This is a genomic window from Streptacidiphilus sp. EB103A, from assembly GCF_041261405.1.
Lineage (GTDB): Bacteria > Actinomycetota > Actinomycetes > Streptomycetales > Streptomycetaceae > Streptacidiphilus.
In genome coordinates this window covers 1-56,847 of sequence record NZ_JBGCAQ010000011.1, presented here as the reverse complement: position 1 = coordinate 56,847, position 56,847 = coordinate 1, and the positions used below count along the sequence as shown (strand labels likewise).

The 56,847-nt window shown below is 66.2% G+C and carries 55 protein-coding genes (1 of these 55 only partly in view); 35 read left to right on the top strand and 20 right to left on the bottom strand.

All coding sequences use genetic code 11. The features are described 5' to 3' along the window. On the top strand, positions 1–226 hold the 3' end of the coding sequence (locus tag ABH941_RS19290; RefSeq protein ID WP_370130642.1) for a hypothetical protein. 1,472 nt of this gene lie to the left of the window's left edge; only the last 226 of its 1,698 coding nucleotides appear in the window; the start codon falls outside the window, past its left edge; it ends in the stop codon at positions 224–226. Positions 227–483: 257 nt separating this feature from the next. Further along, the gene (locus ABH941_RS19285; RefSeq protein ID WP_370130829.1) at positions 484–2,223 is read left to right on the top strand and encodes a discoidin domain-containing protein; all 1,740 of its coding nucleotides are present in this window, start codon (positions 484–486) and stop codon (positions 2,221–2,223) included. Between the two features lie 867 nt (positions 2,224–3,090). Here the strand turns inward: ABH941_RS19285 and ABH941_RS19280 are convergent. Further along, positions 3,091–5,418 (bottom strand): molybdopterin-dependent oxidoreductase, encoded by a 2,328-nt coding sequence (locus tag ABH941_RS19280; RefSeq protein WP_370130640.1) that lies wholly within the window; start codon positions 5,416–5,418, stop codon positions 3,091–3,093. Between the two features lie 266 nt (positions 5,419–5,684). On the opposite strand from ABH941_RS19280, the gene ABH941_RS19275 reads away from it, so the two are divergent. After that, positions 5,685–7,382: a SpoIIE family protein phosphatase gene (locus ABH941_RS19275; RefSeq protein ID WP_370130638.1), complete on the top strand. Its 1,698-nt coding sequence runs from the start codon at positions 5,685–5,687 to the stop codon at positions 7,380–7,382. Between the two features lie 94 nt (positions 7,383–7,476). Continuing rightward, positions 7,477–8,877 (top strand): PQQ-binding-like beta-propeller repeat protein, encoded by a 1,401-nt coding sequence (locus tag ABH941_RS19270; RefSeq protein ID WP_370130636.1) that lies wholly within the window; start codon positions 7,477–7,479, stop codon positions 8,875–8,877. 46 nt (positions 8,878–8,923) lie between these two features. Here the strand turns inward: ABH941_RS19270 and ABH941_RS19265 are convergent, their stop codons facing one another. After that, positions 8,924–9,733: a G1 family glutamic endopeptidase gene (locus ABH941_RS19265; RefSeq protein ID WP_370130635.1), complete on the bottom strand. Its 810-nt coding sequence runs from the start codon at positions 9,731–9,733 to the stop codon at positions 8,924–8,926. A 257-nt stretch (positions 9,734–9,990) separates the two neighbouring features. Between ABH941_RS19265 and ABH941_RS19260 the strand changes: the two genes are divergently transcribed. The 3 genes from ABH941_RS19260 to ABH941_RS19250 are packed head-to-tail and all read left to right on the top strand — an operon-like array spanning position 9,991 to position 15,913. Further along, positions 9,991–11,013, top strand: coding sequence for a hypothetical protein (locus tag ABH941_RS19260; protein ID WP_370130633.1), 1,023 nt, complete (start codon positions 9,991–9,993; stop codon positions 11,011–11,013). 8 nt (positions 11,014–11,021) lie between these two features. Continuing rightward, positions 11,022–12,902 (top strand): HSP90 family protein, encoded by a 1,881-nt coding sequence (locus ABH941_RS19255; RefSeq protein ID WP_370130632.1) that lies wholly within the window; start codon positions 11,022–11,024, stop codon positions 12,900–12,902. Next, entirely contained in the window at positions 12,902–15,913 is a 3,012-nt protein-coding gene (locus ABH941_RS19250; RefSeq protein ID WP_370130631.1) for a hypothetical protein, read from the top strand. The genes ABH941_RS19255 and ABH941_RS19250 overlap by 1 nt, the downstream gene beginning before the upstream one ends. A gap of 25 nt (positions 15,914–15,938) precedes the next feature. On the opposite strand, the gene ABH941_RS19245 is transcribed toward ABH941_RS19250, so the two are convergent. From ABH941_RS19245 to ABH941_RS19235, 3 genes are all read right to left on the bottom strand, one after another. Then, positions 15,939–16,382 (bottom strand): helix-turn-helix transcriptional regulator, encoded by a 444-nt coding sequence (locus ABH941_RS19245; RefSeq protein WP_370130630.1) that lies wholly within the window; start codon positions 16,380–16,382, stop codon positions 15,939–15,941. A gap of 41 nt (positions 16,383–16,423) precedes the next feature. After that, complete coding sequence (locus tag ABH941_RS19240) at positions 16,424–18,823, bottom strand: ATP-binding cassette domain-containing protein (protein ID WP_370130629.1); 2,400 nt, start codon at positions 18,821–18,823, stop codon at positions 16,424–16,426. A gap of 95 nt (positions 18,824–18,918) precedes the next feature. Continuing rightward, the gene (locus tag ABH941_RS19235) at positions 18,919–19,341 is read right to left on the bottom strand and encodes a nitroreductase family deazaflavin-dependent oxidoreductase (RefSeq protein ID WP_370130828.1); all 423 of its coding nucleotides are present in this window, start codon (positions 19,339–19,341) and stop codon (positions 18,919–18,921) included. 234 nt (positions 19,342–19,575) lie between these two features. Between ABH941_RS19235 and ABH941_RS19230 the strand changes: the two genes are divergently transcribed. The 10 genes from ABH941_RS19230 (at position 19,576) to ABH941_RS19185 (ending at position 30,370) form a co-directional block, all read left to right on the top strand. Next, complete coding sequence (locus ABH941_RS19230; RefSeq protein WP_370130627.1) at positions 19,576–20,283, top strand: TetR/AcrR family transcriptional regulator; 708 nt, start codon at positions 19,576–19,578, stop codon at positions 20,281–20,283. Between the two features lie 103 nt (positions 20,284–20,386). Beyond that, complete coding sequence (locus tag ABH941_RS19225) at positions 20,387–21,100, top strand: hypothetical protein (protein WP_370130625.1); 714 nt, start codon at positions 20,387–20,389, stop codon at positions 21,098–21,100. After that, complete coding sequence (locus tag ABH941_RS19220; RefSeq protein WP_370130624.1) at positions 21,100–22,074, top strand: hypothetical protein; 975 nt, start codon at positions 21,100–21,102, stop codon at positions 22,072–22,074. The genes ABH941_RS19225 and ABH941_RS19220 overlap by 1 nt, the downstream gene beginning before the upstream one ends. Before the next feature lie 31 nt (positions 22,075–22,105). Next, positions 22,106–22,507: a hypothetical protein gene (locus ABH941_RS19215; protein ID WP_370130623.1), complete on the top strand. Its 402-nt coding sequence runs from the start codon at positions 22,106–22,108 to the stop codon at positions 22,505–22,507. Further along, a complete protein-coding gene (locus tag ABH941_RS19210; RefSeq protein WP_370130622.1) occupies positions 22,504–23,451 on the top strand; it encodes a hypothetical protein in 948 nt (315 codons plus the stop codon). The genes ABH941_RS19215 and ABH941_RS19210 overlap by 4 nt, the downstream gene beginning before the upstream one ends. A gap of 114 nt (positions 23,452–23,565) precedes the next feature. Further along, positions 23,566–26,709, top strand: coding sequence for an AAA family ATPase (locus tag ABH941_RS19205; RefSeq protein WP_370130621.1), 3,144 nt, complete (start codon positions 23,566–23,568; stop codon positions 26,707–26,709). A 92-nt stretch (positions 26,710–26,801) separates the two neighbouring features. Beyond that, positions 26,802–28,199: an FAD-binding oxidoreductase gene (locus ABH941_RS19200; protein ID WP_370130620.1), complete on the top strand. Its 1,398-nt coding sequence runs from the start codon at positions 26,802–26,804 to the stop codon at positions 28,197–28,199. Between the two features lie 157 nt (positions 28,200–28,356). Beyond that, positions 28,357–28,950, top strand: coding sequence for a Uma2 family endonuclease (locus ABH941_RS19195; protein ID WP_370130618.1), 594 nt, complete (start codon positions 28,357–28,359; stop codon positions 28,948–28,950). 530 nt (positions 28,951–29,480) lie between these two features. Next, positions 29,481–29,843, top strand: a complete 363-nt coding sequence (locus ABH941_RS19190; RefSeq protein WP_370130616.1) for a helix-turn-helix domain-containing protein — start codon at positions 29,481–29,483, stop codon at positions 29,841–29,843. Positions 29,844–29,992: 149 nt separating this feature from the next. Beyond that, a complete protein-coding gene (locus ABH941_RS19185) occupies positions 29,993–30,370 on the top strand; it encodes a hypothetical protein (RefSeq protein WP_370130615.1) in 378 nt (125 codons plus the stop codon). Positions 30,371–30,465: 95 nt separating this feature from the next. Here the strand turns inward: ABH941_RS19185 and ABH941_RS19180 are convergent, their stop codons facing one another. The 3 genes from ABH941_RS19180 to ABH941_RS19170 are packed head-to-tail and all read right to left on the bottom strand — an operon-like array spanning position 30,466 to position 33,774. Further along, the gene (locus ABH941_RS19180) at positions 30,466–32,169 is read right to left on the bottom strand and encodes a hypothetical protein (RefSeq protein ID WP_370130614.1); all 1,704 of its coding nucleotides are present in this window, start codon (positions 32,167–32,169) and stop codon (positions 30,466–30,468) included. A 49-nt stretch (positions 32,170–32,218) separates the two neighbouring features. Next, the gene (locus ABH941_RS19175) at positions 32,219–32,863 is read right to left on the bottom strand and encodes a hypothetical protein (RefSeq protein WP_370130612.1); all 645 of its coding nucleotides are present in this window, start codon (positions 32,861–32,863) and stop codon (positions 32,219–32,221) included. Next, positions 32,863–33,774, bottom strand: coding sequence for a hypothetical protein (locus ABH941_RS19170; RefSeq protein ID WP_370130611.1), 912 nt, complete (start codon positions 33,772–33,774; stop codon positions 32,863–32,865). The genes ABH941_RS19175 and ABH941_RS19170 overlap by 1 nt, the downstream gene beginning before the upstream one ends. Before the next feature lie 507 nt (positions 33,775–34,281). Here ABH941_RS19170 and ABH941_RS19165 point away from each other — a divergent pair. The 7 genes from ABH941_RS19165 (at position 34,282) to ABH941_RS19135 (ending at position 38,481) form a co-directional block, all read left to right on the top strand. Next, positions 34,282–34,548 carry a hypothetical protein gene (locus ABH941_RS19165; protein ID WP_134004921.1) on the top strand — a complete coding sequence of 89 codons (267 nt, stop codon included), beginning with the start codon at positions 34,282–34,284 and terminating at the stop codon, positions 34,546–34,548. After that, positions 34,529–35,047, top strand: coding sequence for a DUF6879 family protein (locus ABH941_RS19160; RefSeq protein WP_370130610.1), 519 nt, complete (start codon positions 34,529–34,531; stop codon positions 35,045–35,047). Before ABH941_RS19165 ends, ABH941_RS19160 begins: the two co-directional genes overlap by 20 nt. A gap of 12 nt (positions 35,048–35,059) precedes the next feature. Continuing rightward, positions 35,060–35,905, top strand: coding sequence for a helix-turn-helix domain-containing protein (locus ABH941_RS19155; RefSeq protein WP_370130609.1), 846 nt, complete (start codon positions 35,060–35,062; stop codon positions 35,903–35,905). Positions 35,906–36,029: 124 nt separating this feature from the next. After that, positions 36,030–36,206, top strand: a complete 177-nt coding sequence (locus ABH941_RS19150) for a hypothetical protein (RefSeq protein ID WP_370130608.1) — start codon at positions 36,030–36,032, stop codon at positions 36,204–36,206. Between the two features lie 184 nt (positions 36,207–36,390). Then, positions 36,391–37,476, top strand: coding sequence for a radical SAM protein (locus ABH941_RS19145; protein WP_370130607.1), 1,086 nt, complete (start codon positions 36,391–36,393; stop codon positions 37,474–37,476). Between the two features lie 3 nt (positions 37,477–37,479). Then, positions 37,480–37,611 carry a hypothetical protein gene (locus ABH941_RS19140; RefSeq protein WP_370130606.1) on the top strand — a complete coding sequence of 44 codons (132 nt, stop codon included), beginning with the start codon at positions 37,480–37,482 and terminating at the stop codon, positions 37,609–37,611. A 69-nt stretch (positions 37,612–37,680) separates the two neighbouring features. Further along, entirely contained in the window at positions 37,681–38,481 is an 801-nt protein-coding gene (locus ABH941_RS19135) for an aminoglycoside phosphotransferase (RefSeq protein ID WP_370130605.1), read from the top strand. Positions 38,482–38,582: 101 nt separating this feature from the next. Here the strand turns inward: ABH941_RS19135 and ABH941_RS19130 are convergent, their stop codons facing one another. The 4 genes from ABH941_RS19130 to ABH941_RS19115 form a co-directional block, all read right to left on the bottom strand. After that, positions 38,583–39,122 (bottom strand): hypothetical protein, encoded by a 540-nt coding sequence (locus ABH941_RS19130; protein ID WP_370130604.1) that lies wholly within the window; start codon positions 39,120–39,122, stop codon positions 38,583–38,585. A 219-nt stretch (positions 39,123–39,341) separates the two neighbouring features. Further along, a complete protein-coding gene (locus ABH941_RS19125) occupies positions 39,342–40,298 on the bottom strand; it encodes a hypothetical protein (RefSeq protein ID WP_370130603.1) in 957 nt (318 codons plus the stop codon). A 48-nt stretch (positions 40,299–40,346) separates the two neighbouring features. Then, positions 40,347–40,676: a hypothetical protein gene (locus ABH941_RS19120; protein ID WP_370130601.1), complete on the bottom strand. Its 330-nt coding sequence runs from the start codon at positions 40,674–40,676 to the stop codon at positions 40,347–40,349. A 681-nt stretch (positions 40,677–41,357) separates the two neighbouring features. Continuing rightward, a complete protein-coding gene (locus ABH941_RS19115) occupies positions 41,358–41,591 on the bottom strand; it encodes a helix-turn-helix domain-containing protein (RefSeq protein WP_370130599.1) in 234 nt (77 codons plus the stop codon). A gap of 313 nt (positions 41,592–41,904) precedes the next feature. Here ABH941_RS19115 and ABH941_RS19110 point away from each other — a divergent pair, with 313 nt between their 5' ends. Then, positions 41,905–43,014 carry a hypothetical protein gene (locus tag ABH941_RS19110; protein WP_370130597.1) on the top strand — a complete coding sequence of 370 codons (1,110 nt, stop codon included), beginning with the start codon at positions 41,905–41,907 and terminating at the stop codon, positions 43,012–43,014. Between the two features lie 58 nt (positions 43,015–43,072). Here ABH941_RS19110 and ABH941_RS19105 read toward each other — a convergent pair whose 3' ends face one another. From ABH941_RS19105 to ABH941_RS19085, 5 genes are all read right to left on the bottom strand, one after another. After that, the gene (locus tag ABH941_RS19105; RefSeq protein WP_370130595.1) at positions 43,073–43,885 is read right to left on the bottom strand and encodes a hypothetical protein; all 813 of its coding nucleotides are present in this window, start codon (positions 43,883–43,885) and stop codon (positions 43,073–43,075) included. 63 nt (positions 43,886–43,948) lie between these two features. Further along, a complete protein-coding gene (locus ABH941_RS19100; protein ID WP_370130593.1) occupies positions 43,949–45,625 on the bottom strand; it encodes a hypothetical protein in 1,677 nt (558 codons plus the stop codon). A gap of 281 nt (positions 45,626–45,906) precedes the next feature. Next, on the bottom strand, positions 45,907–46,113 hold the full coding sequence (locus ABH941_RS19095) for a hypothetical protein (RefSeq protein WP_370130591.1): 207 nt from the start codon (positions 46,111–46,113) through the stop codon (positions 45,907–45,909). Positions 46,114–46,197: 84 nt separating this feature from the next. Next, positions 46,198–46,329: a hypothetical protein gene (locus ABH941_RS19090; RefSeq protein ID WP_370130589.1), complete on the bottom strand. Its 132-nt coding sequence runs from the start codon at positions 46,327–46,329 to the stop codon at positions 46,198–46,200. Beyond that, a complete protein-coding gene (locus tag ABH941_RS19085) occupies positions 46,298–46,822 on the bottom strand; it encodes an ATP-binding protein (protein WP_370130587.1) in 525 nt (174 codons plus the stop codon). The genes ABH941_RS19090 and ABH941_RS19085 overlap by 32 nt, the downstream gene beginning before the upstream one ends. Before the next feature lie 232 nt (positions 46,823–47,054). Between ABH941_RS19085 and ABH941_RS19080 the strand changes: the two genes are divergently transcribed. Both ABH941_RS19080 and ABH941_RS19075 read left to right on the top strand, forming a co-directional pair. Then, positions 47,055–47,900 carry a helix-turn-helix domain-containing protein gene (locus tag ABH941_RS19080; RefSeq protein WP_370130585.1) on the top strand — a complete coding sequence of 282 codons (846 nt, stop codon included), beginning with the start codon at positions 47,055–47,057 and terminating at the stop codon, positions 47,898–47,900. Between the two features lie 23 nt (positions 47,901–47,923). Continuing rightward, entirely contained in the window at positions 47,924–48,127 is a 204-nt protein-coding gene (locus ABH941_RS19075; protein ID WP_370130583.1) for a DUF397 domain-containing protein, read from the top strand. 144 nt (positions 48,128–48,271) lie between these two features. Here the strand turns inward: ABH941_RS19075 and ABH941_RS19070 are convergent, their stop codons facing one another. After that, entirely contained in the window at positions 48,272–49,264 is a 993-nt protein-coding gene (locus tag ABH941_RS19070) for a hypothetical protein (RefSeq protein ID WP_370130582.1), read from the bottom strand. 48 nt (positions 49,265–49,312) lie between these two features. Continuing rightward, the gene (locus ABH941_RS19065; protein ID WP_370130580.1) at positions 49,313–49,939 is read right to left on the bottom strand and encodes a hypothetical protein; all 627 of its coding nucleotides are present in this window, start codon (positions 49,937–49,939) and stop codon (positions 49,313–49,315) included. 645 nt (positions 49,940–50,584) lie between these two features. On the opposite strand from ABH941_RS19065, the gene ABH941_RS19060 reads away from it, so the two are divergent. Continuing rightward, positions 50,585–51,610: a helix-turn-helix domain-containing protein gene (locus ABH941_RS19060; RefSeq protein ID WP_370130579.1), complete on the top strand. Its 1,026-nt coding sequence runs from the start codon at positions 50,585–50,587 to the stop codon at positions 51,608–51,610. A gap of 10 nt (positions 51,611–51,620) precedes the next feature. On the opposite strand, the gene ABH941_RS19055 is transcribed toward ABH941_RS19060, so the two are convergent. Beyond that, the gene (locus tag ABH941_RS19055) at positions 51,621–52,538 is read right to left on the bottom strand and encodes a hypothetical protein (RefSeq protein ID WP_370130577.1); all 918 of its coding nucleotides are present in this window, start codon (positions 52,536–52,538) and stop codon (positions 51,621–51,623) included. A 170-nt stretch (positions 52,539–52,708) separates the two neighbouring features. Here ABH941_RS19055 and ABH941_RS19050 point away from each other — a divergent pair, with 170 nt between their 5' ends. From ABH941_RS19050 to ABH941_RS19020, 7 genes are all read left to right on the top strand, one after another. Further along, positions 52,709–52,996 (top strand): hypothetical protein, encoded by a 288-nt coding sequence (locus tag ABH941_RS19050; RefSeq protein ID WP_370130576.1) that lies wholly within the window; start codon positions 52,709–52,711, stop codon positions 52,994–52,996. Continuing rightward, complete coding sequence (locus tag ABH941_RS19045; protein ID WP_370130575.1) at positions 52,996–53,196, top strand: hypothetical protein; 201 nt, start codon at positions 52,996–52,998, stop codon at positions 53,194–53,196. The genes ABH941_RS19050 and ABH941_RS19045 overlap by 1 nt, the downstream gene beginning before the upstream one ends. Next, complete coding sequence (locus ABH941_RS19040; RefSeq protein WP_370130573.1) at positions 53,193–53,390, top strand: hypothetical protein; 198 nt, start codon at positions 53,193–53,195, stop codon at positions 53,388–53,390. The genes ABH941_RS19045 and ABH941_RS19040 overlap by 4 nt, the downstream gene beginning before the upstream one ends. After that, the gene (locus ABH941_RS19035) at positions 53,387–53,566 is read left to right on the top strand and encodes a hypothetical protein (protein WP_370130572.1); all 180 of its coding nucleotides are present in this window, start codon (positions 53,387–53,389) and stop codon (positions 53,564–53,566) included. The genes ABH941_RS19040 and ABH941_RS19035 overlap by 4 nt, the downstream gene beginning before the upstream one ends. Positions 53,567–53,793: 227 nt before the next feature. Further along, positions 53,794–54,399, top strand: coding sequence for an MT-A70 family methyltransferase (locus ABH941_RS19030; protein WP_370130571.1), 606 nt, complete (start codon positions 53,794–53,796; stop codon positions 54,397–54,399). Further along, positions 54,396–54,563 (top strand): hypothetical protein, encoded by a 168-nt coding sequence (locus ABH941_RS19025; RefSeq protein ID WP_370130570.1) that lies wholly within the window; start codon positions 54,396–54,398, stop codon positions 54,561–54,563. Before ABH941_RS19030 ends, ABH941_RS19025 begins: the two co-directional genes overlap by 4 nt. Beyond that, positions 54,560–56,737, top strand: coding sequence for a type IV secretory system conjugative DNA transfer family protein (locus tag ABH941_RS19020; protein ID WP_370130569.1), 2,178 nt, complete (start codon positions 54,560–54,562; stop codon positions 56,735–56,737). The genes ABH941_RS19025 and ABH941_RS19020 overlap by 4 nt, the downstream gene beginning before the upstream one ends. The last annotated feature ends 110 nt before the right edge of the window (positions 56,738–56,847 follow it).

The following is a 56,847-nucleotide window of genomic DNA, read 5'->3' as shown; positions in this document are numbered from 1 at the left end:
GAAGGCGGCGTCCCGCCCGCGCAAGCCCTCGTTCACCGCCGGCCGTCCGGTCACCGCCTACTCCGCCGACGAGCTCGTCTCGGTCGTGCGCTGGATCGACGGCGACGGCACCGACCGCACGGAGGACGAACTCCTCCGCGCCGCCATGAAGGAGCTGGGCTTCTCCCGCCTCGGCCCCCGCATCAAGGAAGCGCTCGGCGCGGCCATCACCGCAGCCCGCGCCTGATCGTTCACCCGAAGCCCCTCGGACCCGGCCGCGCCGGGGCCCGAGGGGCTTCTTGGTTCCGCAACCCCGTTTGCACACAGGGACATTGACACCCGCACATCAACCGCTGTAGACATCGACCACCCCTTTCAGAGAGCGCTCTCAGGGAGAGGTCAAGGCTCCACAGGACCCCCCACCCGGTTCAAGGAGAGACCATGTCCACCAGCACTCCTGTCCATCTCCGCACCAGGCGCAGGCCGTACCTTCTCATCGCTCTGATGGTCGCCGTACTCGCCGCCCTGGTTCTGACCGTGAGCCAGTCACCCGCACGGGCGGCAGGCACACTGCTCTCTCAGGGAAAGCCCGCAACCGCCTCCTCCACCGAGAACGCCACCTTCCCCGCCTCGGCCGCCTTCGACGGCAACACCGGCACCCGCTGGTCCAGCGCGTTCAGCGATCCGCAGTGGATCCAGGTCGACCTCGGCTCCGAGGCCACCGTCAGCCAGGTCGTCCTGCAGTGGGAGGCGGCGTACGCGACCGCCTTCCAGATCCAGGTCTCCGACACCGGAACCGGTAACTGGACCACCGTCTACTCCACCACCACCGGCACCGGCGGCACCCAGACCCTCAACCTCACCGGCACCGGACGCTACGTCAGAATGAACGGCACCGCCCGAGCCACCGCCTACGGCTACTCCCTCTGGGAGTTTCAGGTATACGGGACTCCGGTCGCCAGCGGCGCCTGCGGCACGGCCAATGCGGCGCTGAACCATCCGGCCACCGCGTCCTCCAGCGAGAGCGCCACCTTCCCCGCCTCGGCCGCCTTCGACGGTGACACCGGCACCCGCTGGTCCAGCGCGTTCAGCGATCCGCAGTGGATCCAGGTCGACCTGGGCTCCTCGCAGCAGATCTGCCAGGTAGTCCTGCAGTGGGAGGCGGCCTACGCGACCGCCTTCCAGATCCAGGTCTCCGACACCGGAACCGGCAACTGGACCACCGTCTACTCCACCACCACCGCAACCGGCGGCACCCAGACCCTCAACCTCACCGGCACCGGACGCTACGTCAGAATGAACGGCACCGCCCGAGCCACCGCCTACGGCTACTCCCTCTGGGAGTTCCAGGTCCACACCGGCGCGTCCGCGACCGCCAGCCCGACCGCCTCCGCCAGCCCGACCAGCTCCACCACCCCCGACCCCAACGGCTTCTGGGGCGACACCAGCACGATCCCGGCGGCGCAGAACGTCGTCGAGGTCAAGATCCTCAACCGCACCTACGGCAAGTACCCCGACAGTCAGGTGTACTGGAGCTTCAACGGCCAGACCCACTCGATCGCCGACCAGCCCTACCTGGACATGCCGGCCAACTCCGCCGGCCGGATGTACTTCTACCTGGGGTCCCCGACCAGTCAGTACTTCGACTTCATCGAGTTCACCGTTGGAGCCAGCGTCTTCAACGGCAACACCACCCGCGTGGACGCCTTCGGCCTGAAACTGGCGATGCGCCTGCACGCCAAGGACGGCTACGACGTCCAGGTCGGCGAGGACCAGCAGACCTTCGCCGAGGACCGGTCGGTCACCTTCCAGAAGTTCATCGACTCGGTGCCGGCCGAGTTCAAGGTCCTGGCGCAGACCCAGGCTCCGTACCGGATCATCGCCCCCGGCAGCGACCCCAGCTTCCAGACCGGCGGCGTGAACGCCAACTACTTCACCGCCTACGCCAACTCCGTCGGCGTCAACGCCCCGACCTCCGACATCTTCGGCTGCGCCGGCGTCCTCGCGAGCAACCCGAACGAGTGCGCCGCCCTCAACCGCCATGTGGCCACTCTGACCACGGCCCAGCAGTCCGACCCGACCCAGTACTACCTCGCCGCCCCGGCCAACTACTACGCCAAGTTCTGGCACGACCACGACATCAACAACCTCGCCTACGGCTTCCCCTACGACGACGTCGCAGGCCAGTCCTCCTTCATCTCCCACTCCAACCCGCAGTGGTTGGAGGTCGCCGTCGGCTGGTAGCTCGCTGACAACACCGGCGCCCCGCCTCGCCCGCACCACGACCACGGGGGAGGCGGGGCACCACCGTCGCTACGACGGAATCCCTCTAGCGACCGAGTCCCCGTCCCGCCCCCGTCTCTGACGTGCGCCTTTGCTCCCGCTGACCGTCCGTCACCTCCATGGGGCACGATGCTCGGTCCCGGGCTGGGGTGGCTCGCTGTCGCTCGCGGCCAACTGCGCAGAGGGGGAGGGGGTGGTGGGGCGTGCGTTGCCGGGCGGCGCGCCGGTGCCGGGGCTGCAGAAACGTTCCTTCCGTGTGTCTTCGGCTGAACCTGGGTCACTTTTCGTACACCTGGTCACTTTTGGTACACGAATACCGGGATGAATCGGGCACAACGGCATGATCAAGTGGCACCTTGTCCCGAAAGTGACCCCGGTTTGCCTGAGGCATCCGATTTTGGGGTCACTCGACCTACTTTGGGGTCACTCGTCCGACGAATTGTGACCGCTATGTCCGATATGGCGTCGAAAGAGTGACCCAAAATAGGTCGAGTGACCCCAAATCGGTGAAGTCGCCCAGCCCCGCGCCCCCGCCGCACGCTCCGCGCCGGACCCAGGCCACCCCCGGCCCAGTCGCGCGGCGAAGCCGCTTCCTTCCGGGCGCGAGCCCGGGAAACGGCGGCCAGCTCGCCCACCACACGCTGCCGTTGCAACCGTGGAGCGCTACCCCCGCCCACCGCGAAACGCTCCGCGCCAGAGCGCCCCCACCCCCGCCCCAGTTGCCGGCGCGAAGCGCCTTCTTTGCGCCGGGCAGGCGCGAGACGGCGGGTAAGATCGCGCCGCCAGCGTTGCCGTTGCAAGCGTGGAGCGTGGGGCGTCGGCGCGCACCTACGGTGCTGCCGCCGCCACCTCCCGTACCACCCCCCGTACCTCCACCGGGATTCCGTTCAGGACGGCGGTTCCCGACAGCAGGTCGAGCGGGATCTCGTCCGTCAGGACGTTGCTGTTGACGCCCGGTTCGCGGGCGGCGAGGGGGAGGCGGGTGGCCGGGTCGTCGTGGCCCCAGCCGTGGGGGAGACTGACGACGCCCGGCATGACGCCGTCGGTGACCTCGGCCTCGGCGTGGAGTTCGCCGACCCGGGAGCGGACCTGGACCTGTTGGCCGGTGTCGATGCCGAGGCGTTCGGCGTCCGCCGGGTGGAGCTGGAGGGTGCAGCGATTGCTGCCGCCGGCGAGCAGCGGGACGTTGTGCATCCAGGAGTTGTTGGAGCGCAGCTGCCTGCGGCCGATCAGGAGCAGGCCGTCCGTCGGGGCGGAGCCGAGCTCGGCCAGGTGGACGGCCAGTCGGGCGGCCTCGGCGAGCAGTTGCGGGGGCGCGAGTTCGACCCTGCCGCTGGGGGTGCGGAGGACTCCGGGCAGGCGGGGGCGCAGCGGGCCGAGGTCGAGGCCGTGCGGGGCGGCGGCGAGGACGTCCAGGCTGAGGCCCTCCGGCTCGGCGCCGAAGCCGTCGCCGTAGGGGCCGCCGCGCAGCATCAGGTCGAGCAGGCGCTCCTGGCGGCTGCGGTGCGCGACGGCGGCGAGGAGTTCCTCGGGGTCGCGACCGTGGGCCGGGGAGGAGGGGTCGGCGGCGATGCGGCGGGCGGTGTCGGCGGCGGTGAGGTCGTCGAGCTGCTGGGCGGTGACGGTGCCGCCGAGCGCGGCGGCGGCGAGTCGCAGCAGGACCTCGGACTCGTCCAGCTCGCCGGGGCCGAGCGGCAGGCTCGGCGGCGACCAGTGGGCGGTGTTGCGGATCGAGAAGGAGGCGAACACCAGGTCGTAGTGGCTGCGGGCGAGTGGGGAGGCTGCGGGCAGGACGACATGCGCGTGCCGGGTCGTCTCGTTGAGGTAGGCGTCGACGCTGACCATGGCGTCGAGCGAGGCCAGCGCGGTGCCGAGGCGGGAGCTGTTGGGGGTCGACAGGACCGGGTTGCCCGCGATGGTGATCAGGCCGCGTAGTCGGGACCCGGACGCGGTGCCGGACGCCGAACCATCCGCATCCGCATCCGCTGACGGTGTGTCGATCTCCTCGGCCAGGGCCCCGGCCGGGAACTCGCCGAAGACGCTGGGGAGTCCGCGGACCCGGGTGCGGCGGGAGCCGGGCACCCGCACCCCGCGCCCCCGTCCGGGCTCGCCCGTGGTGGTGGGCGAGCCGGCTGCCGGTTCGGGCCACATCACCCCGCCGGGGCGGTCCAGGTTGCCGGTCAGCGTGTTGACCACGTCGACCAGCCAACTCGCCGCGGTGCCATAGGCGGTGGTGGTGGTCCCGATCCGGCCGTAGACGGCGGCGCTGGGGGCGGCGGAGAGCTCCCGGGCGATCCTGCGTACGGTGTCGGCCGGGACCCGGGTCGCGGCGGCCACCGCCTCCGGGGTGAACGGCTTGAGGGCGACGCCGAGTTCGTCCAGGCCGTTGAGGTGGGGAGCCGCCTGGGGGCCCGGGTCGGCCAGGCCCTCCTCGATCAGGGTCCGGGCGATCCCGGCGAGCAGCAGCGCGTCGGTGCCCGGGCGGATGGCCAGGTGCTCGTCGGCGATCTCGGCGGTACGGGTGCGGCGCGGGTCGACCACGACCAGCCGTCCGCCGCGCCGGCGCAGGGCGCGGAGCCGTCCGGGCAGGTCGGGGGCGGTGAGCAGGCTGCCGTTGGACACCATCGGGTTGGCGCCGAGGACGAGCAGGTAGTCGGTGCGGTCGATGTCGGGGATGGCGATCGACAGTTCGGTCCCGTACATCAGCCCGGAGGCGACCTGCTTGGGCATCTGGTCGACGGTGCTGGCACTGAAGCGGTAGCCGGTGCCCAGGGCCTGGATCAGGGTGCGGCTGTAGAGGCTCAGCCCGAGGTTGTGCACGGTCGGATTGCCCAGGTAGACGCCGACGCTGTCGGCTCCGTGCTCCCGCAGCAGCGGCGCCAGCAGCCGTCCCGCCTCGGCGAACGCCTCGTCCCAGCTCACCTCGGTCCAGCTGCTGCCCCGCCGGACCAACGGGGTGCGCAGCCGGGCCGGGTCGGAGTGCAGCTGGCCGAGGGCGACGCCCTTGGGACAGATGTAGCCGCGGCTGAACGGGTCCTCGGCGTCCCCGCGCACCCCGATCGCCTCGCCGGCGCCGTCGGGGCCGGGACCGATGGTGACGGTGAGCCCGCAGGTCGCCTCGCACAGCGGGCAGGTGCGGTGCGTGGTGGCAGTCATGCCCGCGAGCGTAACCCGCGACGGGGACGGCGGGAACGGTGCGGAGGTCCCCGGCCGCCGGCCGTTGCAGCGTCGGCCGTCGGGCTTCCTGGCCCTTTCCGCGAGCCAACGGCGCTGGTCGGGGGTGGGGTCGGTTACCGTGAGGCGGCATCGGACGGCAAGGAGGATCCCGCAGTGCTCGGCCGAGAGAGCTGTACCCAGGAGGTGTCCGACCGCGGCAGGTCCGTCGTCGGGGAGCAGCCGGCCGCTGCCCCGGGCCGTCCGCCGTGCTGAACGACGCCTCCTCGCCGCTGGCGCAGGAGATCCTGCGGCAGATGCTGGACGGCACCACGGCGGGGGTCGCCGTGCTGGACCGCGAGCTGCGCTACGCCTACGTCAACCCCACCCTGGCCCGGATGAACGGCGTGCCGCCCGACGACCACCTGGGCCGGACCATCGGCGAGGTGCTGCCCGGGATCGACGCCAGGGAGGACGTGCTGTGGCTGGTCCTGGGCGACGGCATCCCCAGGGAGGTGACCTCCAGCGGCCACACCCGGGCCGGGTCCGACCGTGAGCGGCGCTACTGGCACGGCGCGTACCACCGCATCGAGGACGACGGGCAGGTGCTGGGCATCATCGGCATCGTGCTGGAGGTCACCGACGCCCGGGAGCAGCAGCACGCCCTGGAGGAGGCGCGGGCCCGGCTGGCGATGCTGGACCGGGCGGCCACCGTGATCGGCACCACCCTGGACATGGACACCACCTGCGAGGAGCTCGCCTCCTTCCTGGTGCCCGCCCTCGCGGACATCGCCACGGTGGAGGTGATCCCGGTGGACGGCACCACCGAGCTGCGACCGCCGCCCCCGGGAGTGCTGCGGCTGCGCCGCGCCGCGATGGCGGCACTGCCGCGGCTGCGCGAACGGTCGCGGATGTTCGAAGCCCCCGGCCAGTACGTGGACTACCAGCCCGGATCGGCCATTCCGCGCTGTCTGGAGACCGGGCAGCCGATCGTCGAGAACCTGCCCAGCGACGAGGCGCTGAGCCGCTCCGCACCGGACCCGCAGCGGGTGGCCCGCTACCGGGAGGCGGGCATCCACTCCGCGATGGTGATCCCGCTCTCGGCGCGGGGGGCGCCGGTCGGCACCCTCACCATGGTCCGCGCGGGCGGCTCCCCCGCCTTCACCGACCAGGACATCGTCACCGCCCAGGACCTGGCCGGACGTGCCGCGATCAGCCTGGACAACGCCCACCGCTACACCCGCGAGCACCACATCGCCCTGCAGCTGCAGCGCGCCCTGCTGTCGGGCCCCAGCCATCCGCATCCGGGCCTGGAGATCGCCACCCGCTACCTGCCCTCCGGCACCAGCGCGCTGGTCGGCGGCGACTGGTTCGACAGCGTCCGGCTGTCCGACGAACGGACCCTGCTGGTCATCGGCGACGTCATGGGCCACGGCGTCGCCGCGGCCGTGGACATGAGCCACTACAGCGCGACGCTGCGGGTGGTCGCCGACGAGGGACTGCCGCCGCACGAGATCCTGGCACGGATGGACGCGCTGATGGCCCGGTTGGCCGGGGAGCGGCCGGCCACCTGTCTGCTGGCTCTGGTCGACGCCCGCCACGGCATCTGCACCTACTCCAGCGCCGGTCACCTGCCGCCCGCGGTCGTGGACCACCGCAACCGGCTGCAGCTCGTGGACGTGCCGACCGGCCCGCCGCTGGGCACCGGCCAGGGCGGCTACTCCTCGTTCACCCGGCCGTGCGTCGGCGGCGACACCCTGCTGCTCTACACCGACGGCCTGGTGGAGCGCCGCGGCGAGGACATCGACCGCTCGCTGCAACGGCTGACGGAGATTCAGCTCCCGCCCGACCCACCGCTGGACCGGCTGCTGGACGACCTCCTGGAGCAGCTGATGCGCTACGGCACCGACGCCGAGGACGACGTCGCCGTGCTCGCGGCCCGGTGCACGCCGCAGGAGGGGCGCTAGGGCCGGGAGGGTCGGGCCGGTTCGCACCTGCCTGCGGCCCCGAGCGTGCGGGAGACTGGGGGCGGATCGACCCGGACCGTGGAGGTGGTCGGGCATGGCGCGTTCCCGGGCAGGGTTCCTCGTCCCGCTCTGCGCTGCCGCGCTGCTGGTCGGCACGGCAGCCTGCGGCGGCTCCGGGCCCGTCGCCGCGCCGGCTCCCGCGCCGCTCACGCTCACCCCGGGCAGCCGCCACCCAAACCCGTCGCTGCCCGGTGACTGGACGACCTACCACCATGACGCGGCCCGCAGCGGCTCGGTGACCGGCCTGCCGCAGGCGGGTCCGGTCCGGAAGGCCTGGAGCACGGTCCTCGACGGCGCGGTCTACGCCCAGCCGCTGGTCGTCCGCGGCACCGTCGTCGCGGCGACCGAGAACGACACCCTCTACGGCCTGAGCGGGACCGACGGCCACATCCTCTGGCAGCGCCACATCGGCACCCCGGCCCGCCTCGACGAGCTGCCCTGCGGCAACATCGACCCGCTGGGCATCACCGGAACCCCGGTCTACGAGCCGACGACCGGCCTGGTCTTCGCCGTCGCCGAGCTCAGCGGCGGACGGCACGTACTGGTGGGGGTCGACCCGGCCACCGGCGCGCTGCTGAGCCGCCGCGAGGTGGAACCCCCGCGCGGCGACCCCCGCGCCCACCAGCAGCGGGGCGCGCTGGCCGCGGTCGACGGCAGGGTGCTGATCGCCTACGGCGGACTGTACGGGGACTGCGGCGACTACACCGGCGGCGTGGTCTCCGTGCCTGCCGAGGGCAGCGGGCCGGTACGCGACTACACCGTGCCCACCGGCCGCGAGGGCGGGATCTGGGCGACCGGCGGCCCGGTGGTGACCGGCAGCGGCGGCACCGCCAGGATCTTCGTCTCGGTGGGCAACGGCGCGTCCAGCACCGGCTACGACGGATCGGACTCGGTCCTGGACCTCACCCCCGCGCTGACCCGCGCCGACTGGTTCGCCCCGGCCACCTGGGCCGACGACAACAGCCGGGATCTCGACCTGGGCTCGATGACCCCGGCCGTCGTCGGCCGCTTCGTGCTGATCGTGGGCAAGCGCGGCACCGGCTTCGTCCTCGACTCCACCCGTCTCGGCGGCGACGGTGGCCAGCTTTCGCAGGCGCCGGTCTGCAGCGCGTACGGCACCGCGGCGGTCCTGGGCAGCTCAGCCTTCGTCCCCTGCGACCGCGCCCTGGCCCGGGTGGACATCGGTCCGGACGGCGCGCTCCGCACCGCCTGGCGCATCCCGCTGGGCGCGGCCGGATCGCCGGCCGTCGGCGGTGGCGCGGTCTGGGTCGTCGACTACGCGTCAGGCACGCTGCACGCCCTGGACCCCGCCACCGGCCGCTCCCTCGCCGAAGCGCCGACCGGCCCCGTCCCCCACTTCGCCGCGCCGGTGCTCAGCGGCTCCCGCGTGCTGCTGGGCACCGGCAACGGGGTCACCGCCTTCAGCGGCGGCTGAACACGGGGATGGGGACGGGGACGGGGCACTGCGCAGGGCAGCCCGGTCAGCCCCCGGTGCTCAGCCAGGTGGCGGTGAACTTGCGACCGCCGCTCAGGGCCGAGACGGAGTCCTCCTGGACGCCCTTCATGTCCTGGAGGTTGCCGGTCCACAGGTCGTAGCTGCCGAGGCTCTTGCCGTTGGCGGTGGCGCCGCCGAAGGTCACCGAGCCGAAGTCGGTGACATTGCCCGACGTGCCGGCGTCACCGTTGTCGGAGTTGGCCTCGACGATCACGTTCGCCGAGGTGGGGGTCCCGCCGGTGGAGACCTGGGTCTCGGTCTCGGTCCTGGTCCAGCCCTGGGTGACATTGGCCAGCGTCAGGGTGAACACATTGTTCCCCTTGTAGGTGACCGAGGCATGGATGTGGTCGCCCGGCGCGGTCTTCACGGTCATCGGCACGCCGGCCGCCGGATACATCTCCCACCAGGCGTAGTAGTCCGGTGTGGTGCCGTTGCAGTTCGCGGCGGTGCCGGTCTGCGCGATGGTGCCGGCGCCGCTCAGCCCGACCCAGAAGCCGGTCTGCTGATTGCCCCCGGCGCAGACGGCGGACGGCTGGATCCAGTTCGCGGTCACCGAGGTGAAGCTCCCGTTGATCGCCGAGTAGCCGGACCCGAAGTTGTAGCCGGTGCCCTTGGTGACGGTGGCCGCGCCGGCGCTGTGCACCACCGCCCCGGCGGCGACGAGAGCGGTGACCGTCCCGATGCCGATGGCCGCGAGACGGCGCGGGCGGCGGATCGCCCGGTGGCGGGGGCGGGAGTCGGGGCTCGGAGCCGGGCTCGAACTCAGGTCGGGAACGGCGTCGGGGGTAGGACTCATTGCTGGGGTCTCTCCTGTGCGTGCGTCAGGACGGGGGTCGGGCGCGCACCGCCGCAGCGGTCATGCGCCACCCCTCAGTGGCCCCGGAACCGAAAAAGGTTGCCCGGATCCGCTCCCATGCACTGCCGCCGAACCTCCACAAGTCCCCTCAACTGCGGCGGAGCACCCGAAAACCTGCTGCGGCAGCGCTGCTGATGTCGGCTATTCTGCGGCTGCCAGCCGCGCGAACCGCCGAGCCGGCGTTGGAGGGGGAACACGTGTCAAACCTTTCGCTGCTGGTCGCTGCCGGGTTCGGGGCCTCCATCGCCGCTCGCGCGTACGCGAATCGCAAACCCGCCACCGGCGGACCGAAAGCGGTGCCGATCGACCCCGGCTACGGCGACCCGGAGCTGACGGCGCTCCGGAAGGCCGTGACGGCCGCGGACTGGTCTGCCACCGCCGCGATCCTGCAACCCTGCCGGGACCGGGGCGACCATGCCCGGCTGACCTGGCTGACCATCGCCGTCGAGGACCTCGGCAGCAAGTTCCTGCTCAAGCTCCCCGAGCAGCGGCCGGACGACCCGCTCGCCCTCACCCTCTCCGGCGTGCGGCAGGTCGCCCGGGCCTGGGAGGCGCGCAGCGGCGCCTATGCTTCCCAGGTCTCCCAGCAGCAGTTCCGGACCTTCCACGAGCTCCTCCGTACCGCCGAGGAACACCTCTACACCGCAGTCGAGTTGGACCCGGAGTCGGCCACGCCCTGGCACGCCCTGACCAATGCCTCGCGCGGTCTGGGGCACGGCCTCGAAGTGACCCGTCGACGGTTCGAGGCCGGGGTCCGCCGCGCGCCGCACCACGTCGCCCTGCACTCGGCGATGCTGCAGCAGCTGTGCGCCAAGTGGGGCGGCTCCCACGAGCAGATGCACGAATTCGCCCGGGAGTCGTTGGCGCAGGCCCCGCCCGGCAGCGCCATGGGCCTGCTGACCGCCACCGCGCACCTCGAGCACTGGCTCGACCTGCCAGAGGGCGAGCGGGCCGGCTACATGCGCGGGTACCAGGTCCGTGCCGAACTCGACCGGGCCGCAGCCGTATCGGTGCTGCACCCGGGCTTCGCTCCCTCCGAATCGCCCTGTACCGCCCTCAACGCCTTCGCCATGGCGTACTGGCTCGCGGGCGACCGGCGCTCCGCCAAGGAGCTGTTCCGGCGCATCGGCGACCGTCCGACCCGCCAGCCCTGGGGCTACGCCGGGAATCCGGGGCAGGTCTTCGCCAGGGCACGGCAGGAATGCAAGAAGGGGAAGTAGGAACCACAGTGAGCACCACAGAGCCGGACCACACGTTCCAGGTCGACCTCCGCGGCCTCGTCGACCTGCTGTCGCACCATCTCTACTCCTCCCCCCGGGTCTATCTGCGGGAGCTGCTGCAGAACGCCGTCGACGCGATCACCGCGCGGCGCATGCTCGACCCGTCGGCCCCGGGCCGGATCACCATCCGTACCGGCGTCGACGGCGGCGTCACGGTCGAGGACTCCGGTGTCGGGCTCACCGAGGCCGACGTCCACACCTTCCTGGCCACCATCGGCCGCTCCTCCAAGCGGGGCGCCGACGGCAACCTGGACCTGTCCGCCGCACGCTCCGACTTCATCGGCCAGTTCGGCATCGGCCTGCTCGCCTGCTTCGTCGTCGCCGACGAGATCACCGTGGTGTCGCGCAGCGCCCGGGAACCGGGTGCGCCCGCCGTCGAATGGTGCGGCCGCAGCGACGGCACGTACAGCCTCCGGACGCTGCCGGGCGGAGCCGTCGCGCAGCCCGGCACCACGGTGACCCTGGCCCCCCGCGCCGACGGCAGCGAGTGGCTGGAGCCCGGACGGGTGCTCCAACTGGCCCGGCACTTCGGTTCGTTGCTCCGCTACGAGGTCGAGGTGGTGGACCGGCACGGCGACGTGGTCAGGGTGAACGACACCCCGCCGGTCTGGGAACGGCCGTACGGCTCGCCCTTCGCCCGCCGCGAGGCGCTGGCCGCGTACGGGCGGACGGTCTTCGACTTCACCCCACTGGACACCATCGACCTGGACATCCCGCTGGTCGGGCTCAAGGGCGTGGCCTTCGTACTGCCGACGCCCGCGCACCCGACCAAGCGGTCCGGCAACCGGGTGCACCTCAAGGGCATGCTGCTGTCCGACCAGGCCACCGAACTGGTCCCGGACTGGGCCTTCTTCGTGTCCTGTGTGGTGGACACCACCGGCCTGCGCCCGACCGCCTCGCGGGAGGCGCTGTACGAGGACGAGACGCTGGCCGCCGTCCGCGACGCCATCGGCGAGCGCATACGCCAGTGGCTGACCGGACTCGCCGCCTCGGACCTGGCGCTGCTGCGGCGCTTCCTGGACGTGCACCACCTCGCCGTCAAGGCGCTGGCCAGGTACGACGACCAACTGCTGGCGCTGCTGCTGCCGTGGCTGCCCTTCGAGACCACGGACGGCACGGTCAGCCTGGACGAGTTCAGCCGCGCCCACCCGGTGGTGCTGGTCACCCAGACCGTCGAGGAGTTCCGGCAGGTCGCGCCGATCGCGGCCGCCGCCGGGCTCGGGGTGGTCAACGGCGGCTACACCTACGACCGCGAACTGGTGCACCAGCTCCCGCAGGTACGGCCCGGTGTCAGCGTCGCGGACCTGGACCCGGAGACGGTCACCGCGCACCTCGACAGCGTCGACCCGGCGGCCGAGCTCGCCGCCGCCGCGTTCCTGGCGCGCGCCCGCGCGGTGGCGGACCGGCTCGACACCGATGTGGCGCTGCGCTCCTTCCAGCCCGTCGGGGTGCCCGCGATGCTGGTGGACAACCGGGAGGCCCGCCATGAGCGCCGGCGTTCCGAACTGTCGTCCGGCGCAGACGAGTTGTGGGCCGGGATCCTCGGCTCGCTGAGCTCGTCCGCACCACGTGCCCAGCTGATCCTCAACCACCTCAACCCGCTGATCCGCAGGCTCGCGGAGCTGGCCGGGACGGTCGACCCACAGCTGTCGGAGACGGCGATCGAAGCGCTCTACGGCCAGGCCCTGCTGCTGTCCCGGCGACCGCTGCGTCCGACGGACCACGCCCTGCTCAACCGCTCGTTCCTGGGCCTGCTGGAGTTCGCGACCCAGGCCGCCGGAACCGGCACCAGCACCGGAACCGGCACCACAACCGGGGAGGCCCGCTGATGACCGCGCCCACCACGAAGGAAGAGTTCTTCCAGGCGATGGCCGAGAACCGGGAACGCCCCAGGGGGCGCGCCACGGCAGCGGTGGCCGAGGAGCTGGTGGAGGCCGCCGAGGCGTTCGGTGACCCCGAGGTCACCGTCTCGGCCCTGGTGGAGCTGATGCGCGCCTACCACGGCAGCGGCGAGGCGGTGAAGTACCCGGTCGCCTTCGCACGGCTGCTGCGGCTGTGGGACGAGACCCCGGAGTCCTTCGACGAGCAGGAGGTGCACCGGCTGTACTGGTTCTTCAAATGGGTCGGCACCGGGCTGCTCTCCACGCCGGACGTGCCGCTCGCGTCGGTCCGCGGCTGGATCGCCGAGATGCGCCGCCGCTACCGGGAGGCCGGCCATGACCTGCAGCCGGTCTATGCCCAGGAGTACTACCTGGCGGAGCAGTTGGGTGAGCGGGAGGAGCTCGCCTTCGAGCTGTGGACCACCCGTGGGCGGACCGGGTTCAGCGACTGCGAGGCCTGCGAGGCCAGAGCCCGCGCCGACCACCACATCGCGCACGGCGAGGACGAGCGCGGCCTCGCCGAGCTCCGGCCGACCCTGGAGGGCCGCAGCAGTTGCGACGAGGAGCCGCACGGCAGCCAGGCGTTGGCCCTGCTGCCGCTGCTGCGGCTCGGACGGCACGACGAGGCCCGGGCCGCGCATCTGACGGGCTATCGCAAAGTGCGCGGCCAGGAGTCCGAGCTCACCCCGGTCGGCCGGCACCTGGAGTTCTGCGCGCTCACCGGCAACGAGGCCCGCGGCCTGGAACTGCTGGCGCAGAACCGCGCGCTGTTCGACTTCACCGCCGCCCCGTCCAGCCGCCTGGAGTTCCTCACCGGCGTCGAACTGCTGCTGGCCCGGCTGGTCGAGACCGGCCACGGCCAAGTGCCGTGCGCCGGACCGCTGCTGAGGGACGGGACGGAGTGGAGCGTGGCCTCGCTCCAGGACGCGGTCAGCGCCCAGGCCGATGAGCTGGCATCCCGCTTCGACGCCCGCAACGGGAACGACGCGGTGTCACGGCGCCGTCGTGAGCGACTGGCCGTCCGGCCGCTTGTCGCGCAGCTGAACCTGGGCGTGCAGACCTCGGCGCCGGCCTCGGAAGCGGGACCGCTGGCCGCCTCGGTCTCCGCGCCGGTCGAAGCACGGACGTCGTCGGCCACCGAGATGCCCGCGGACTTCACCGAACTCGTCGCCGAGGTCCACCGGTTGGACCAGGAGGGCCACCCCGGCGCGCGGGCGCTGTGGGACGCGCTGCTGGAACGCGCCGAGGGTGCGGACGCCGGCGCCGTGGACGACCTGCTGCGCGGAGAGATCGCTTCGGAACTGGCCCAGCGCGCCGCCAACAGCAAGGACTGGGACGCCTGTTCCGCCCGCTTGCGCGAGGCCGTCGAGCACTACACCAGGGTCGGCCGGCCCGCGCGCGGGATCGCGTCGGAGTCGCGGCTCGCCTGGAGCGAGGCGGTCCGCGACGACGTGGCCGACGCGCCCGCGGCGGTGGAGGCGGCCTGGCCGGTCCTCGACGAACTGCTGGCCCGCATCGAGGCGCTGATCTCGGCCGGTTTCGCCACAGAGGAGGAAGCGAGCGAGGCGCTGCGGCGGAAGCTGGTGGTGCGGCAGAGCCGCGTCTTCACGGCACGTCAGGCGGCGATCCGGGCCGGCAGCCCGGAACAGCACGCCCGGTGGACCGAACTGTTCACCGCCGAGGCCAGGACCTTGATCGCCGAAGGTTCCGCCGCCGAGCGGCCGGCACAGTCCACGGTGGCCCTTGAGGTGCTCGCCGAGTTCCAGGCCAGGCACGGCGAGGCGGTGGAGGCCGAAGCCTCGGCCCGTCGCGCCATCGAGATCTTCACCGAGCAGGACTGGCCGTGGCGGCTTCCTCGCGGCCGTCTCATGCTGGCGCTCGCGCTCGGCGGACAGGGACGGCCCGCCGAGGCGATGGCCGAGCTCGAACGGGGACTGGCCGAGGCCACGCCGGAGGTCGAGGCGGACGACCTGACGCCGCTGCACCGGCTGCTCGGCAGCATGGCGCTGCGGGCCAAGCAGTACCCGACGTCGGTACGGGCGTTCTCCGAGGCGGCGGCGCGGCTGGACCGCGAAGGCAAGGCGCCGCAGGCACGCGAGACACGCTGGGAGCTGAGCCGGGCGCTGCTCGCGCAGGGTTCGACCGGCGACGCGGTGGCCGTGCTGGAGACGCTGCTGGACCCGGCCGGCCCGGTCGTCTCTGCGAGCGCCGACGGCGACAACGGCCGCGACACCCAACCCGACGGCGCCGCGACGCCTTCCGCGGACGAGCAGTTGACGGCGCAGATCCGGGTCGACCTGGCCAACGCCCTGCTGACGATCGGCGAGCCGCGCGACGCCGCGGCGGAGTTCCTGCTCCTGGCCGACGCCGTCAGCCGCTGGTCCGAGAAGGGGCCGCTGACCTCCGCCGCGGCGGGGGCCGCGGGCGCGCTCGCCCAGGCGGGCAACTGGGAGGGCGCGCGGGCGGCGCTGGAGCGCGCGCTGGCCTCCAACGCGGAGTCCCCGTGCATCCCGGACCTGACCGACGCATTGCGCACCCTCGCCGTCGAGGCGGTCGACGCCCGGGGCGCGGAGGCGGCCGAAGAAGCGCTCGGCTATGTGGACCGGGCCGACCGGCTGCGCGAGGAGTTCCCGGACGCCGCGCGCGAACAGTTCATCAGCGTGGAGGTCGACCGGGCGCAGTGCTGCTACACCCGCGGACGGGTCCATGCCGCCGTGGGCGACCCCGGGGACGCGCTGGCCGCCTTCGAGCAGGCGATCGTCTGCTACGAGGAGGCGGGCCATGCCACCGTGCCGGCCCGCTTCGAGGCGATCCGGATGGCGGCGCTCATGGAGGGACGGGCCCTGGACCGGGCCGCTGCGGCACAGGAGCGTCTGGCCAAGGCCGCCGCCGAGGCCCGGGCCGCAGGACTGGCCAACGCCGCGACCACGCTCCAGCGCCTGCGGGACAGCCTCGGCTGACGCCCCGGCAGACCAGACCCAGGTCCTAGGTCGCCTCGCCGGTCGGCGTCTCCCGGTTCCGCACCGGCCTGGTCGCCTGCTTCGCCACGCACGACGGCATTCCCGCCGTCGTGCGTGCGCCGTCGCGCCGGTAGACGCTGGGCGGCACCCCGACCAGCTCGGTGAAGCGCGTGCTGAAGGTGCCCAGCGACGAGCAGCCGACCTCGAAGCAGACCTCGGTGACGCTGAGGTCGCCACGGCGCAGCAGCGCCATGGCCCGCTCGATCCGTCGTGTCATCAGATAGCTGTACGGCGACTCGCCGTAGGCGAGCCGGAACGCGCGGCTGAGGTGCCCGGCCGACATGTGCTCGCCGCGGGCCAGCGCCTCGACGTCCAGCGGCTGCGCGTACTCCCGGTCGATCCGGTCGCGGATCCGCCGCAGCCGTACCAGGTCGCGCAGGCGCTGGGCCTCGTCAGGTTTGCTGGTCACTCTCGAAATCGTGCCATACCCGAATCCGACCGGCGGTGCGGTCAGCCGCCGACGTAGTCCGCGAGGTGCTCGCCGGTGAGGGTGGAGCGGGTCGCCACCAGGTCTGCGGGCGTGCCCTCGAAGACGATCCGGCCGCCGTCGTGGCCGGCGCCGGGGCCGAGGTCGATGATCCAGTCGGCGTGCGCCATGACCGCCTGGTGGTGCTCGATGACGATCACCGACTTGCCGGCGTCGACGAGCCGGTCGAGCAGGCCGAGCAGGTTCTCGACATCGGCGAGGTGGAGGCCGGTGGTCGGCTCGTCGAGGACGTAGACGCCGCCCTTCTCGGCCAGGTGGGTGGCCAGCTTGAGCCGCTGCCGTTCGCCGCCGGACAGCGTGGTGAGCGGCTGGCCTAGGGTGAGGTAGCCGAGCCCGACGTCGGCGAGCCGTCCGAGGATGGCGTGCGCGGCCGGAGTGCGCGCCTCGCCGGCGCCGAAGAACTCCTCGGCCCCGGTCACCGACATCGCGAGCACCTCGCTGATGTCGCGGCCGCCCAGGTGGTAGTCCAGGACCGCCGCCTGGAACCGCTTCCCCTCGCACTCCTCGCAGGTGGTGGCCACGCCGGCCATCATCGCCAGGTCGGTGTAGATCACCCCGGCGCCGTTGCAGTTCGGGCAGGCGCCCTCGGAGTTGGCGCTGAACAGGGCCGGCTTCACGCCGTTGGCCTTCGCGAACGCCTTGCGGATCGGTTCCAGCAGGCCGGAGTAGGTCGCCGGGTTGCTCCGCCGGGAGCCGCGGATCGCACCCTGGTCGATCGACACCACGCCGGCGCCGTCAGCCCCTGTGCCCTTCACCAGCGACCCCTTCACCAGCGACCCCTGGACCAGCGAGCTCTTGCCGGAGCCGGCCACGCCGGTGACCACGACGAGCACCCGGAGCGGGATGTCGACGTCGACGTCGCGCAGGTTGTGCTCGGTCGCGCCGCGGATCTCCAGCGCGCCGGTGGGCGTCCGCACCTTCTCCTTGAGGGCGGCCCGGTCGTCGAAGTGCCGTCCGGTGACGGTGCCGCTGGACCGCAGCCCCTCGACACTGCCCTCGAAGCAGACGGTGCCGCCACCCGTGCCGGCGCCGGGGCCGAGGTCCACCACATGGTCGGCGACCGCGATCGTCTGCGGCTTGTGCTCCACGACGAGCACTGTGTTGCCCTTGTCCCGCAACCGCAGCAGCAGGTCGTTCATCCGGCTGATGTCGTGCGGGTGCAGGCCGATGGTGGGCTCGTCGAACACATAGGTGACGTCGGTGAGCGAGGAGCCGAGGTGGCGGATCATCTTGACACGCTGGGCCTCGCCGCCCGACAGCGTGCCCGCCGGCCGGTCGGTCGAGAGGTAGCCGAGGCCGATCTCCACGAACGAGTCGAGCGTGTGCCCCAGCGAGGCGAGCAGCGGCGCGACCGAGGGCTCGTCCAGACCGCGCACCCATTCGGCCAGGTCGCTGATCTGCATCGCGGACGCCTCGGCGATGTTGGTCCCGCCGATCCGCGACGACCGGGCCGCGTCGTTGAGCCGGGTCCCCTCGCAGTCGGGGCAGGTGGTGAAAGTGACCGCCCGGTCCACGAACTCCCGGATGTGCGGCTGCATGCCCTCCTTGTCCTTGGCGAGCATGGACTTCTGAATACGAGGGACCAGCCCCTCGTAGGTCATGTTGATGCCCTCGATCTTCATCCGGACCGGCTCGCGGTGGAGGAAGTCGTACATCTCCCTCTTGGTGTACTGACGGATCGGCTTGTCCGGGTCGTAGAAGCCCGAGGAACTGTAGAGCCGGTAGCTCCAGCCCCCCGGTTTGTAGCCGGGGACGGTGAGCGCGCCCTCGGCGAGCGACTTGGAGTCGTCGAAGAGCTGGGTGAGGTCGATGTCGGTGACCGAGCCGCGGCCCTCGCAGCGCGGACACATCCCCCCGACGATGGCGAACTCGCGACGCTCCTTCACGGTCTGGCCGCCGCGCTCCATGGTGACCGCCCCCGCGCCGCTGATCGAGGCGACATTGAAGGAGAACGCCTTCGGCGAGCCGATGTGCGGCTGCCCTAGCCGGCTGAAGAGGATGCGCAGCATCGCGTTGACGTCGGTGGCGGTGCCGACCGTGGACCGGGGGTCGGCGCCCAGCCGCTGCTGGTCCACGATGATCGCGGTGGTCAGCCCGTCCAGCACGTCGACCTCGGGCCGCGCCAGGGTCGGCATGAAGCCCTGCACGAACGCGCTGTAGGTCTCGTTGATCAGCCGCTGCGACTCCGCGGCGATGGTGCTGAACACGAGCGAGCTCTTGCCCGAACCGGAGACGCCGGTGAACACCGTCAGCCGACGCTTCGGGATCTCGATGCTGACGTCCTTGAGGTTGTTCACGCGCGCGCCGAGCACGCGGATCAGATCGTGGCTGTCGGCGGCGTGCGGCGCGATGCTGGTGTCCATGACGGTCACCCTAGGGGCGTCACGGGGGCCGCGCTTCTCGATTCCTGACGGGTCCCGTCGACTCTTCCGGCGTGGACTGTGCGGATCGACCCTGCTCAGGCCGCGGTGATCCGGAAGACCGGGAATCCCGGGGCGATGCGCTCCAGGTCCTCCTCCGGGGAGTCGGCGGTGATGCCCTCGAAGAAGTAGCCGACCTCCCAGGCCCAGCGCTTGAGGTAGTGGCGCAGCACGGCCGGCTTGTCGGCGTCGGCGATCTCGACGGCGGTGAAGGCTTCAGTCTTCCTGCCGAGCCGCAGCTCGCCGCCGCCGGCGGCGCGCATGTTGCGGACCCACTGGGTGTGGCCGCGCGGGGCGACCAGGAAGCGCTCGCCGTCGAGGGTCATCAGATTGACCGGGGTGGTGCGCCACTCACCGCTCTTGCGGCCGCGGACGGCCAGCACGCGGGAGTCGAGGATGCTGATGCCCCGGTTGGTCAGCCAGATCATGACCTTGCGGGTGATCCGGTCCATGGTGACCATCAGGCGGCCCTGCGGGGTGATCAGGCGGGTGGTCGCGGCGTCGGCGGTGCTCATGATGTGCTCCTTCGGTGGGTTTCGGGTGGATGCGGGCGGGGATCTGTTTCGAGAGCGGTGCTCTCGTTTGCGTGATATGACTATCGCGCGACCAGCGCACACTGTCAAGAGCACTGCTCTCGAAAGTAACCGCCGCATCTAGTTGCGTGCAGCGCTCTTGACCGTGGCACACTGTCCGACATGGCAGCAGCGATCCGAACCGCACGTGAGCGGGCCCGTGAGGAGCTCACCCGCGAGATCAAGAAGGAAGCCCGCCGACAACTCGCCGAGGAGGGCGCCCAGCGCCTCTCCCTGCGCGCCGTCGCCCGCGAACTGGGCATGGTCTCCTCCGCCCTGTACCGCTACTTCCCCAGCCGGGACGACCTGCTCACCGCGCTGATCATCGACGCCTACAACGCCCTGGGCGAGCGCGCCGAGCAGGCCGTCGCCGCCGCCCCGCCCCAGGACGCCCGCGCCCAGTGGCAGGCCCTCTGCCACGCCGTCCGCGCCTGGGCGCAGCAGCATCCGCACGAGTACGCCCTCCTCTACGGCACGCCCGTCCCCGGCTACGCCGCCCCGCCCGAGACGGTCGCCCCCGCCGCCCGGGTCGCCCTCGCGCTGATCTCGGTACTCCGCCACGGCGCCGCCCGGGTCGAGCTCGCCGCTCCGGTCCGCCCCCTGCAGGGCGTCTTCGCCGAGCAGATCGCCGCCCTGGTCGCGCAGGTCGCCCCGGACGTCAACGCCGGCATCCTCAGTCGCGGCCTGGTCGCCTGGACCCAGCTCTTCGGCATGATCAGCTTCGAGCTGTTCGGACACCTGGTCGGATCGGTCACCCCCGCCGACGGCTTCTTCGCCCACACCGTCGAGGAGATGGCCGACTTCCTCGGCCTCCCCGACAGCGCCCCCTGAGACCCTCCGAATCCCCCGGTCACCTTCCGTCACAGGTTCCCGGTAGGGTCCGTGTCCGGACACACATCATCGAAACGCATCACAGCGCACACGGGGGCGGAACTTGGCTGCCGACGATCTACCGGGCCCGGTGGTGACATTCCTCAATGTCATCGGCGTCCCCTGGCCCTATCTGAACGAGGACGAAGTGCGTCGGTTCGCCGACATGGTCCGGAAGTTCGGCCAGGCCGTGGAGCAGACGCACCAGGAGTCCACCACCGCGATGGCGAACTTCGCACAGGCCTACCAGGGCGCAGCAACGCGGCAGATGCAGTCCGGCTGGACCCAGCTGTCCGAACGGCACACCCGGGAACTGGTGGAGGGCTGCCGCCTCCTCGCGGAGGCGCTGGACCTCGCTGCGGACTACATCATCGCCCAGAAGGTCGAGGCGCTGGCCGAACTCATCGCCATGGCGGCGACGTTCGTGGCCGACCAGGCGGCAGCGGTGGCCACGCTCGGGCTGGCCGAGGCTGCCGTCCCGCTGATCATCGCCACCGGGAAGAAGCTGCTGGAGACGCTGAAGCAGCAGATCATCCAGCACATCATGGGCGAGGTCATCGAGGCCGCCGCCAAGCCGCTCTTCGCCAAGATCGAGACGGCCATGTCGGGCCTGGACTGGTCGCAGACCAGCCCCGCCGGCGCGAGCGACCCCGGCGACGGCTTCACCATCGACCACGGCACCGCCGGAGCACACCTGAAGGTGCTCAGCGGGCACGCGGACACCCTCCGCGGCCACGCGGACGTGCTGCGGCAAGGCATGGCCGGGCTGGCCTTCTGATGAGCGGCGGCGGAGAGGAGAAGGCGGTCTTCCACGCCTTGAAGGCGGACGCGGAGAAGAGCCTCCCGAAGATCGCGGAGAAGCACGCCGGGCTGGTCGACGCAACGGTGGAGAAGGGAACCAGGAACCTCGCCGAGCACGCGGCCAACGAGAAGGAACTCGCCGACGCCTTCCGGTCCAAAATGCCCAAGGACAACCCCCTGACGGACCCGAAGCCGCCCGCACCGGGCACGTCACGGATCACCCAGGCCCTGGACTCCGGCGCAGCACCCCAGCTCGGCCGCGACGCCCTGCACGACTCGCCCGACTTCAACACCCAGATCGACCACGAACTGAACGCCCGCGGCCTCAACCGCGCCGAACACGACCGCCTCCGCACCACCCCCACCAACAACCTGACGGACGAGCAGATCCAGCAGGTGGTGGACGTCCGCAACACCATCAAGATCGCGGACGGGCAGGTCGTCACCAAGGTGCTCGGGCCGGACGTGGCCACGTCGTACCTGAAGAACGCGGAGCAGATGCCCGATGGAGGGGTGTTCGACCCTACGAGATTCGGTGGCTCCATCGCCCGCGGCACCGACACCGCCGGCCTCACCACCCCCTCCGAACTGCGCGACGCCCTCGCACTTGACGACAAGGGCGTCGGATGGACGCCCGTCCCCGAGGGAGCCACAGAGGCATACCAGTTGCGTCTGAAAGCGCCGGAAGGGCTCAAGGCCGACACCACCTTCGGCGCCGTGGACGACCCCGCCGCCGCGCAGCACGTCGCGGACCTGGCGGGGGCAAGCAAGGGACGGCCCTGGAATGATCCTTTCACCGGAACCGGATACACGGGCGGCGGAATCCCCGAGTGGGAGGCGGCTCGCACCGGGATTCCACCAGGCGCGGAGATCTGGAGGATGACCCCGGACGGCAGCGAATCCCTCGCGGGCTACTACAACGGAAGCAAGTGGATCGGAACCAATGGCTGACACACCCGATTACCGAGGGGGGCGATATGCCGTGTACCAGGAACATGCCTACTGGGCCGTCGGAGACAGCAACTCGCCCATGATCACGCTCTGCGTACGCGACGGCGACCCCGAGCCGGAGGGGCTGGAGCCGAATACCGACCCGCGCGGACCCACCGACTCCTACCTCGTGAACCCCCGAGCTGTCACCGCCTGGTACGACTCCAGCTGGACCTTCCGCTGGAAGGGCGAAGAGTTCGCCAGCTATGGATCCGGCGACGGCCGGATCACCGGCTACTACCAGGGCACCCAGGGGGCGCCTTTCGCCTCGGTGTATCTGAAGCGCGTCGGTGTCATCGAGTACGAGGGCACCTTCCCCCTGGAAGAGGTCACCGACCTCACCGAGGAGCGCTACGACCTGCTCGCTGCCTGGAAGGCCAAGCACCCCGAATGACCACCCCCACCGCCGCCGGCCTTTCCCCCCGCACCATCATCCAGCTCCCGATCACCCGTCAGCTCGCCGAGCAGTACCTCGGCAACACCGTCGTCCCCGGCGAGTTCGAGCCCTCCCGGATGTGGGGCCTGTGCTCCCGTCTCGTGGACGTGACCGCCGCCGAATCCGGAGCGCAGGCGCGGGCCTACCACGGCCTCGCCGAGGACGAGCTGAACTTCCCTGCGGGCGACGGCCTGTTCGTGCTCCGCTTCCAGGCGCATTGGCCAGCCCTGTTCCAGGCCTCTTTCGGCGGCCAGAGCACCGCCGGCGCGGCGCGGCTCGGCTCCACTCTCGTGCTGCCCGACCCGTTCCTCGGCACCGGCTACACCAAGTACGCACCCGCGGCCGTCCCCGAGTACTGGCTGGAGCTCACCGACGTCCCGGTCGGCGCCGAGATCTGGCACTTCGCCGAGGACGGCGCCGAAGGCTGGGAACAGGCGCTGGCCCGCTACCCCGGCCGCTTCACCGGCTGGCACGCCTTCCCCGCCGCAGAGACGCTGGGCCTCCCCTCCGACCGCGTCGCGCCCGCTCCGGACGGCAGCATCCCGCGCGGCCCGGTCGTCACCTTCCAGGGCTCGCCCTACCTCGCCGACTTCGGCCCCAACCCGGGCGAGGCCACCGTCTACCGAGCCGCCGAGGACGGCACGATGATGTCCCGTCCGCTGGAGTTCGAGCTGTGCGACGAGGTTACCTACCGTCGACTGCTCGCATCCTGGCGCGGCAGCCGCTTCGAAGTCCTGGCCGTCGCCGACGGAATCGCCACCCTCGCACTCACCACCGGAAACGCCGAGGAGGCCGCCCACCTCGGCCTCCCCTCCGCAGGCCGCCACGCCTGGCGCACCCAGGCACCGACCGACGAACTCACCGAGGTCACCGAGGAGACCCGCCAGATCGCGGCCCCGTAGCCGCGCGTTGGCCGAGGAGGGGCGGGTGTCGCACAACGGCAGGCTCCCGCCGCTACCTTGGGAGCATCGACGGGCAGGTGCGTCCGGTCCGAGAGGTCAGGGGGTCGCGGCCTGATGCTGCACGTCAGTCTCTTGGGACAGCAGGCGATCACCGACGTCACCACCGGCACCGTGCGCACGCGTTCGTCACGCTCGATCGCTCTCGTCGCCTTTCTGGTCACCCATGCGGGTTCGCCGCAGACCCGGCAGCGCATCGCCGGACTGTTCTGGCCCGAGTCGACGGACGCACAGGCGCTGACCAACCTGCGTCGCGAGTTGCACCACCTGCGTCACCTCCTCGGCGACGAGCCCGCCCTCGTCGTGACTCCCAGGGATCTGTGCTGGTGCGAGACCAGGACGTGCCGCGTCGACGTGCTCGTCTTCGACAGCGAGCGCAGGGCCGCCCTGGCTGCCGCGGCGGCCGAGGACAGCGAGGGGGTCCTCGTGCACGCCACCACAGCCGTTGCCCAGTACCGAGGGGAGCTCCTCCCCGGCATGTACGACGACTGGCTCCTCGGCGCCAGGTCGGAACTCGAGCGCCAGTGCGTGGACCTGTGCGATCTGATCTGTGCGACCCGGGCGCGACGGGGCGACCTGACCGGGGCCGTGGATGCCGCCCGCCACCGCATCCGGCTGCAACCGCTGGAGGAGGTCGGTTATCGCACCCTGATGCAGTTACAGGCCGACCTCGGGGACCGTGCCGGTGCCCTGAGCACGTACCACCACTGCGCTTCGGTCCTCGACCGCGAGCTCGGTATCGTCCCGGACCCGGCGACGCAGCAGGCGATCCAACGCCTGACGGCCCGCGTGGACCCGACGGACACGAGGCTGCCGACGCTGCGGCCCACCGTCAGCCGTTCCGGCTTCGCCGCGGCACAACTCGTCGGACGGTCCCGGGAGCTGGGCATGCTTCAGGACCTGTGGCGGACCGCCGCCGCAGGCCGTCCCGGCCTCGCCCTGGTCCGCGGCGGCGCCGGCGTAGGGAAGACCCGGCTGGTGGCCGAGGTCGCCGAAGCAGCGCGCCTGCAAGGGGCGGTGGTGGCCAGTACCCAGTGCTTCGGGACCTCGCGGCGGCTGGCGCTGGCGCCGGTGGCGGACTGGGTCCGGCACCCGGCGGTCCGGTCGGCGACGGAGACGCTCGACCCGGCCTGGCGCGCCGAGGTCGACAGACTGGTGCCGTCCAGGGGCCGCCTCGAAGAACGCGAGGGAGAACGCGAAGGAGAACGCGAGGCGACCGCGCGGGCGATGGTGGACGCCTGGCAGCGCCACCGCTTCTTCGAGGGCCTGGCACGGGCGTTGATCGCGGTCGACCGCCCGATGCTGCTGGTCCTGGACAACGTGCAGTGGTGCGACCAGGAGACGCTGACGTTCCTCACGTTCTGCCTGGGACTCGCCCCCGAGGCTCCGATCCTCGTCGCCGGGACGTTGCGCAACGACAGCCTCGACGAGGACCCGGAACTCGTGGACTGGACCGTCAGGATGCGGGCCGCCGGACTGCTCACCGAGCTCTCCCTCAGCCCGCTGGAGGCCGCCGACACGGCACGTCTCGCCGAGGCGATCTCCGGGCGCCGCCTCGACCGGGCCGACACCGGCCTGCTCCAGGCGACCACGGGCGGATTCCCGCTGCACATCATCGAGGCAGTACGCGGCAGCATCGACCTCGGCCGCACCCCACTGGCGGTCGGCGACCTCACCGGAGTACTGCGCCATCGGCTCGAACAGGCGACTCCGACGGCCCGGGAGGTGGCCGGCCTCGCCGCGGCGGTGGGGACGAACTTCACCCTCGACCTGCTCACCGAGGCGAGCGACCTCGAAGCCGACACCGTGGTCGCAGCCGTCGACGAACTGTGGCAGCGCAGGATCGTGCGCGAGTTCCGCGACGGCTACGACTTCGCCCACGATCTGCTCCGCGAGACGGCATACGCGCAGGTCAGCCCGCCGAGACGGTGGCTGCTGCACCGGCGCGTCGCCCAGGGCCTGGAACTGCTCCACGCCGCCGACACGGACCTGGTCTCGGCCCAGCTCGCGGAGCAGTACGCCCGTGGCGGGAGGACCGATCGAGCGGTGGCCTACTACCGGCGCGCGGCCGACGTCGCGGCAGGCATGTTCGCCCACACCGAGGCGATCAGGCTGCACCAGGAGGCGCTGTCCCTCGTGCGTGGACTGCCCGAGGGGAGAAGCCGGGACACACTGGAACTCGCCGTCCTCGAAGCCATGGCAGCGCCGCTCAACGCCAGACACGGCTACGCGTCCCCGGAGTTGCAGCAGGCGCTCGAACGCTCCATCGCCCTCGCGGAATCGCTCGGCCGCAAGGACGCCATGCTCACCGGCCTGGCCGGCCTCTGGGCGTCACGGTTCGTCCAGGGGCGCACCGGCGACGGATACCGGACGGCCGTCCGCGCGCTGAGCCTCGTCGGCCCCGACTCCGAGCTGAGCGGCCCGGCCCACTTCGGCGTCGGCGGCTCGGCGGTGAGCCTGGGGAGGCCCGCGGAAGGGCTCCGCCACCTCCAGCTGGCCGCCCAACTGGCCAGCGGTGCCGTCTCATTGAGCATCGGCACCCGTCCCGACGTGCACAGCACGGCATTCGCCGCGCACGCCAACTGGCTGCTGGGCCACGACGAGCAGGCCCGGTCCAGCTGCCTCGACGCCATCGGGCTGGCCCGGGAGATCGAGCATCCGTACAGCCTGGCCGTGGCCCTGGCATACGGCAGCGTCACCCACCAGATGCGCCACGACATGGCCGCGCTGCGGGACACCGTCGGCGAGTTGTGCGAGCTGTGCGAGCGGTACGGCTTCGCCTACTACCGCGAGTGGGGGCTCATTCTCGACGGCTGGTCCCGCACCGACCGGTCGGGCCTCGGACTGGCCCGACGAGGCATCCACAACCTCACGTCGGAAGGCTCGTTCGCCCGCATGCCGTACTGGCTGTCGCTGCTCGCTGACCTGTTGGCGCGCGACGGCCGCCCGGACGCCGCCCGGGCGGCCCTGGACGCCGCCCTCGTCGCCGGGCAGGCCAGGGACGACCTGTGGTGGCTGCCGGAGGTGGCCCGGATGCGCGCCGCCTACGACAGCGACGAGGCAGCGGCCGTCTCACGCCTGCGTTCCGCCGCACGGATGGCATCGGCCCACGGCAGCACGGCGCTGCTCCGGCGCTGCGAACGCGACCTCGCCGAGCACGGCGTTCGGATCCCGACCGCCGACGCTCCCCCGGCCTGCTGACCCGAGCGTCTCCGCGAACGCTGTGCGAACGCCGTGGGTCCTAACGTCGCTGTCGCCCGAGGTTCGGGCAACGCATTCGAGGGGGAAGCGACATGAGCACCACACCTTACGCCCAACTGGCCGCCGTCCTGCGCGGCGAGCTGATCACGCCGGGGGACCCGGGGTACGACGAGGCGCGCGCCGTCTACAACGCCATGATCGACAAGCGCCCGGCCGCCGTCGCCCGCTGCCGGGACACCGCCGACGTCATGGCCTGCGTGCGCTTCGGCCGCGAGCACGGCGTCGAGATCGCCGTCCGGGGCGGCGGCCACAACGCGGCCGGCCTGGGCGTGTGGGACGACGCCCTGGTCATCGACCTCTCGCTGCTGCGCAGCACCACCGTCAGCCCGCAGCACCACACCGTCCGCGCCGACGCCGGCTGCACCTGGGGAGACGTCGACCACGCGACCGTGGCGTTCGGGATGGCCACTCCCTCCGGCTTCCTCGCGTCCACCGGGGTGGGCGGCCTGACGCTGGGGGGCGGCATCGGCTACCTGAGCCGCCGCTTCGGTCTCACCGTCGACAACCTCCTGTCCGCCGACGTGGTGCTCGCCGACGGCACCTTCGTGACGGCCGACGAGAGCTCCCACAGCGACCTGTTCTGGGCCCTGCGGGGCGGGGGCGGCAACTTCGGCGTCGTCACCTCGTTCACGTTCCGCTGCCACGACATCGGCGCGGGCGGCACGATCATCGGCGGCCCGGTGCTGTACGACCTCGCCGACACAGTCGAAGTGATGCGCTGGTACCGGGAGTTGCTGCCGTCGCTGCCGGAGGAGCTGAGCGGTTGGCTCGGCCTGATCACCATCCCGCCCGCCCCGCCGTTCCCCGAGGCGCTCTGGGGCCGCAAGTCCTGCGCCATCGTCTGGTGCTACACCGGCTCGCACGACCGGGCCGACGAGGTGCTCGAACCGGTCCGGACCTTCGGCTCGCCGCTGCTCGTCGGGGTCGGCGAGATGCCGTTCAACCTGCTGCAGAGCGCGTTCGACGGGCTCTACCCAGCCGGGTTGCAGTGGTACTGGCGGGCGGACTTCTTCGACGAGATCTCCGACGAGGCGATCCAGGTCCACCAGAAGTACGGCGAACAACTGCCGACCGGCCACTCCACCATGCACCTCTACCCCATCGACGGCGCCGCCGGCCGCGTGCCCGCCGACGCCACCGCCTTCGCCTACCGGGACGGCGGCTGGGCCGGCGTCATCGTGGGCGTCGACCCGGACCCGGCCAACGCCGGCCTCATCTCGCACTGGGCCCAGGACTACTGGGAGGAACTGCACCCCACCTCGGCCGGCGGCGCCTACGTCAACTTCCTGATGGACGAGGGCCAGGACCGGGTCAAGGCCTCCTACCGCGGCAACTACGCCCGGCTCGCCCAGATCAAGCACCGCTACGACCCCGACAACACCTTCCACATCAACCAGAACATCCAACCCGCCGACAGGACCGACGCATAGGCGGTGACCGCCGGGGTGGCATCCGATAGGCGCCTCGCAACATCGGACATTGAATGCCCTGGACGGGAAAGCGCCATCGACTATCGTCAGGCAGGAGGGGTGATCTGCGCCCAGGCACCCGGCCGGCTCACAGGACTCGACCGAAGGAGGACGACTCATGACTGCGCTCTCCGATCGCCCACAAATGCTGCCCGAGGAGTTCGAGGAGTTCGCGCGGCTCAGTGCGCACGCTGCCGAGGGCGTTCGGCTGGAGTTCATCAACGGGAAGCTGAGGGCCAAGCCCGTGCCGGACGGCGCCCACGGCCGCATCATCGAATGGCTGACGCGCATCTGCATCCAGGGCCGGCCCGAGTTGTGGCTGTACGACCAGGGCCTGAAGATCCAGACCTACCGTGGCGGACATGCTCGGCCGGACGGCACGCTTGCCCCCAGCGGCGCGTTCGTCGGCCAGGGCGAATGGGCCACTACCGAGCAGGTGCTCATGGTCGTCGAGGTCACCTCCTACGACTCCGACTCCGACACCGACACCGACCAGCGCGACCGAGTGGAAAAGCCCCGTGCCTACGCCGAGGCGAATCTCCCCATCTACCTCCTCATTGACCGCGACAGCTGCGAAGTCACCATCCACAGCGAACCTGACGGCGTCCGCTACGAGAGGCTCCAGACCCTGCCCTTCGGCAGGACTGTCGCCCTTCCCGAACCGGTGAACCTCACTCTGGACACCGAACCGCTCAAGGATTGGATCCGCTGACCCCTAGCGATCCCCGGAATCCGGGATTCCCAGCTCTACGCTGTGTAAGTGGGTCGGTTCGCGCCCGCCAACCAACCTGATGGCCGCGTCCCTTTGGACACGTTGATGCCGACCCCGGCCGGTCGCGTTGGCCAGCCTCTGCTTTGTGCATCCAACCAGCCGCAATACGACCCTCTCCCCTACGACCGCGACACAGCGAGGATCTACGTCCAGATGTGTGCCACAGTGATCGCCATCAGTCGCCAAGTCCGCGGGCACAAGGCCGACCTGATGATCGCCGCCACAGCGGCCAGGAATGGACTCCCCCTCTGCACATCAAACCCGAAGGACTTCAGGGCCTGGACGACCTCGTGGAGATCGTTGCTGTCACGCGTCCGACAGCTTGAGACCGTGTATTCACCCGGACCCGCAGGCCATGGAGTCGACGCACTTCTTCGCGCGCTGATCGGATGGTGCACCCCAGTAAACGCCACTGGAACACAGGGGTACACCTTTCCACCCTTAAGTCCCTTATCGGTAAATTGCCCGATATGGCGACACCAGTTGTGCCACACGAGCCCCGCCCGACGCCACGTACGGCGAAGCGACTGAAGGACGAGCAAGTACAGGAGCTGATCCTGGCGTACACCGGAGGCTCCACGGTCTTCCAGCTCGGTGACCGCTTCGGAATCGACCGTCGCACCGTCGGGGCAATCCTCAAGCGGAACGGCGTGGACACAAACCGCCACTCCCTTACCGAGGAAGCGGCAAAAGAAGCAGTACTGCTGTATGAACAAGGTCGATCACTGGCAAGCATTGCCAAGCAAATGAACGTCAGCTACAGCACGCTCCGCACAAAACTATTGAAGCGCGGCGTGAAGATGCGAGGCGTGAACGGGCAGGAGCGACCCTAGCAAGCACGGACAGCAGCACCCCGTTTTGCCTCACGGCTCCGGCCGGCGAGCGGGGCGCTCCCCTTCCAAGGGATTTCAAATGCCTTGAAACTCAATAAGCCTTGAGCTATAAATAAAGGCTGTGCATCAAAATAAGGAGGGAGGTTTGAATGAATGAGCAACAACCAGAAATGCAGCCACAAGTGTCACTCTCCGAGGAGGAGCGTAAACCCGTGGTCTTCGCAGTGCGCGTTGATCCAAGCCTCCGAGAGCAACTGGAGGCGCTGCGCGGGATCACCGGCCAGAGCGTCAATGACCTTGGCGTAGAAGCACTCAATGACTGGGTGACCAAGACCCTCGCCGATGAGACAATTAGCAAGAAGGCCATGGAGGAGATAGACGCCGAGGAGCGCAGGCTCCAAGACCGACGTAACACCATCGCGGGAATCCTGGGCAAGAAAATCGGCGAGGCGACCACTACGGGTGAAGCTTCCCCCGAAGCAGAGCCCGTAAAGCGAAGCGGTCGGCAGCCGAAGGGAACGGAGTAAATTTCTCAGCAGAATCCGCGGGCGGCCTGCATAGGATTTCTCTTGTAGATTTCAACAGCAGGAGACTATGGCGGGCTGTCCAGCGCTCGCGTTCTCTAAAGCCAATAGCTGTCATCCATGTCTGGATCCGCCTGGAGATCGGACCTAACCATCCAAAGCTCAAGGTTGTTCCTCTCCCATTCGTCGACCCCTGCACGCGCTTGATTGAGCGCTTCACACTGGCCATCCGACAAATAGAAACGCAATGATCTCACCGCATCCCACGCCTTGCTTGCCTCCCGTATATCCATAGGATCCGTTGAAGCAGCGCTAAGGTAACGCTCTACGGCGTTGATGACGATGTTCCTGCCAATCCGAGGATGTAGCTTCGGCAAGATATTGATTCCACCATCCGCACTGTAGACGATAACAATCGTTGTGGGCGGCTCGCTACCCAAGTATCGAATAGCATTATTGTACCGACTGCCGCGAGCTGGGTCGCCCTTTCCGCGCGCCATGCCGTCAAGAATCACACCGATGGCATGGCATCTGCCCTGTGGATCTATAAGGACTGCACCATCCATGTCCGTCATCTGAGTCAACAAGTCAGGGCTCAGAAATGTCGGCTCAATGGACCACGACTGCGGCGAGAGTCGGTTAGCTTCTCCAGGGGCGTCACCTGAAATGATAAGCATTGCTCCATGCCTGTGATCCCCGGCCGCGTGAGCAGCATCAAGCAGTGCTTGAATATCCGCATCCGGAAATAGGCGATCGACGAGATCCCGAAAGTATTCCTCGTCAAGCACCCGCGACGGCAAACGTGGAACTCCGTCTCGAACGGTCAACAGTACTTTGCCAGCATGTGAAAGTTCCCAGACACCGCGCCCCGTAATGCTAATAACGAATACGGTCTCACTTTGGACATCATAATCAGGAGTTACGGTTCCGAACCCATAGATCGAGTCTCCATGGGACAGTAGATCGGCCTCAGGTCCGCTCGCCTCCAGAAGCTTCCTGACTGCTGGCACGTTGTCCACTCTAACTGGCTCGCACAGTCTAAAGAGAACCTCTACCGCCGGATCATCATCCCGCGAGATGACGATCCTCCCCGACCCAGAACGTCCCTCGTAGGGCAACGCGGAGATGCTGCTCATCAACAGATGATTTCCGCCGCCAAACATAAAATGAGCACAATACAAGACTGTCCGCATCATATCTTCAGTCGCACTGCGCACGATCTCGTCTATACTTTCAGAGAGAACGCCCGATCCAATATCTGGAATATACAAGGCGCGAGAAGCGCGTCTCAAAACCTCGCTGATAACGGCATGTACAAGGGAGCGGAAGACAACGAATCGATCGACCTCCTCAGTAGAAATTTGAGGAACGCGCTCTAGCTCCCCCCTGTCGACGCTAAGAACAATATGGATCTCGTAGTCCCCGACCCGCACAGAGCCGCTAGAAAAGAAGGCCCTATCCTCTTCTCCCGGCATCAAAGCGAAGGCTTCTTCAAGCGCCTTAGCTCGCATCCGATCACGCAACCGCTGATGTCGCTGTTCATGCACGTGGGGGACTGAATCCCACATGCTACTTTCAGGATGCTCTGCGTATAGCTCTGCTCCTCGTCTGACTACATCAGAGAGATCGGTTGGAACATACGGGCCAGTCTCAGGCTCGATACATACTGAAAACTCGTGGTCTCCAGCAATTTGAAACCCCACAAGCAAGACCTTGGGCTCGCCAAAGAATCCGATCGCCTTAAGCGCAATCCCTGCCCCAATCCCTACCGATCCGCAAAATGAATCTTGAAATCTCCACATGAACTGCCTGATCGAGCGCCCCTGCATGTACTGGCCTCGCTAAAATCTGCTAGCTTTCCCGGGCAAATGGTTGCGCGTCCTTGAAGTCCGTCCCGGCCAAGCCAGATTCGGCATTGCCGTAGCGCTTCGGACTCCACTCCTTAAATATCAACTCACCGTCAGTCTTGCGGTCAGTGAAGTATTCACCTTCCAATCCTTCGCCGGCTTGCGTACCCAGGTACGTCTCTGCCGCGCCGTGGTGCCGTTCGCTACGCCCCCGGACGGCGGGGCGAGGATTATTGACATACTGCCACGTCAAGCGCCAGCGACCATCCGGGTCACAGGCAAGTTTGGCGTTCTCGGAAACAGACTTGGACTCACCGGTGAACAGGGTTACCGTGACATTCGAGGCGGTCTGAGAAACAAAAAGGATAGTTGGGATAGGTGCTACCGCAGTACCGTCCGGCCGGATATACGACGAGATCAGCTCACCGCGCCATGTTCCATGGACAAGAGGAACGCCAGTAAAAAACCGGACAGCTTTCCATCGCCAGATGAAACGGTCCCAAAAAAGGAAGACAATCGTAGCTGCCGTGCCGGCGATTGAGTAGATCTTGAGTGGGGTTGGAGACAAATTCTGCCCTGTAAGGAGCGCGAGCACAAGCCACACTAGGGCGGCAATGCCAATCGATACTTGCTGCCTGATGTTCGCCACTACTTCAACTCCAGGTGCTGCCACGCCTTAAGAGCAAGATTGTGAGCATCTTCCAACGCCCACTTTTGCCCATCGCCAAACAAGGGCTTGATCCCATTCGGCTCGTGCCAGTTGATCGCATCAGCCCCTGGCGCTGTGGCATTCCAGATATACTTGATAGCTGCGCTCAGATCAGAGGTGAGCGGCGTGTCGCCAGCATGTCCGAATTTCCCATCCGGTACACGGTAGACCAGACACTCCATGAAGTAGCTTGGCAATGGAGAGATCGCGCCAGTGGCCACGAGGTCATTCTCTACACGCTTCAGAATCCGAACCAGCTGCTTATAGCGTCTCCCAGTACGATCGTTCTTGGCGACTCCATTTTCGTACTGCTGTTCTGGGTAATTAATCGCCCAATCGGCGCCGCCCTTCCTTGGAGTCGTCGTGCCAGAACGGAACGTTACCTTGCCCATGATGTCGTAGTAATAGTGACGATGCTCGAAGGACGGGACTACATCTGCACTAACACGCCCTCCGTTTTCGTGGATTTCGATTGCCGTGTTTCCGCTTGTGTCACAATCGGTGCCGAACTTGATGCGCAATGCTCGCTCCAGTTCGCTTCGCCAGTCAAGGCCAGAATAGTGAAAACCGGAAACACCCGAAGACTTAATCTTGTCGGCCGCATAGAGGGCACTGTCGTTGTAATAGTAGAAGCCTTGATGAATCACGGCAATATCGACATCGCTATCGGCGCGCACGTTGGTGTTGTTCTTGTAGGAGCCCTTAAGCAGATAGCGCACCTGAATGCCAGACAGGCCCGACCATCCATCCAGTGCACTCCGAACCATGCGCTCGGCGCGCTCTTGCTTATCCTGCTCGGTAGCACTGGATGGCGCCGTGTAGCGAGCCAACTTCTCTTCGAGCGCAGTCACAGTGGAAATTCTCCTTTAAGCTATTCGTGATGAGTATGCGCGTTTCAATGGTAATGATCAAGAAGGAAGGTCGCCTCATCTCGTGATCGCCAGCCACGCAGGGGCTGCCATAAATCCGGACCACTCGCCAGGATGTACGGTCACACCCTGGATAGCGACGATGTGCACAGATTAGCCGGACGAACTGACAACGGCACAATCCGTGCTATGTGATCAAGGTATGGTCTAAACCGGTTACTATCTAACGCCGTCCGATCAGGCCTTCTCTAATATGGAATAGCACATTCCGTTCTACTCGTTAGTACCATTTATCTCCGCCTTCAGCACCCACACGAACGCCATCCCACACATCTACGCGCCGTCAGGTTCGGTCGAAACAACATGCCCTGGCTGGGGCTGAGTTGGCGGTTCCGCCTCGGACGTACCCCGTGGGCACCCTTGACCCCGTACGTCTTCCGGGTGATGGTCGTGCAAGTAGCAGCAACCCTCTCGACAGCGGAGGCACTCATGGCTCTACGGTTCTTGGGTATCTGGCCGAACACGCCCTCCGACCAGTCCCCCACCATCTGGCAGGACGAGGCGACGGGCGACCTGATCATCCAGTCGTGGAAGGCGGACGAGGCAACCGTCAAGGAGGCCCAGGACGTCGGCTCGGTACCGGGCCACACCACGGACATCCCCGAGCACGAGACCGTCATCCGGCTGCCCGCGAACATGCTTCAGTTCATCCCCCGACCCGATGGAGAAACAGGACGTGGCAACACCGGTACGTGAGGCGCTGGCCAGGGCCCAGCGGTCGGCGGTGCATCTGGAGATGCGCGACAGCTACATGCTGGACGACCCCGAGTTCATCGCCTGGCAGCACGGCAAGCGCCTCGACCGCAAGGACCGCGCCTCGTGGTGGCACGGCTGGCATGAAGCCGTCGCCGAGGCTGTGGGCCGCGGGGTGGTGGTTCGCCGCGCCCGGATCGTCTCTGAGCCGCTGCACGACTACGTCTGGTACGAGCACGACCTCACCTACGGCAACCTGGCCGCGGGTGAGCAAGTCCGATGGCTGCCGCGTCGAGACACGAAGGACCTGTCGCTACCCGGATTGGACTTCTGGGTCTTCGACGACGAGATCGTGCACTTCCACCACTTCACCGGGGACGGTCAGCTGGCCGAGCTCGGTGAAGAGATCCTGACGGATCCGGCACTGGTGAAGCACTGTGCCTCGGCGTTCGAGGCCGTCTGGGAACGTGCGATCCCGCACCAGGAGTACCGACCGGTCTGATAGACGCACACCATGCCCGCCTCGTCTTCCTCCAGCGTCCAGCAAGCCCGCCAGGCTCTCGGTGCGCGCCTGGGCGAGATCCGCGATGACGCCGGCCTGACCGGGCGGGCATTGGCGGCCCGCTGCGGTTGGAGCGAGTCCAAGGTCTCCCGTATCGAGCACGCCAAGACATCACCGTCACCGGCCGACATCCGGGCTTGGTGCACGGCCTGCGGAGCCGAGGGCCAGACAGCCGACCTCGTCGCTTCTCTGCGCGCGGTGAACGGCATGTTCATCGAGTGGCACCGGATGGAACGGGCCGGGCTCAAGCAAGCCCAGGAGTCCGTCCTGCCGCTGTACGAGCGCACTCGGCGCTTCCGTTCCTACTCCTCTTGGTTGGTCCCCGGGATGATCCAGACCCGGGGCTACACGACCGCCGTACTGCGAGCCGTTCAGCAAAGCCGGGTCGCCGTGGACGACGTCGAGGCGGCGGTGTCTGTCCGGATGGAACGGCAGCGCATTCTGCATGGTGACCAGCGCTTCGCGTTCCTCATCGAGGAATCTGTCCTGCGCAGCGGCATCGGCGGCACCGAGGTCATGGCCGGCCAACTCGGACACTTGCTGACCGTCGGCTCCCTGCCCAACGTCAGCCTGGGGGTCATCCCCATGAGACCTGACCGCACACGGCTACCAGTCGAAGGCTTCTGGCTCTACGACACGGCGCAGGTCAACGTCGAGCTGGTCTCCGGCTACTTGACCATCACGCAGCCGGGCGAGATCGATCTGTACGTCCAGGCCTTCTCCGAGCTGGCCGAACTGGCGGTCCACGGCGCCGCGGCCCGAGCCCTGATCACGGCTGCCGTCGACGCCCTTGGGTGAAAATCTGCAAGCCCCTGCAAGTTCGTAGACCCCTGCTTTCGCCCACTCGTACGGTCATTGACATGCCGTCAGCAGAGAGGGGTGGGGCGTCAATGAAGCAGAGACAGGCCGGCTGGGGACGGCCATGGCGATGACGCTGCGGGTTTACGAGGTCACCGCCAAAGACGTCACCGAGCTGGTGCCCCGGCATGTGGTCGCCCCCGTCTCCAGCTACACCATTTCGGATGCCCTCCCGCCGTGCCAGTGTCCGCTGCACCGCGGGAGTGTTCCGACTCTGTCGCAGCGGAAGGTCGCCAACTGATGGTCATCGACGAACGCCGCTGGGCCCGCTCCCAGGGCATCGCCCAGGCGTTCTACGGCGCTCGCCAAGCCCGGAGCCTGGCGGCCATAGATTCCCCGCCCCTGTCGGTGATACCACCGGCTCCCCCGTCGGAAGCAAGTACCTACAGGGGCAGGGCTCCATACGTACCGTCCATGGAGGCGACATGCACCAGCTGATCGCGAGTCCGTTCCTGGATCACTTCCTTGTCGTCCGTCCCGGGTCCACCAACGGCATGAAGATCGGCAAGGGCCGGTTCGAGGAACTCCGATCCAATCCAGCTGTGGTGCCGCAGTGGCTGGCCGATGCCGCCCGGAAGGCCTGGGGCATCGAGAAACTGACCTCAGTCATGGTCCGGGAACCGGCTCCTCTGGCCTACGGCCGGGCGTCGTGGGAGATCAACAAGGGCTGCGACTACGACTGTGAGCACTGCTACCTGGGGCTCAAGCGGTTCGAGGGATTGACCTGGGAGAACAAGGTCAATCTGTTGACCGTCATGCGTGACTCCGGCGCCCTGTGGCTCCAGATCACCGGCGGCGAACCGCTCATCGACCGGGACTTCCCCGCGGCCTACGAGTACGCCAACCAGCTCGGCATGATGGTCTCGATCTCCAGCAACGGCAGCCAACTGAGCAAGCCCCGGATCATCGAGATATTGACCCGGCACCGGCCGTACCTCATCGCGGTCAGCGTCTACGGCGCCACCGCCGAGACCTACGACGGGTTGACCCGTAACCGTGGTGCCTTCGGCCGGTTCATCAAGGGCCTGGACGCCGCAAAGGAAGCGGGGCTGTCGCTCAAGCTGAACATCGTGGTAGCCGAGCGCAACGTCCACGAGATCGAGGCCATGGAGGCCCTGGCCGACAGCTACGGCTTCCCGCACCAGGTGTTCACCAGCATGAGCCCGACCATCGAGGGCGGCGGCGAACGGCTCGGAACCCAGGCGGCCAAGTTCGTCGTCAAGCGGGAACCGTTCAAGGGCTGCAACGCCGGGCACACCTTCTTCCACTCCGATCCCTGGGGCAAAGCCTCGATCTGCAAGGTCGGCCGTGATCCCCAGTTCGACCTGATCACCCAGGGCCTCGACGGCTTGCGGCAGCTCGGCTACGTCGCCGACTCCCTTCAACTTCGCACCGGTGGCTGCTCCGGCTGCACGCTGTCCGGCAGCTGCTACACCTGCCGGCCGCTGGCCAAGCTCTACCAGGAGGCGAAGGCCCCGCTCGATACCTACTGCCAGCACGGAGGGAGGTGAACCATGCCGCTCCTGCTTGAACTCACCGAGCGTCCCCTCGGCGACGAGGAGATCGCGTTCGTCGGCGACCTGGACGAGGTCCTCGAAGTCGCCATGTGCTCCTGCTCGTCCAGCGACGCCAACCCGTACTCGTAAGAGGGATGTCCCGGTCTGTACCTTGGGCCGGGACTCTCCGCCCCATGCTCAGGAGCCTTAGCCGTGTCCATGCCGCGTATCGCCTGGCATGACCTTCCCCGCCTGGCTCGGTCCGCCGTCCAGGAGTGCACCGGCCCTGTGCTGGCAGCAGCCAACGTCTCCACCGGGGCCAATTCCGGCCTGGCGGTGAAGCTATACACCCAAACCGGTCCGGTGTTCGTGAAGGGCATCCTCCTCGACCATCCCCAGGCGAAGACGCAGGCGCGCGAAGCAGGGATCAACGCGCACCTCCCGGCGTCTGCTCCAAGGCTCCTGTGGCACGTCCAGGCCGGCGGCTGGGACCTGCTCGGCTTCCAGCTGGTCGAGGGACGGATCGCCGACTACGCGCCCGGCTCCCCTGACCTCCCCATCGTCGTCGTCGCCCTGGAGGAGCTGGCCGCCACCGACTGCCCGGACATTCCACTGTTGGACTGCGCAGGGCGCTACGCGGCCTATACCGACGAGCCCGAGCTGTTCGCCGGGGATGCGCTGCTCCATACCGACATGGCTCCGCACAACGTCCTGGTCGACGACCAGGACAGCGGCATGGCGCACCTCATCGACTGGGCTTGGCCGACAAAAGGCGCGGCCTGGGTCGATCCGGCAGTCTGGGTCATCCGCCTGATCGACGCCGGACACACGCCGCAGATGGCTGAGGAATGGGCAGCCCGGCTGCCGGCCTGGCGGGATGCGCCACGATCAACGATGACGGCCTTCGCTGGGGCCAATGCGGTGATGTGGGAGGAGATCGCCGCAAACAGTCCCGATGTCGAGTGGCAGAAGTCGATGGCTGTGTCGGCGCGGCTCTGGCTCGACTTCCGCGCATCCTGACGTCATTCGGTTCGTTTTTTGGCGACGACGCCGCACAGGTCGAAGCATTCTCAGCTGGTGAGACCAAATAGGTGGGCAGCTTCGTCGGGTAGGTGTAACGATCAGCCAGCGAAATACACCGTGGCAACGGTTTTCCGGGGCGGGAGCTTGTAACGGCTTCCGCTTTTCACAGCCTCGGATACGTTCGCAGTCTGTACAGTCCACTTTCCCGAGGACTTGTCAAACAACTTTCCGTCGACGTCGACAACAATGATGTGATTAGGATCCTGGCAGTAATACGCAGGAATAAGACCAAAGGGCAGCGTATCTACAGCTCCGCCGATTCGACGCGTACACTTGTCACCTCCGTCGAGCTCCATCGCCCAGGGCAATGGATCGGCCCCTGGCTTCATTTCCTTGATCGAGTCCGTTAAAGTGAACTCTCGAAGCGTCATCACCCAGGGAGACACACCACAAAGTACCGTGACACGGTCTGATTTCACCCAGCACACATCCGCCCCGTCCGCAGCACTGCCGCAGGAGACAATATCGGCGGCAACCGCTGAAGGAGATGGGACGTAACAGCTGATATCCCCCGCCATGCGGGTCACCGAGTAGCCCGTACCGACTTTGCCAGAAGCATCCAAGGGTGCGATCTTCACAACAGTCGTTGGTTTTGGCGGTGAACTACAAGCGGCTACACCCATGACGGATGCGCACATGCTCACAATTGCGAGTGACCTTAGTCGTAACATTGATGTCGTTGCCACCTTTCGTTGATCCTGATTGAGTATCTATATAGCATTTAACGACCAGGATATGCCCTCGCCAAGAGCGCCATCTTGCATTCGGGATCGCCTTTGGGTTTTCCACTTTTTTGCTCACGGATCAGTTACGGTCAGCGCCTGGCTTGGGCTCCTGATTCCAGGCTTGGAGACGGTCCCTCCTGACCAAGTAGTTGGACCGCCGCCACCGTTGTACATCCAAAAGGTGTCATTTAGGTTCCCGACTACCTTGAATGGCTTACCTGCATCCGTGATTGGTACAGTCCGAGACTCACCATTAATCACAGCATTTATCGCCAATTCAAAGCTACAGCTACGCTGACTCTTCATTAGTAGGGCGGCGATATCAAACTGCACAGTATCATTACCCGGCACTGGGAATCCGAATGGCTTCGGCGTTGACAGGGCAGGATCAAGGTTCACAGTCTTCGGATAATACAATGGGGTTGGCCGTTTCGCGTCGAGGTCGATAACTATTGCGCGTGGCTCGAGCGGATCAGCTCCACCACCCTCAAAGATTCTGATTCCTTTCATCGGAGCGCCACAGACAAGATTAGTCACTTCCATGCTCCGCAGATAGACATCACCACCCGCGAGGTTCTGGATGGTGACGCCAAAAACCAACCTTCCTACAGCAACGCCGTGGTATGACTCTGCGAACTTATAGAAGTTCTCGGCAACAATTCCCGGATCCCCCACAACTGTTTGCCCGGCAGGAAGCAGCCATTCTTGGTGCCGACCATATACTTCCATCATATCGGGCGAGCTAGCATGAAATGGATCGGTGTCTACCAAAACCTTCAGGTTGGCGGGAGTGACAGCCGCAGGGTGAGATCCAGTGGCTGTGTCCCCTGTTGTCGCCGAGCCAGATGACCCCGACTGCATCCACAGTGCCAGTGCAATTGACAATGCCACTACGACCGCAAGCGAGAGGATGACGAGAGGACGCCAGCCGGAATAGATATTGATCGTTCCATGCGGGGCCACCGGGCCTTTAATGTCCCCGTTGAATTGCGACTGGATCTTTTGCTTGGACGGGTCACGCTTTGCCATGTATTCTCCCCGCCGAATCCGCGCCGCTGCTGGAGGTATCGGCCTCCGTCACTTCTTCTTGGCCTTCTTGTCGGGATTCACGTAGATGCGGCCGTGGGGTGCCACGTTGCCCGTGATCTTCCCGTTGAACTGATTCTCAATCCGGGCCTCCCGCGCAGCTGGCTCCTTGCTGCGTCGCCGCTCTCGCTCCGCCCACGAGGCGGTGGCTGCGAGCACGGCACTGGCCACGACCATGCCAGCTGTGGTCGCGAAGACATAGCGGTTCGCATCATCCGTGTGGATCCACTGCCAGACCACGAGTCGCATGATGACAAAGCTGGCGACGAACGCGAGCACGGTGCTGATCACTGCGATCAGCCACCGGAGTGATGCACTCATGGGTCCCCCTTTGGCTCCTTGAGTCTGACAGAGCGCAAGATGTCTCGTGCGTTGTTCGCGACAGGGATACGTCCGTTCCTCAGTGCTTCCCTCGAACGCCTTGGATTCCGCCCGTTTTCCGGCTGTCGCAGGACCTATGACACAGCATCACCTACTTCGGACGCCATGGGAGCGAAGCGGCGGAGTGCGATCATCACCGGGCTTGCGCGGGATCGGCCACGCCGTGGCGCGGGGTTGCCAGCGCCGGCAACGGGTGTGCCAGTGACCGCCCCAGACAAAATCACCGAAGGGACGCTCCCCGAGAGTCTGCGCCGCTTCGGGACGGGCGGAACCAGCAGATCCGGTGAGCACTGCCGTTCGGAACCCTGTCGAACCGCAGCTGACAGGGCTACCACTGTCGGCGCGGATCTCCCTGTGCCACGAGATGCGGAGCTCATTCTTATGTCGACCGATCGGGGGCCTCCGTCGGCCTGGGCGCCGGAAGCTACACGCCGGTAGCGCTCTGGGGGCCGAGGGCATCGTTTGGCGAGTGGATCTCTGCATTGGTGGCGCTGTGGCACCAAGAGGAGTCTTGGTTGCTGCCGGATGCCTGACGGTAGTTGTTGCCGTCATCACAGGCATGGCCGTTCTCTACGAGAGCATCAAGCAACGCAATGACAGGGAATCTTGGTGAAAGTGGCTTCAGCCCTCCAGCCGCTCCAACACTTTCTGGATCGTCACGCCAAGCGCCTTGGCTACGTGACCCAGCTCGATGACGTCGAGCCGTCGTTCCCCGGATTCGTACTTGCTTACGAATGACTGTGGCTCGTCGAGTGCCGCGGCAACCTGAACCTGCGTCAAGCCTGCTTCGCGGCGCAGGTCCCGGAGTAGAACACAAAGCCGCAGGTACTCGGCGGAATAGATCGACTTGTCCACCGCACCAGCGGACTGCCAGCTATGCAAATATCCCAACATCGGATATCGTTGGAGTTGCCGGATTCGACCTGGTTCCAGCACGATTCTTCGTGCTGGCCATGGCCCCCCGAGGGGAGGTGGAGTATGCGCATCGGACTCACGAATGGTGACGGTGGCGGCGGAGGCTGACCCCACCCGCACCGCGGCGACCTCCTGTCGCCGCCCATGCAAGTAGGAACCCCGGGAGACAGCTGCTCCCGGGGTTCGTTCGTCTTTCCCGGCCGACCAGAAAGGTCTTGGATCAAAAGCTACATTTGATATACTTGATCTTGTAATGCAAGATCTGCTTCACCGTCTCTACAAGGCCAAGCTCACCATCCTGGCGATGCTTCTGACAGTGGTCGGTCTGGGTCTGCTGTTCTTAGCTCACTGGGCTGCCGGCCAGCCGAACTGGTCGGGGCTCCACAACCTGCCGGTCAGCGACATCGGGTCGGGACTGTTCACCACCGGGCTGTTGGCTGTCGCCTGGCAGTACTTCACGGGCGAGGTGGCTGACGCCCGCACCGTCCGGCTCTTCCACCGTGTCGTGAAGGAAGAAGTACCGAGCATTCGCGATGCCGTCATTGACGGCTTCGCGTTCAACGCCGAGGACCTTGCCCGGGTGACCAACGACAAGACCCTCGACCAGATCACCCGGAACGCGTTGGCTCTCCAGCTCGGTGACAGCGGCCTGGCCGCGGATGTCTACGCCGACATACGGCAGCAAGTCATCCAGTCGCCGGAGCGACGGAAGAACTGCATCATCACGGTGGATCTGGCGCCTTGGGATGGCGGCAAGGACGAGCCAGCTATGTTCGTAGCCACAGTTCGCCACGACTATCGGGTCGTGCCCACCAGGCCCGAGATGCGCTTCTCCGCTACCAGCGACCAACAGGAGTACCGGGATCTACTCCTGGACCCACAGTCAGGACTGGTTTGGTACTTCAAGCCCGTCGGTGATCTGCACGGTGGTTCTACCGAAGCCTTTGAGTTGCTGCAGTTCACGGTGGACGGTCGGGACCAAGTGATCCGCCGCTCGAAGCGCAACCGCGGGCAGAGCTTCACCGTCACACCATCCGGCCGGCCCTCTGACGACGAAGGTGGGCCCTCGTCGTCACCTCGCGAGGTGACGGTTTCCTACACCTACCGCGTGCTCGTCCGGCAACACGGTCATCTGCTGTACCTCAACGTCGGGACATCTACCAAGGGCTTGAAGATTGCCCTACGCTACGGCGGCTGCGGCATCCGCTCGGTGAACACCCTGCCCTTCATCGCCAGCGCGACGCCGAGCCGGTTGTCCCAGACGCCAGCATCAGTACCGACACCAGCCGTTGAGGTCAGCTTCGACGGGTGGGTCTGGCCACGGTCTGGGGTGACGTTCGTGTGGGAGCTGGAGAGCGAGTGACGCGCTTTAGGGCTGACTGAGTCTGGCTGACCAAGCGTCACCTTGGCTCAGACAGGATCTACGTCTCCTCCGGTTCCGCCAGTGCGCTCAAGGAGCCGTACACCACGTGCACGCTATCGTCAGACTGAACCAACACTCCAACATCGAGCTTCCCCTTGAGCCAGGACGTAGCGAAGGCCAACCCACAGCCGATGTCGTAGGGCGTCGGCTCGCTGTTGATGGTCCACCGCACATAGGTGGGCGGTTTCTGGTCGAGGATCAGGATGGTGGGGTACCCGGCGGCTTGGGCCCGGGCAAGTTGCACCTGGAGCTTCTTCTCGACGGCGGGGGAGAAACGGAATCCCTCTTCGATCTTGGGATCGTGATAGCTCAGCAGAACGCGGCGGCCCTCCCAGAATGATGAGCCAGGCCCCTGCCAGCTGATGCTGACCTCGGAGTCATGCCACATCCCCGTCGGCCGGACCGCAGCGACTGCGACTCGGACGAAGATGTTCTCCTCGTACTCGCGCATCAGGGCGTTCCATCCGTTGCGGGTATGTCGGTCTGACCTGACGAACGGCTTGCAGCCCACCATCACCGCACGGTCGAACTTGGCGGCCAGCTCCTCCAGGCGCGGCAGGAGGTTGTCTTCGAGCTGCTTCATGGCCGCTGGGATCTGCCTGTCGAACTTCTTGGAGGCCAAGGCAATGTCTGCCGCCCAGGTACGGGAGGCACCTCCCTCCGTGACCTCGATCAAGGCGTCCACGGTCAGGGCGTGCTTCTCATTGTCGGGGCGGCCGACGACTGTAAGGGTGCGCCGTTCGTTACTCAGCCCGTCGCAGACGAGCTTGAGTACGGCGTCCTCGCGCTCTAGGGCTTCATCCTTCGGCATGGCATCCATGGTGACCGAGGAGGTGGACGCGAGCGAGCCAATTACGGATATGGGTCGAAGCGGTTAGCTTGCAGCGGGAGGGAGTTCTACTCCTTGTTCCTCGGTGGAGAGCATGGTTACCGTGACAGTTGAGTCCGATCCCGGCCTCAGAATGATCGCAGGCGGGCTGGTCTCTCCGGCAGCTTCGGCCACTTCAACGATGCGGGCGGTCGCGAGATTCTTCCTGGCAATGCCGAGGAAGTAGGAGTCTCCACCGAGTTCTACGACCAGGGGCTCAGTGAACCACATGTCGCGAACCTCTCCCTCTCTGAATTGCTCCTGGAATCGCGTCAGTCCCTCGGGGGTCGTTTCGATTCGTAGCGTTGTCCACTCGCCTGAGAATTCTTCGCGCGTCAGGTAGGCATGGGCTTCTTGGAGGGCTTCGACCTCATCGCTAGTCAGAGTGCTTGGCATAGGGAAATAAACGCCACTGCTTCGTTGAACATCGTCGATTAGTTTAAGGAGTGCTGCATGTTGGGCGTACTTCTCAGTCCCGCTCTCCGAGATGGCAATCGGTGGCCCAATCTCTTTTCCATTCACCAGCATGACAAGATGGCGCCCAGGCTTCATCTCACGAAAGAAGATCGCCGCTGGTAGCAGCTTTCCGGGGAGCGAACCAGGCGGATCACGGTGTTCGTAGTGAAGATTGATCCGGTGCTCCTGCGCGTCGATTCGCGCTTGAATGGACACAATGGAGTTGAGATCTGAGAGTTTCAGCATGCCCCCGCGTTGCCCTACTGTGCTTTCCGTAGCCATGAAAGGCATCTGGGCGGCAATTAGGCCGCGCTCATCTTGGATGCGAAATACTACGCGAAGATCTTCTGGGGGAGTGTTGACGACCGCCTCCAAGCGCAGCTCTCCGCCCTCGAAGTTGCTTCCTAGGCCAACTGGCGCGTCGATGTCTAGTCGTTGGATGTACTCGGCCGGGATGACGCTCGACGTCCCGTAATTGAAGGTGTCTTCGAGGGCTTGAGCGACCGCTCTCCCCACTACCGTTTCGGGGAAATGAAAGGATCCGCCGATTGTGATGGGGCGGTCATTCTCTGCGCCTGGATAACGAGGTGCGACCGTAACATTTACAGCTCCGTCGGGGGTAACTGAGAAACCGAAGGAGTAATGCGGGTCGAGGTCGTTGAGTCGGTCCTTGAGAACTCGGACGCGTTCAACGAGATCCGGTACCCCTTGAGTAAGACCGGCTTGCTCACTATTGATCTCCTTCAGGAGACGAAAGATCTCGTCCTTACTGCCCTCAAGATAGTAGCGAGGCAGGTCTGGATGTTTAGCCATCTTTCCATCGAGCCAAGTCTTGCCTCGCCAGTAGCAATCAAACGAGTAGGGGCTCGTCAATCCGTCAAACCACTTGAGTTCGGCATCGTTATGGTCGATAGGGACCACCAAGTACCATACAACCGGGTTGTGAGTTGCGGCTCGCTTGAGTGATCGCTTGATTTGATCTCGTTGACTTTTGCCGACGCGCCCAGTGAAGCTCTTTAGCTCAAAGATTTCCAACCCCGTAGGTAGTGGAAGTTGTACATCTTTGCCGCCATCCCCGCCGGCGCCATCAATTCGCTGAGCCTCAGGATGAAGCCGACTAATGAGCACGGCCACCATGTCCTCATAGACACTTGAGCTGAGTCGCTCGTCCGTCCAGTCAACGCGATTCTTCATTCCATGCTCCATTGCATGGTTCCATTTTCTCATGGTCGTCGGATGCTAGCAATGAAGGGCGGTCGTCTCGACGGCGGTGCCGCAGGTCCACCGAATGTCCACCCTCGGCTCCCCACGAGTCTTCTGGTGAACACCGACTCGTAGCCGAGATCTTGGGTTCGGCCAGCATGCTGGAGACACCACAGCTCTGGCTACTCAGCCACACCGGCTTCACCAGAAGACTCGTGGGGAGATGCACTGCGCTTCCGACAACCGGTGGCGCGGCATCCGGGTCGGGACGGTGGTCATCTTCACGACGCGGACCCATTGGCGGCTCATGCTCGCTCCCGCACCCAGGCTGCCAGCTGGCGCACCAAGTCTGCGGGAGCACCGCCGAGTTGGACCAACGGCCTTCCGGCCACTGGGAAGTCACGACGGAGCGAGGGCAGTGTGAACTCCGCCAGCTTCAAGGCGTCGGCCAGCTCCTGGGCAGCGTCGGCTGCTTCCTTGAGCGGGTCGCTGTGGGTGTCGGCTTTGGGCATGGCTGTGCCTTCCTGCGGTGGTTGGACTTCTGGGTGCGACCCTGACCCGATTCGGTCGCCATGGGTTAGTACTGACGTTCCCGATCAGGGGGAACGCGGCGGTGCGGTGAGTGCCAAGCCCAGTTCGCGGGCGGCTTCAATGACGAGCGTCATGAGCTGGGCGGTGGTGAGCAGTTCGCGGCGTTCACCCTCCGGGCCGAAGTCCAGACGGTACATGCCGGAGTCCGTGGGGCAGATCGGCATCCGTAACCCCGGGGTCGTATCGGAGCTGTCGCCCACCAGGAAACCTCCTTGTGGCCAACTCGCCCGCCGCCAGTGTCCTTTCGGGCACCTTGAGCACAAAGAACGTGGCCTTGCCGCGGAGTACGCCGCGCGTGCCCCAGTCGTCAGCCAGTTGCTCGACGAGGAACAGTCCGCGGCCGGAGGTGGCGTCATCCGGGCTATTACGGCGCTTCGGAACTCCGCGCCCGTGGTCAATGACGGTCACCGTCAGCAGCTCCTGCCGCAGTTGGCAGACGATGCGGTAGGTGCGGCTGCCGTGGGCATGCAGCACGACGTTGGTCACCAGCTCACTGACCAGCAACTCGGCTGTGTCGACGGTCTCCTCAGGGATGCCCCAGCGTAGGACGGTGTGCCGTACTGCCCTGCGGGCTTCCGGCACTGACTCGGCGGTACAGGGGAACCCAAAGGATGTTCGGTCGTTCGTCACCAGAGATCACCTCACGGTGCTTGGGTTGGCAGGCTGGAAAAATGGCTGCCTGCAAGGGAGTTGGCCCCACCGCAAGCGCCACAAGGCGTCTGACGGGGCGTTACCAACTGCCCCTACGGTAGCCATGCAACTACGCCATGTGCAAGTCCCAATCTGCAAGTATGCAGATTTACTTGCTAGCGTTATGCATGGCCTACCGGGCAGACTGACAGCTACATCGACAAGGAGAGCCATGGCCCAGACCATCCGCAGCCGCCGCCTGGGGGCAGACCTGCGCCAACTCCGACGCAAGGCCAACCTGACGGCCGAAGCGGTTGCCTCAGAGCTGGGCTTCTCCCAGGCCAAGGTCAGCCGCATCGAGAGCGGCGAGGTGCGCGTAGCCCGCACTGACCTCAAGGCCATGCTGGCCATGTACGGCGTTACCGACCCCGCGGAGGTCGAGAACTTCGTCCAGGCCGCCAAGGATGCCCGTACCCAAGGTTGGTGGCTGGCCTACGAGGACGCCCTGCCACGGGAGTACCGAGACTTCATTGCCCTGGAAGCGTCGGCTACCAGCATCCGTACCTTCCAAGGCATGATCCTGCCGGGCTTGGCTCAGACGCCGGACTACATCCGTCACGTCACCACCGCCGGGCCGGCTGTACTTGATCCTGGCCACGTCGACTCGCTCATCAAGGTGCGGACCGACCGACAAAAGATCATTCTGGACAATGTGCATCCGCCGAAGCTCTGGATGATCGTCACCGAGGGCGCCATCCGCCAGCTTGTCGGTGGCGCTGCTGTCATGGCCGAACAGCTCCAACACCTGGCACAGCTCACCCAGCTGTCGAACGTCACCTTGCAGGTGCTGCCGTTCGCGGCCGGGGCCCATGCTGGCGTCCACAGCTCCTTCGTGCTGTTCGACTTTCCCGGCAACGACGGCAGCGTTGCCTACGTCGAGAATCTGACCGGCACGCTCTTCATGGACAAGCCCGGTGAGGTTGAAGCCTTCTCCGGTGCGTTCGACCACCTGCGGGCCGGCGCTCTCAGCCCGGCTGACTCCTTGGCGCTCATTCAGCAGATTGCGGATGGGCTGTGACCCCGATGACCAGAGGAAGCACCATGACCAATCCAGAGATCGTTGGCCCGTTCGTCAAGTCCAGCTTCAGTGGCCAGCAAGGTGACTGCGTGGAGGTTGCCCCACTGGCCGACGGTGGCAAGGCTGTCCGCGACAGCAAGGACCAGGGCGGCCCTGTGCTGCGCTTCACCCCAGCGGAGTGGAGTGCGTTCGTGTCCGGCGTGCGGAGTGGTGAGTTCGGGGTGTAGGTGCGGCAGCAGTGATGCAACAGAAGGAGTCCCGGCCAGTGGCCGGGACTCCTTTCATTTGCTGCATGACGCTGGCACTTGGGGTATCACTATATGAACCAGCACGTCAGTAAGTCACTCATTGGTACGCCAACGGGAGCAAGTTTATCCCCTTTGCTGAGCAATCCTTACAAGCTCGGCAGCGATTGCCCCTGAAATCGGCAACCCGAGATCTTCTTCCAACCAGCCGTACTGACCGTTTGCGTTACACTCCAGGAAGACGATGCTTCCGTCCGGCCGCTCGATGAAGTCGAAAGCGCCGAACCCAAGCCCCATTGCTTCCAAGTATTGGATGCAGAGTTCGGCTATACCCTCGGGAAGATCGCCTTTCCTGAACTGAACACCTGTACCATTCTGGTGCTTGCGCCAGTCATCCTTTGCTTTCGCGTCTGTGTAGATCGCCGCAGGAAAGACCTCTGATCCGACCACGGTTACGCGCCACTCGCGGGCCTTCTCCACATACGGCTGATACAGCCCCGGAAACGGAGAAGTAGCGTCCTTTATCTCGTCAACGCGCATCTTGTCGAGGATGGTAGTTGGCAGGGCTTTGACGGTGTTTCCTTCGCTGATGACACCCCTCATCATCTTCACGATTATCCGGGCGCGGCCGTCAGGTAGGAGCGCTTCTGCGATGGCATCCCAGTCGCTGCTTACCACAGTATCTGGAACCTCAAAACCGATCTCATGTGCAATCAGTAGCTGGCCGAGCTTCCTGTCTGCCTTGGCTAATTTTGCAGGCGAGCTGAGCCATACCCCCTCCGGATAGAACTGGGGCCAGATCGTATCGTGAAGGGCGCGAACCTCGTTATTCATATAGAGCTGCTTTGCCAATTGCTTGCCAGCGTCGGGAAGGCCGAAGCTCGCGATCTTGCGATACCAGGCGGCACTCAAGTGCTCAGGCAGGATTGAGACGCCCTCGTAATCGGCTGAAAGCACTCCCCCCTTGACGCCAATCACCAAGCGATCCTGGCCGCCGAGCACCCTGTCCGTCTTATAGACGATGACCGGATACCCCCTTGCTTCGAGTAGACGACTCACGGGGCCATAAGCGTGCTCATCAAAGGTTGCTGCTGCGATGAGGATGGGATTCTTGGTCATTGGAATTTCCCTTCTCGTGGGCACGACGTTGGCCCAGAGGCCAGGAAGCTACTTTCGATTTGTGATGCGGTCAAGCTCATCTTCGGCCGGCATTCGCATAACTGCTTCAGAGAGCGGTCGCTTCAACCATGGTTGTTCATCTTCGGGAATTGCCAGCGACTTGGGCCAACGATATGGTTCCCGGCCGTATGCTGCCCGACGACTGTTAAGTTCGACAACTGTGGTAAAACGAGCAACAGTCGGCAAGAACGGGTACTTTTCCTCGTCGAACAACCACTGTGTGCCGAACTCCTGCGGTTGTCCTTTCTGAACCAAGACCCAATCGAGCATCGCGGGGATTAAGTCATAAGCACAGTCGTCCTTGTCTCGGTCGTAGCACTTCTGGAAGGCCGCTAGAATCTCTTCCAACGGCTCGCGCGAGGCATGAATAGCTAACACGGAGAGAGCCACTGAGCCATCTCGTCCAATATTGCTGAGCGACGGTTCGCCAATCTTGCGAAGGATCTCTAGCGCTCTCCCAAGTCGCGCGTCAACATGCCCATACAATGCCTCACGCTCGCGAAGGTACCTTGGGGTTCTTCCCTCAGTCCAGTACAGCTTTCCAAGGCTCTTCCAATCTTTCTGATCCTCTTCGAGCAGTAAGACCAACTCCTTTGATAAATCGAGATACTTCATATATTTTCAATTTTAGATCAGATTTCCCATATTGTAAAATATAGAATAGGCAATGCATAGGGGCGGCCCATAATTCACCAAATCCTGGACAATGCATGGGCCGCCACCGTGATGCCGGAAGGCTACTGATCGTCTGCTTCGCCAGCAGGCGGAGTCGACTGGTTGGAACGGCTCAGGCCTACGGCGTCGGTCTCCTCTGCCAGTGCTTCCAGTACCGTGATGCGAGGGTTACATTCCTCCTCGCGCTGCACAAGAATACTCATTTCTCTTCACCTCCGCTCTACCCTGTGTCTCCGAACGTGCCCATAAATGACGCAACGGCGTCGATCGGGCGAATCGGTGTTGCATGCGCCCGTCTCAGCTACTGGTCGTCCGCATCCGGAGGAACCGGCGGCGTCGACTGGTTGGATCGACTTACGCCAAAGGCGTCAGTCCCCAATGCCAGAGCCTCCAGTAGAGTGATTCGCCGATCGGCGTCACTCTGTTGGCCCTGGGTTGCCAGCTCGCTCATTTTCCCACCTCCCTTCATACCCTATTTTTGCGCGTCCGACTAACGCTGTCCTTGACGCGGTGTAACCAATTCTTCAGGAGTCAGCGTGCAAAGCAAGACCCACGCAGGAGATTCGCACTATTCTGGAAAATGCGATGGCACCGCCTGGTGTGCGCAAGCCTCCCAGCTGGACAATCAGGCCGCTGATCCGGATAATAGGCTGCAAGATTCGGAAAACTGGGGGGCCAGTGGGAAGATCAGCGGGGCGGCCCGAGCGAGCGTTAACCCGAGATGGATCACCCGTTCGTGAGCTGGCCTTCTGGCTGCGCGACCTACGCGCTGCGTCAGGGCTGACCTACGCCCAGCTCGCACAGCGGACCACCTATTCGATCAGCACCCTGCAGGAAGCAACTGCTGGGCGCCGGCTGCCCACCTTGAAGGTGACGCTGGCGTTGGCTGAGGCTTGCGGTGGGACCTCTGAGACTTGGCGCTCGTATTGGATCCAAATACGACGCGCCTTAGACAGTGGCAATCCTGTGGCCCAGGAGGACATCGTGCCACCTTGGGTGGAAAATCATTCTGAGAATCTTGGCAGTGCGTCCGCAGCGGCGTCGACCAATCTGGTAGATCGGGTCGAGGACAGCGAAGCCAATGAAAGGGCGCCAGTTCAGCAAGAGCCCAGCGAGTGTGAAGCTGTAACCTCGGATCGGCAAAAGGCCCAATGGTCAAAGAAGCGTCTCCGTCTAACGGTCGTCGGAGGCATTACCTGCTTTGGCGTGGTGTCGGTAGTGACACTTCTAACTGCCTCAAGTCCCAAGCACTTCCAGTCGTTTGCCTCAGTGATCGTACAAAATAAGGTCGCGATTGGACCATCGGAGCTCATAGAAGACTCCTCGCCGTCCTATCTCTCTTCTGAGACGATCTCTCGCTGTGGTACCCGCGGCTGCAAGCTTCAAGGGACAGAGATGTCGAGCGGCGCGAAACTCGTAGTGTCATGCTGGACGCACGGCGAAGAGATGACCAACGCAGACTTCACATCCGCAGGTATCAGCCGGAACAAGGGCGTTGCGAGCTCGGATCTCTGGTACCGCGCCCTCTGGTCGGACGGCCGCATCGGTTACATCTCCGAGGTCTACATCGTGCCCCAAAATCGAGGGACTATGGACCTAAAGCAGTGTTGAGCAGGAAAGCTCAGGCGGAAGGCTGCCACCGCCACGCCACCCCCGCGCACAGTCCTCCGTACAGCTCGTGGAACTGCGCAGCAGCCAACCCGCCGTCCCCGATCGGGATGAGCTGGCCCTCCTCGGGCTCACCAGGTCGCTCGATACGGCTGAGCTTGTCGTAAGCCCAGATCATCGCCGGTCGTTCACCGAGGAAGCAGACTTCCACCCGGTAGCGCAGCGCCGGACTCTCGAACGTCTGGCCTGAGAAGTCTTCGGTTGGTGGACGCTCCTCGACTGCTTCAGCAGGCACACGCTCGCGGAAGCTGAACGTGTGCGCCTGGCCGCGCCTCAGGGGGTACGGAAACATGACCTTGTGCAGCACGCCGTTCGGTGTGGTCTTGTGCAGGCTGATCGTGCAACCCCGGCCGTCACTCAACTCAGTTGGGCTGTAGGTGCCGTAGATGAAGCCTGCGGCTCCGTCCACCAGCGAGATGACCTCCCGCGTCTGGTGCGACTCGAAGAACCGCCGGTCACGGATGACGCAGACCACGCTGAGACTGCGAATCAGCAAGCCACCATGCGGCACGGGCAGCTTGTCCGGCGTCGGCGCTCCGGCATAGAAGGCGCTGAGCAGCCGCAAGGCCAACTCGTCCAGGGCGGTGTCTTCCCACTCGCGGACGGTGTAGGGCTGCCGGCTGACGCTAGTTGCGTATGCCGCTCTTCGGTCGGCCAATTCGTCGGCGCTGTCAGGGTCGATGCCGAATGCCGCCCACAGAGCCGGACCGCCCCGCGTGTCCTGGATGGACCGGAGAGCCGTAAGCAATCGTTCCAGCACCGTTTCGGTTGGCTGGTCGTAGCCACCACAGGTCCTGAGGACGGCTTCGGCCTTCTGAAGACGGTCAAGCGTCAGACCGCGGCCCTTGCGTAGGTACTTCAGGTCGGTCACGACGTCTGGGCGCTGATTCCGAGCTGGTTGCTGCGCAGGCACTTGTTGTCCCCTTCCGGCCCTGATCCCACTTCTACCCCACTTTGGGCCGCAACTGGGGCAACCCAGGCAGAGTCGTTCTCACGAGGTTGGACAGCAAGTCCGGCCGCTGTGGGAGGAGTCGCCGATTCATGGCAAACGAAATGATGAAGTCAGGCACGGGCGGCGTGCTACTGCCGGCGTACGCCAGGCGTGAGATCACACGAGTCGTCGGGGTGACCAGGATCGAGCAGAGCAAGGTGCACGCCAAGTCGGCGGTCGGCGAGTTCGCCATCTCCGAAGTGAGCTACCTCAAGGCCATCCAGCGACAGGCCGAATCCGTCAACCCGGACGCTGCCGAGGCCATCGCGCTCATCGTGAACGTCACGGTAGCCGGCATTGCCCGGAGCGTGGCCCAGTTCAGCGCGGAGCTCGACTGATGGCCACGTTGATCGACCTGGTGCTGCTGGCCACTGCGGTCGGCAGTGGCCGGATGTGGCAGTACTACCGCGATCTGCCGTGGATGCGCGTCGGCCGGCACTTGGGGGCAGCCCATGACGCCATGGGCGACATTGCGGCCCAGCGTCGAGGGGCCGAGGAACAGCTCACCCGGACGACCTACCAGCGGAGGCGGGGATGAGCCAGAAGACTGCGTTGCGCGAGCTGCGCCGCCTGCTCGACCAGGGGAGGTGGGGGTTGCTGGACACCAGCATTCTCCTCCGGGACTTGGAAGAGGGGCACCTGGCCGAGGCCGAGGAAAGGCTCAGGGCCGAGTTGCGGGTAACCGACGAATTCGCGGCTCCGGCCGACCACACGGACTACAAACCCGAGTGAACAACAGTCCAGAGGGATGGGGTCGGCGCGTACTGAGCGCGCTGGCCCTGGTTGTAGCGATCAGCTTCGGAGCCCACTGGGCCTACGAGCTGCTGCGGCCCCTGGTGCCATACGCGGTTTCTGCTGCTGTGGTGCTGCTCGTCGTCCTGGCGGTGCTTCGCCGGCGGCGCTGGTAGAACACGGCGTTTCTGAGCGAGTGTTGTTGATAAAGCTTCAACATTCTCGCAACCCGATCCACTGCCAGATGTGACCCCTGTAACGGGGGCGCCTGACCGTTAGCTCGCCTGCATGTTCGGTCGAATGTTCGAGCGAGCGAACGGTTTTCAAGATCACCATCGTGATCTACACATATAGGTGGCTCCGGCGCGCAAGACATTGCCGGGCCATAAGCAAAAGGAGGTACATGACAGAAATAGCAACCACGCGGGCGGTACCCGCCCGCTTCCGGACGATCCTGGCCGATCCCCCGTGGGACCACCAGCAACGGGGGGCGAAAGGTGCACAACAGCACTACTCGCTCATGACGCTCGACAAGATCAAGTCGATGCCGATCAGTGGACTGGCCGAGGAAGATGCCCATTTGTGGCTTTGGGTAACAAATGCCGCACTTCGGGACGGGTATGACGTCGCCGAAGCCTGGGGCTTCACCACCCGCTCCGTGCTCACGTGGGTCAAGTTCCGCTTGGGGCTGGGGAGTTATCTGAGGAACAGTACCGAGCACCTATTGTTCTGCACACGCGGTAGGGCTCCAGTCAAGTTCAAGTCCCAGCCCACGTGGATCAACGCGCCGGTGACCGAGCACTCCAGGAAGCCTGACGAGATTTATTCGATCATCGAACGCGTCTCCGAAGGACCCTTCCTAGAGCTGTTCGGACGACGTCGTCCCCCGAGCAATCAGGACTGGTTCGTGTGGGGGAACGAGATCGACTCAGATGTTCGCATCCTCAACTACCCCGTGCCGAGCGACAGTCACCACAAGCGAACCTCTAAGGAGAGAGGAGACCTATGACCAAACGCAAGACCAAGCGCCCGGAACGTCGCTACTTCATAGAGGGCGATCGACGGGAGACGATGGACAGCCGCAAGCTCGGCAAGGTGCTACTGGCCGTGGTACTGGCCGAACAGCAACGTGCATCGGAAGCGGCCGAGTCCTCGGAATCGAGCCCGGGATGACCGCCGTCTCCAAGCGCGGCATCCAGTTCGTCCGACTGCATCTGCCGCGACCCCTCGATGCGGACGCCGTGCTCGCCTTCCTCGGCCGGCTGGCAGCCGACCGACAAACGGCACGGCTGGTATTTGAGGTTCGTGCCGAAGGCGGCCAGACGCGTCACCTGCTCGGTGCCAGGGCCGTGGACATGGCGCGGCTGGGCCGGTTGCTCGGGCACTTCCTGCCAGGCTGCCTGCTGGAGGACGACCCGGGGCACGGTGCAACTCGCCCGTTGGTGACAGCTGCTGGTCGGCTCCGCATTCGACCGTCGTACTTGCCCTTGAACATGGAGGCGCCTGAGGCGGTCTCCAAGGCGGTGCTGTCGGCACTGGCCATGCCGCTGGGTCAGAACGAGACGGTCGTTGTCCAGGTGATACTCGGCCCCCGCATCTTGCCTTCTGTTTTGCCCGCGGAGTTCCAAGATCCCAGTCTGCCGCTCGTGCACACCGTGCTGGTCGGCACCAGGCCGGCGGGGGCGGAACTTCGGGGTCGACTCCGCCGACGCGTCGAACGCCCCGGCCATATGGCCACCATCCGGGTTGGTGCGGCTGCTGCTACGCGCGAGGGCCGCACCGGGCTGCTCCTCGGCGTGCTGTCCGGGCTGACGGTGGCCCAGGGGCCCGGCACTCGCATACGGCTGGTCGGTGATCGGGCGGCTGCCATCAACAGGGCACGGCGCCCCTGGCTCTGGCCGCTGAAACTCTCAGTGCCGGAGCTGGCTGGACTGCTGAGCTGGCCGTTGGGTTCGGACGAGCTGCCGGGGATGCCACCGCTGCATCCCAAGCCCTTGCGGGCAGCAGCGCACGTCCATCAGGGCGAGCGGGTCTTTGCTCGTAGTGCCGCGCCCGGCGACAAGCGGCTAGTCGGTATCGCGGCCAAGGACGCGACGTACCACGGCGTGGCCTACGGGCCGAGTGGATCTGGGAAGACAAACGTTCTATTGCACCTCATCCTCGCGGACATCGCAGCAGGTCGTCCGGTGGTCGTCCTTGATCCAAAACGGCAACTCATTGACGACATCCTGGCCCGTGTTCGGGAGGACCAGGTCGACCGTATTGTCGAACTGAACGCCGCTGATGACACACCAGTTGGATTCAACCCGTTGGACGTCACCGGCAGAGACCCGGATGTGGTGGTGGACGGGATCCTGGCGGTCTTCGAGTCGCTGTTCGCCGACGGCTATGGCCCTCGAACTGCCGACCTGTTCAGCTCCGGTTTGCGCACGCTGGCCCGCGGTAGCCGCCCGAGCGCACCAGCGACCCTTACCGATTTGCCCCGGTTGTTCACCGACGTGGCCTTCCGTCGACCCTACGTCGGCCGTGTGCAGGGAGACTTGGCACTGGCTCAGTTCTGGGCCTGGTACGACGACCTCACACCGGTCAACCAGGCGGCTGTCATGGCTGCACCCATGAACAAACTACGACAATTCCTACTCAGGCCGGCCGTGGTGCGGATGCTGGACCAACGAGGCGGCCGGTTCCGACTGCGTGACGTTTTCCGGACCAACAAGGTCGTGCTTGTGCCCCTGAACGAGGGGCTCATTGGGCCGGGTGTCGCAAGCTTGATCGGCAGTCTGGTCATCGCGGAATGCTGGCAGGCCGTGCAGGAGCGCGCCACCGAGCCGAATGCCCACCTGCGCCCAGGGGTCATATACGTGGACGAGGCCCCAAGATTCGTTCACCTGCCGACCTCGCTGGCCGATGCCCTGGCCATCTCGCGCTCGCTGTCAGTGGGCTGGCTCCTGGCCGCACAGTTCCGCAGCCAGTTCCCGTTGGAACTGCGCACCGCCGTGGACATAAACGCCAGGAGCACCATCGGGTTCACCACCGTGGCTGACGACGCTCGCGATCTTGCTAGCAAGCTGGCACCCGGGCTGGAGCCCGAGGACTTCATGGCTCTGCCTCGGTTCCATGCCTACGCCAACCTGGTCGCCGACGGCGCGCCCTCAGGGTGGGCGCTGGTGCGGACGCTGCCGCCACCACCGCTCACCAATGACCTGGCAACGATCCGGGAGACCATTCATGCCAACTGGAGCACACAGCCAGAAGCGTCACCGACCAACCCTGCTGCCGTAGTCCAAGCCAGCGTCGAGCCACCACAGATCGGCCGCAAGCGCCGCAGCAAAGCTTCTGATGAATAACCCAAAAGGCGAATAAGAGCGTGTCTCATGTGGTGGGTGGCTGGCCTGCGGCATGATTGACCTTCATGGGGGTTGATCTGTCGCAGCGGCTGGTTCCTGACGGCCTGTGG

Coding starts and splice junctions, on each gene's coding strand:
- ABH941_RS19045 (WP_370130575.1), top strand. CDS start 52,996: ATGGCCACGTTGATCGACCTGGTGCTGCTGGCCACTGCGGTCGGCAGT.
- ABH941_RS19040 (WP_370130573.1), top strand. CDS start 53,193: ATGAGCCAGAAGACTGCGTTGCGCGAGCTGCGCCGCCTGCTCGACCAG.
- ABH941_RS19050 (WP_370130576.1), top strand. CDS start 52,709: ATGGCAAACGAAATGATGAAGTCAGGCACGGGCGGCGTGCTACTGCCG.
- ABH941_RS19240 (WP_370130629.1), bottom strand. CDS start 18,823: ATGGACACCAGCATCGCGCCGCACGCCGCCGACAGCCACGATCTGATC.
- ABH941_RS19230 (WP_370130627.1), top strand. CDS start 19,576: ATGGCAGCAGCGATCCGAACCGCACGTGAGCGGGCCCGTGAGGAGCTC.
- ABH941_RS19075 (WP_370130583.1), top strand. CDS start 47,924: ATGACCAATCCAGAGATCGTTGGCCCGTTCGTCAAGTCCAGCTTCAGT.
- ABH941_RS19185 (WP_370130615.1), top strand. CDS start 29,993: ATGAATGAGCAACAACCAGAAATGCAGCCACAAGTGTCACTCTCCGAG.
- ABH941_RS19020 (WP_370130569.1), top strand. CDS start 54,560: ATGACCGCCGTCTCCAAGCGCGGCATCCAGTTCGTCCGACTGCATCTG.
- ABH941_RS19265 (WP_370130635.1), bottom strand. CDS start 9,733: ATGAGTCCTACCCCCGACGCCGTTCCCGACCTGAGTTCGAGCCCGGCT.
- ABH941_RS19150 (WP_370130608.1), top strand. CDS start 36,030: ATGGCGATGACGCTGCGGGTTTACGAGGTCACCGCCAAAGACGTCACC.
- ABH941_RS19195 (WP_370130618.1), top strand. CDS start 28,357: ATGACTGCGCTCTCCGATCGCCCACAAATGCTGCCCGAGGAGTTCGAG.
- ABH941_RS19025 (WP_370130570.1), top strand. CDS start 54,396: ATGACCAAACGCAAGACCAAGCGCCCGGAACGTCGCTACTTCATAGAG.
- ABH941_RS19190 (WP_370130616.1), top strand. CDS start 29,481: ATGGCGACACCAGTTGTGCCACACGAGCCCCGCCCGACGCCACGTACG.
- ABH941_RS19090 (WP_370130589.1), bottom strand. CDS start 46,329: ATGTACCGTCTGGACTTCGGCCCGGAGGGTGAACGCCGCGAACTGCTC.
- ABH941_RS19140 (WP_370130606.1), top strand. CDS start 37,480: ATGCCGCTCCTGCTTGAACTCACCGAGCGTCCCCTCGGCGACGAGGAG.
- ABH941_RS19285 (WP_370130829.1), top strand. CDS start 484: ATGGTCGCCGTACTCGCCGCCCTGGTTCTGACCGTGAGCCAGTCACCC.
- ABH941_RS19250 (WP_370130631.1), top strand. CDS start 12,902: ATGACCGCGCCCACCACGAAGGAAGAGTTCTTCCAGGCGATGGCCGAG.
- ABH941_RS19125 (WP_370130603.1), bottom strand. CDS start 40,298: ATGGCAAAGCGTGACCCGTCCAAGCAAAAGATCCAGTCGCAATTCAAC.
- ABH941_RS19180 (WP_370130614.1), bottom strand. CDS start 32,169: ATGTGGAGATTTCAAGATTCATTTTGCGGATCGGTAGGGATTGGGGCA.
- ABH941_RS19110 (WP_370130597.1), top strand. CDS start 41,905: ATGCAAGATCTGCTTCACCGTCTCTACAAGGCCAAGCTCACCATCCTG.
- ABH941_RS19120 (WP_370130601.1), bottom strand. CDS start 40,676: ATGAGTGCATCACTCCGGTGGCTGATCGCAGTGATCAGCACCGTGCTC.
- ABH941_RS19155 (WP_370130609.1), top strand. CDS start 35,060: ATGCCCGCCTCGTCTTCCTCCAGCGTCCAGCAAGCCCGCCAGGCTCTC.
- ABH941_RS19105 (WP_370130595.1), bottom strand. CDS start 43,885: ATGCCGAAGGATGAAGCCCTAGAGCGCGAGGACGCCGTACTCAAGCTC.
- ABH941_RS19165 (WP_134004921.1), top strand. CDS start 34,282: ATGGCTCTACGGTTCTTGGGTATCTGGCCGAACACGCCCTCCGACCAG.
- ABH941_RS19030 (WP_370130571.1), top strand. CDS start 53,794: ATGACAGAAATAGCAACCACGCGGGCGGTACCCGCCCGCTTCCGGACG.
- ABH941_RS19095 (WP_370130591.1), bottom strand. CDS start 46,113: ATGCCCAAAGCCGACACCCACAGCGACCCGCTCAAGGAAGCAGCCGAC.
- ABH941_RS19270 (WP_370130636.1), top strand. CDS start 7,477: ATGGCGCGTTCCCGGGCAGGGTTCCTCGTCCCGCTCTGCGCTGCCGCG.
- ABH941_RS19065 (WP_370130580.1), bottom strand. CDS start 49,939: ATGAAGTATCTCGATTTATCAAAGGAGTTGGTCTTACTGCTCGAAGAG.
- ABH941_RS19145 (WP_370130607.1), top strand. CDS start 36,391: ATGCACCAGCTGATCGCGAGTCCGTTCCTGGATCACTTCCTTGTCGTC.
- ABH941_RS19080 (WP_370130585.1), top strand. CDS start 47,055: ATGGCCCAGACCATCCGCAGCCGCCGCCTGGGGGCAGACCTGCGCCAA.
- ABH941_RS19205 (WP_370130621.1), top strand. CDS start 23,566: ATGCTGCACGTCAGTCTCTTGGGACAGCAGGCGATCACCGACGTCACC.
- ABH941_RS19200 (WP_370130620.1), top strand. CDS start 26,802: ATGAGCACCACACCTTACGCCCAACTGGCCGCCGTCCTGCGCGGCGAG.
- ABH941_RS19070 (WP_370130582.1), bottom strand. CDS start 49,264: ATGACCAAGAATCCCATCCTCATCGCAGCAGCAACCTTTGATGAGCAC.
- ABH941_RS19135 (WP_370130605.1), top strand. CDS start 37,681: ATGCCGCGTATCGCCTGGCATGACCTTCCCCGCCTGGCTCGGTCCGCC.
- ABH941_RS19235 (WP_370130828.1), bottom strand. CDS start 19,341: ATGGTCACCATGGACCGGATCACCCGCAAGGTCATGATCTGGCTGACC.
- ABH941_RS19100 (WP_370130593.1), bottom strand. CDS start 45,625: ATGAGAAAATGGAACCATGCAATGGAGCATGGAATGAAGAATCGCGTT.
- ABH941_RS19280 (WP_370130640.1), bottom strand. CDS start 5,418: ATGACTGCCACCACGCACCGCACCTGCCCGCTGTGCGAGGCGACCTGC.
- ABH941_RS19060 (WP_370130579.1), top strand. CDS start 50,585: ATGGCACCGCCTGGTGTGCGCAAGCCTCCCAGCTGGACAATCAGGCCG.
- ABH941_RS19220 (WP_370130624.1), top strand. CDS start 21,100: ATGAGCGGCGGCGGAGAGGAGAAGGCGGTCTTCCACGCCTTGAAGGCG.
- ABH941_RS19210 (WP_370130622.1), top strand. CDS start 22,504: ATGACCACCCCCACCGCCGCCGGCCTTTCCCCCCGCACCATCATCCAG.